The sequence below is a fragment of the Candidatus Thiothrix putei genome, from assembly GCA_029972225.1.
Classification (GTDB): Bacteria; Pseudomonadota; Gammaproteobacteria; order Thiotrichales; family Thiotrichaceae; genus Thiothrix; species Thiothrix putei.
On sequence record CP124756.1, the window covers coordinates 3,602,804 to 3,659,593 of the forward strand.

General features: G+C 50.3%; 68 protein-coding genes and 4 tRNA genes (2 of these 72 only partly in view). 9 read left to right on the forward strand and 63 right to left on the reverse strand.

Annotated elements, in window-relative coordinates; all coding sequences use genetic code 11:
• The 50 genes from QJT81_18480 to QJT81_18725 all read right to left on the reverse strand — a co-directional run.
• Positions 1-716 carry the 5' portion of an AAA family ATPase gene (locus QJT81_18480; GenBank protein ID WGZ93752.1) on the reverse strand. 82 nt of this gene lie to the left of the window's left edge, so the window shows 716 of its 798 coding nt (coding positions 1-716); it begins with the start codon at positions 714-716; the stop codon falls past the left edge of the window.
• A 15-nt stretch (positions 717-731) separates the two neighbouring features.
• Positions 732-1,310 carry a 16S rRNA (guanine(527)-N(7))-methyltransferase RsmG gene (gene rsmG / locus QJT81_18485; GenBank protein WGZ93753.1) on the reverse strand — a complete coding sequence of 193 codons (579 nt, stop codon included), beginning with the start codon at positions 1,308-1,310 and terminating at the stop codon, positions 732-734.
• A 3-nt stretch (positions 1,311-1,313) separates the two neighbouring features.
• Entirely contained in the window at positions 1,314-3,185 is a 1,872-nt protein-coding gene (gene mnmG, locus QJT81_18490; GenBank protein WGZ96516.1) for a tRNA uridine-5-carboxymethylaminomethyl(34) synthesis enzyme MnmG, read from the reverse strand.
• Positions 3,186-3,195: 10 nt separating this feature from the next.
• The gene (gene bioB / locus QJT81_18495; GenBank protein WGZ93754.1) at positions 3,196-4,167 is read right to left on the reverse strand and encodes a biotin synthase BioB; all 972 of its coding nucleotides are present in this window, start codon (positions 4,165-4,167) and stop codon (positions 3,196-3,198) included.
• 10 nt (positions 4,168-4,177) lie between these two features.
• Positions 4,178-4,561, reverse strand: coding sequence for a hypothetical protein (locus QJT81_18500; protein ID WGZ93755.1), 384 nt, complete (start codon positions 4,559-4,561; stop codon positions 4,178-4,180).
• 72 nt (positions 4,562-4,633) lie between these two features.
• Positions 4,634-5,017 (reverse strand): 50S ribosomal protein L17, encoded by a 384-nt coding sequence (gene rplQ, locus QJT81_18505; protein ID WGZ93756.1) that lies wholly within the window; start codon positions 5,015-5,017, stop codon positions 4,634-4,636.
• Positions 5,018-5,042: 25 nt separating this feature from the next.
• Positions 5,043-6,047, reverse strand: coding sequence for a DNA-directed RNA polymerase subunit alpha (gene rpoA / locus QJT81_18510; protein WGZ93757.1), 1,005 nt, complete (start codon positions 6,045-6,047; stop codon positions 5,043-5,045).
• A gap of 26 nt (positions 6,048-6,073) precedes the next feature.
• Positions 6,074-6,694 carry a 30S ribosomal protein S4 gene (gene rpsD / locus QJT81_18515; GenBank protein WGZ93758.1) on the reverse strand — a complete coding sequence of 207 codons (621 nt, stop codon included), beginning with the start codon at positions 6,692-6,694 and terminating at the stop codon, positions 6,074-6,076.
• A gap of 11 nt (positions 6,695-6,705) precedes the next feature.
• Complete coding sequence (gene rpsK, locus QJT81_18520) at positions 6,706-7,110, reverse strand: 30S ribosomal protein S11 (protein WGZ93759.1); 405 nt, start codon at positions 7,108-7,110, stop codon at positions 6,706-6,708.
• A 26-nt stretch (positions 7,111-7,136) separates the two neighbouring features.
• Complete coding sequence (gene rpsM / locus QJT81_18525; protein WGZ93760.1) at positions 7,137-7,493, reverse strand: 30S ribosomal protein S13; 357 nt, start codon at positions 7,491-7,493, stop codon at positions 7,137-7,139.
• Between the two features lie 75 nt (positions 7,494-7,568).
• A complete protein-coding gene (rpmJ, locus tag QJT81_18530; protein WGZ93761.1) occupies positions 7,569-7,682 on the reverse strand; it encodes a 50S ribosomal protein L36 in 114 nt (37 codons plus the stop codon).
• 27 nt (positions 7,683-7,709) lie between these two features.
• Positions 7,710-9,059: a preprotein translocase subunit SecY gene (gene secY / locus QJT81_18535; protein ID WGZ93762.1), complete on the reverse strand. Its 1,350-nt coding sequence runs from the start codon at positions 9,057-9,059 to the stop codon at positions 7,710-7,712.
• Positions 9,060-9,071: 12 nt separating this feature from the next.
• The gene (gene rplO, locus QJT81_18540; protein ID WGZ93763.1) at positions 9,072-9,509 is read right to left on the reverse strand and encodes a 50S ribosomal protein L15; all 438 of its coding nucleotides are present in this window, start codon (positions 9,507-9,509) and stop codon (positions 9,072-9,074) included.
• Position 9,510: 1 nt separating this feature from the next.
• On the reverse strand, positions 9,511-9,699 hold the full coding sequence (rpmD, locus tag QJT81_18545; GenBank protein WGZ93764.1) for a 50S ribosomal protein L30: 189 nt from the start codon (positions 9,697-9,699) through the stop codon (positions 9,511-9,513).
• Between the two features lie 3 nt (positions 9,700-9,702).
• Positions 9,703-10,212: a 30S ribosomal protein S5 gene (gene rpsE, locus QJT81_18550; protein ID WGZ93765.1), complete on the reverse strand. Its 510-nt coding sequence runs from the start codon at positions 10,210-10,212 to the stop codon at positions 9,703-9,705.
• Positions 10,213-10,221: 9 nt separating this feature from the next.
• Positions 10,222-10,575, reverse strand: coding sequence for a 50S ribosomal protein L18 (gene rplR / locus QJT81_18555; GenBank protein WGZ93766.1), 354 nt, complete (start codon positions 10,573-10,575; stop codon positions 10,222-10,224).
• A 12-nt stretch (positions 10,576-10,587) separates the two neighbouring features.
• The gene (gene rplF / locus QJT81_18560; GenBank protein ID WGZ93767.1) at positions 10,588-11,127 is read right to left on the reverse strand and encodes a 50S ribosomal protein L6; all 540 of its coding nucleotides are present in this window, start codon (positions 11,125-11,127) and stop codon (positions 10,588-10,590) included.
• 14 nt (positions 11,128-11,141) lie between these two features.
• Positions 11,142-11,537: a 30S ribosomal protein S8 gene (gene rpsH / locus QJT81_18565; protein ID WGZ93768.1), complete on the reverse strand. Its 396-nt coding sequence runs from the start codon at positions 11,535-11,537 to the stop codon at positions 11,142-11,144.
• Between the two features lie 12 nt (positions 11,538-11,549).
• Positions 11,550-11,855, reverse strand: a complete 306-nt coding sequence (rpsN, locus tag QJT81_18570) for a 30S ribosomal protein S14 (GenBank protein ID WGZ93769.1) — start codon at positions 11,853-11,855, stop codon at positions 11,550-11,552.
• Positions 11,856-11,869: 14 nt separating this feature from the next.
• Positions 11,870-12,412, reverse strand: coding sequence for a 50S ribosomal protein L5 (gene rplE, locus QJT81_18575; GenBank protein WGZ93770.1), 543 nt, complete (start codon positions 12,410-12,412; stop codon positions 11,870-11,872).
• 8 nt (positions 12,413-12,420) lie between these two features.
• Complete coding sequence (gene rplX / locus QJT81_18580; protein ID WGZ93771.1) at positions 12,421-12,741, reverse strand: 50S ribosomal protein L24; 321 nt, start codon at positions 12,739-12,741, stop codon at positions 12,421-12,423.
• Positions 12,742-12,769: 28 nt separating this feature from the next.
• Positions 12,770-13,138, reverse strand: a complete 369-nt coding sequence (gene rplN, locus QJT81_18585) for a 50S ribosomal protein L14 (protein ID WGZ93772.1) — start codon at positions 13,136-13,138, stop codon at positions 12,770-12,772.
• Positions 13,139-13,154: 16 nt separating this feature from the next.
• Entirely contained in the window at positions 13,155-13,430 is a 276-nt protein-coding gene (gene rpsQ, locus QJT81_18590; protein WGZ93773.1) for a 30S ribosomal protein S17, read from the reverse strand.
• Positions 13,431-13,432: 2 nt separating this feature from the next.
• The gene (rpmC, locus tag QJT81_18595) at positions 13,433-13,630 is read right to left on the reverse strand and encodes a 50S ribosomal protein L29 (GenBank protein WGZ93774.1); all 198 of its coding nucleotides are present in this window, start codon (positions 13,628-13,630) and stop codon (positions 13,433-13,435) included.
• Positions 13,630-14,043, reverse strand: a complete 414-nt coding sequence (rplP, locus tag QJT81_18600; GenBank protein WGZ93775.1) for a 50S ribosomal protein L16 — start codon at positions 14,041-14,043, stop codon at positions 13,630-13,632. The genes rpmC and rplP overlap by 1 nt, the downstream gene beginning before the upstream one ends.
• A 12-nt stretch (positions 14,044-14,055) precedes the next feature.
• Positions 14,056-14,760 carry a 30S ribosomal protein S3 gene (rpsC, locus tag QJT81_18605; protein WGZ93776.1) on the reverse strand — a complete coding sequence of 235 codons (705 nt, stop codon included), beginning with the start codon at positions 14,758-14,760 and terminating at the stop codon, positions 14,056-14,058.
• A gap of 8 nt (positions 14,761-14,768) precedes the next feature.
• On the reverse strand, positions 14,769-15,101 hold the full coding sequence (gene rplV, locus QJT81_18610) for a 50S ribosomal protein L22 (GenBank protein ID WGZ93777.1): 333 nt from the start codon (positions 15,099-15,101) through the stop codon (positions 14,769-14,771).
• Positions 15,102-15,110: 9 nt separating this feature from the next.
• Positions 15,111-15,383 (reverse strand): 30S ribosomal protein S19, encoded by a 273-nt coding sequence (gene rpsS / locus QJT81_18615; protein WGZ93778.1) that lies wholly within the window; start codon positions 15,381-15,383, stop codon positions 15,111-15,113.
• A gap of 12 nt (positions 15,384-15,395) precedes the next feature.
• The gene (gene rplB / locus QJT81_18620) at positions 15,396-16,223 is read right to left on the reverse strand and encodes a 50S ribosomal protein L2 (GenBank protein WGZ93779.1); all 828 of its coding nucleotides are present in this window, start codon (positions 16,221-16,223) and stop codon (positions 15,396-15,398) included.
• Between the two features lie 14 nt (positions 16,224-16,237).
• Positions 16,238-16,531: a 50S ribosomal protein L23 gene (rplW, locus tag QJT81_18625; protein WGZ93780.1), complete on the reverse strand. Its 294-nt coding sequence runs from the start codon at positions 16,529-16,531 to the stop codon at positions 16,238-16,240.
• Positions 16,528-17,130 carry a 50S ribosomal protein L4 gene (gene rplD / locus QJT81_18630; protein WGZ93781.1) on the reverse strand — a complete coding sequence of 201 codons (603 nt, stop codon included), beginning with the start codon at positions 17,128-17,130 and terminating at the stop codon, positions 16,528-16,530. Before rplD ends, rplW begins: the two co-directional genes overlap by 4 nt.
• Positions 17,131-17,141: 11 nt before the next feature.
• Positions 17,142-17,774, reverse strand: a complete 633-nt coding sequence (gene rplC / locus QJT81_18635) for a 50S ribosomal protein L3 (GenBank protein ID WGZ93782.1) — start codon at positions 17,772-17,774, stop codon at positions 17,142-17,144.
• Positions 17,775-17,914: 140 nt separating this feature from the next.
• On the reverse strand, positions 17,915-18,226 hold the full coding sequence (gene rpsJ / locus QJT81_18640) for a 30S ribosomal protein S10 (GenBank protein WGZ93783.1): 312 nt from the start codon (positions 18,224-18,226) through the stop codon (positions 17,915-17,917).
• Positions 18,227-18,232: 6 nt separating this feature from the next.
• Entirely contained in the window at positions 18,233-19,423 is a 1,191-nt protein-coding gene (gene tuf, locus QJT81_18645) for an elongation factor Tu (GenBank protein WGZ93784.1), read from the reverse strand.
• A 2-nt stretch (positions 19,424-19,425) separates the two neighbouring features.
• Positions 19,426-21,531, reverse strand: coding sequence for an elongation factor G (gene fusA / locus QJT81_18650; GenBank protein WGZ93785.1), 2,106 nt, complete (start codon positions 21,529-21,531; stop codon positions 19,426-19,428).
• An 18-nt stretch (positions 21,532-21,549) separates the two neighbouring features.
• Entirely contained in the window at positions 21,550-22,020 is a 471-nt protein-coding gene (gene rpsG, locus QJT81_18655) for a 30S ribosomal protein S7 (protein ID WGZ93786.1), read from the reverse strand.
• A 19-nt stretch (positions 22,021-22,039) separates the two neighbouring features.
• Complete coding sequence (gene rpsL, locus QJT81_18660) at positions 22,040-22,414, reverse strand: 30S ribosomal protein S12 (protein ID WGZ93787.1); 375 nt, start codon at positions 22,412-22,414, stop codon at positions 22,040-22,042.
• A 174-nt stretch (positions 22,415-22,588) separates the two neighbouring features.
• Positions 22,589-26,776, reverse strand: a complete 4,188-nt coding sequence (rpoC, locus tag QJT81_18665; GenBank protein WGZ93788.1) for a DNA-directed RNA polymerase subunit beta' — start codon at positions 26,774-26,776, stop codon at positions 22,589-22,591.
• A 15-nt stretch (positions 26,777-26,791) separates the two neighbouring features.
• Complete coding sequence (gene rpoB / locus QJT81_18670; protein ID WGZ93789.1) at positions 26,792-30,877, reverse strand: DNA-directed RNA polymerase subunit beta; 4,086 nt, start codon at positions 30,875-30,877, stop codon at positions 26,792-26,794.
• A gap of 157 nt (positions 30,878-31,034) precedes the next feature.
• Positions 31,035-31,412: a 50S ribosomal protein L7/L12 gene (gene rplL / locus QJT81_18675; GenBank protein WGZ93790.1), complete on the reverse strand. Its 378-nt coding sequence runs from the start codon at positions 31,410-31,412 to the stop codon at positions 31,035-31,037.
• A 28-nt stretch (positions 31,413-31,440) separates the two neighbouring features.
• Positions 31,441-31,959 carry a 50S ribosomal protein L10 gene (rplJ, locus tag QJT81_18680; protein ID WGZ93791.1) on the reverse strand — a complete coding sequence of 173 codons (519 nt, stop codon included), beginning with the start codon at positions 31,957-31,959 and terminating at the stop codon, positions 31,441-31,443.
• 262 nt (positions 31,960-32,221) lie between these two features.
• Entirely contained in the window at positions 32,222-32,917 is a 696-nt protein-coding gene (rplA, locus tag QJT81_18685) for a 50S ribosomal protein L1 (GenBank protein ID WGZ93792.1), read from the reverse strand.
• A 1-nt stretch (position 32,918) separates the two neighbouring features.
• A complete protein-coding gene (rplK, locus tag QJT81_18690) occupies positions 32,919-33,350 on the reverse strand; it encodes a 50S ribosomal protein L11 (protein ID WGZ93793.1) in 432 nt (143 codons plus the stop codon).
• Positions 33,351-33,404: 54 nt separating this feature from the next.
• Complete coding sequence (gene nusG, locus QJT81_18695; protein WGZ93794.1) at positions 33,405-33,938, reverse strand: transcription termination/antitermination protein NusG; 534 nt, start codon at positions 33,936-33,938, stop codon at positions 33,405-33,407.
• Positions 33,938-34,333 (reverse strand): preprotein translocase subunit SecE, encoded by a 396-nt coding sequence (secE, locus tag QJT81_18700; GenBank protein ID WGZ93795.1) that lies wholly within the window; start codon positions 34,331-34,333, stop codon positions 33,938-33,940. The genes nusG and secE overlap by 1 nt, the downstream gene beginning before the upstream one ends.
• A 101-nt stretch (positions 34,334-34,434) precedes the next feature.
• Positions 34,435-34,510, reverse strand: a tRNA-Trp gene (locus tag QJT81_18705).
• Between the two features lie 59 nt (positions 34,511-34,569).
• Entirely contained in the window at positions 34,570-35,760 is a 1,191-nt protein-coding gene (gene tuf, locus QJT81_18710; protein ID WGZ93796.1) for an elongation factor Tu, read from the reverse strand.
• A gap of 33 nt (positions 35,761-35,793) precedes the next feature.
• A tRNA-Thr gene (locus QJT81_18715) sits at positions 35,794-35,869 on the reverse strand.
• Positions 35,870-35,898: 29 nt separating this feature from the next.
• Positions 35,899-35,972: transfer RNA gene (locus QJT81_18720), tRNA-Gly, on the reverse strand.
• Between the two features lie 70 nt (positions 35,973-36,042).
• Positions 36,043-36,127 (reverse strand) — tRNA-Tyr (locus QJT81_18725).
• Positions 36,128-36,312: 185 nt separating this feature from the next.
• Here QJT81_18725 and QJT81_18730 point away from each other — a divergent pair.
• Complete coding sequence (locus tag QJT81_18730; protein ID WGZ93797.1) at positions 36,313-36,621, forward strand: hypothetical protein; 309 nt, start codon at positions 36,313-36,315, stop codon at positions 36,619-36,621.
• Positions 36,618-37,646 (forward strand): UDP-glucose/GDP-mannose dehydrogenase family protein, encoded by a 1,029-nt coding sequence (locus QJT81_18735; GenBank protein ID WGZ93798.1) that lies wholly within the window; start codon positions 36,618-36,620, stop codon positions 37,644-37,646. Before QJT81_18730 ends, QJT81_18735 begins: the two co-directional genes overlap by 4 nt.
• A 9-nt stretch (positions 37,647-37,655) precedes the next feature.
• Here the strand turns inward: QJT81_18735 and QJT81_18740 are convergent, their stop codons facing one another.
• From QJT81_18740 to QJT81_18765, 6 genes are read right to left on the reverse strand one after another with little or no spacing between them, the layout of a single operon-like run.
• Entirely contained in the window at positions 37,656-41,264 is a 3,609-nt protein-coding gene (locus QJT81_18740) for a translocation/assembly module TamB domain-containing protein (GenBank protein ID WGZ93799.1), read from the reverse strand.
• The gene (locus QJT81_18745; GenBank protein WGZ93800.1) at positions 41,261-43,033 is read right to left on the reverse strand and encodes an autotransporter assembly complex family protein; all 1,773 of its coding nucleotides are present in this window, start codon (positions 43,031-43,033) and stop codon (positions 41,261-41,263) included. The genes QJT81_18740 and QJT81_18745 overlap by 4 nt, the downstream gene beginning before the upstream one ends.
• A gap of 41 nt (positions 43,034-43,074) precedes the next feature.
• On the reverse strand, positions 43,075-44,550 hold the full coding sequence (gene dacB, locus QJT81_18750) for a D-alanyl-D-alanine carboxypeptidase/D-alanyl-D-alanine-endopeptidase (protein ID WGZ93801.1): 1,476 nt from the start codon (positions 44,548-44,550) through the stop codon (positions 43,075-43,077).
• An 18-nt stretch (positions 44,551-44,568) separates the two neighbouring features.
• Positions 44,569-45,357, reverse strand: coding sequence for a tRNA (N6-threonylcarbamoyladenosine(37)-N6)-methyltransferase TrmO (tsaA, locus tag QJT81_18755; GenBank protein ID WGZ93802.1), 789 nt, complete (start codon positions 45,355-45,357; stop codon positions 44,569-44,571).
• Entirely contained in the window at positions 45,344-45,949 is a 606-nt protein-coding gene (locus QJT81_18760) for a hypothetical protein (GenBank protein WGZ93803.1), read from the reverse strand. Before QJT81_18760 ends, tsaA begins: the two co-directional genes overlap by 14 nt.
• Complete coding sequence (locus tag QJT81_18765; protein WGZ93804.1) at positions 45,946-46,209, reverse strand: hypothetical protein; 264 nt, start codon at positions 46,207-46,209, stop codon at positions 45,946-45,948. Before QJT81_18765 ends, QJT81_18760 begins: the two co-directional genes overlap by 4 nt.
• 139 nt (positions 46,210-46,348) lie before the next feature.
• On the opposite strand from QJT81_18765, the gene QJT81_18770 reads away from it, so the two are divergent.
• Positions 46,349-46,876 carry a hypothetical protein gene (locus QJT81_18770; protein WGZ93805.1) on the forward strand — a complete coding sequence of 176 codons (528 nt, stop codon included), beginning with the start codon at positions 46,349-46,351 and terminating at the stop codon, positions 46,874-46,876.
• 36 nt (positions 46,877-46,912) lie between these two features.
• Here the strand turns inward: QJT81_18770 and QJT81_18775 are convergent, their stop codons facing one another.
• The 4 genes from QJT81_18775 to QJT81_18790 all read right to left on the reverse strand — a co-directional run bounded on the left by QJT81_18775 (position 46,913) and on the right by QJT81_18790 (position 49,129).
• Positions 46,913-47,401: a GNAT family N-acetyltransferase gene (locus QJT81_18775; GenBank protein ID WGZ93806.1), complete on the reverse strand. Its 489-nt coding sequence runs from the start codon at positions 47,399-47,401 to the stop codon at positions 46,913-46,915.
• 21 nt (positions 47,402-47,422) lie between these two features.
• A complete protein-coding gene (locus tag QJT81_18780; GenBank protein ID WGZ93807.1) occupies positions 47,423-47,713 on the reverse strand; it encodes a DUF1778 domain-containing protein in 291 nt (96 codons plus the stop codon).
• A 72-nt stretch (positions 47,714-47,785) separates the two neighbouring features.
• Complete coding sequence (locus tag QJT81_18785; GenBank protein ID WGZ93808.1) at positions 47,786-48,541, reverse strand: ElyC/SanA/YdcF family protein; 756 nt, start codon at positions 48,539-48,541, stop codon at positions 47,786-47,788.
• Between the two features lie 96 nt (positions 48,542-48,637).
• Positions 48,638-49,129, reverse strand: a complete 492-nt coding sequence (locus tag QJT81_18790; protein ID WGZ93809.1) for a pyridoxamine 5'-phosphate oxidase family protein — start codon at positions 49,127-49,129, stop codon at positions 48,638-48,640.
• Positions 49,130-49,273: 144 nt separating this feature from the next.
• Between QJT81_18790 and QJT81_18795 the strand changes: the two genes are divergently transcribed.
• From QJT81_18795 to QJT81_18820, 6 genes are all read left to right on the forward strand, one after another.
• A complete protein-coding gene (locus QJT81_18795) occupies positions 49,274-49,738 on the forward strand; it encodes an META domain-containing protein (GenBank protein WGZ93810.1) in 465 nt (154 codons plus the stop codon).
• Positions 49,739-49,850: 112 nt separating this feature from the next.
• A complete protein-coding gene (locus QJT81_18800; protein WGZ93811.1) occupies positions 49,851-50,516 on the forward strand; it encodes a hypothetical protein in 666 nt (221 codons plus the stop codon).
• A 12-nt stretch (positions 50,517-50,528) separates the two neighbouring features.
• Positions 50,529-51,689, forward strand: a complete 1,161-nt coding sequence (locus QJT81_18805) for a hypothetical protein (GenBank protein ID WGZ93812.1) — start codon at positions 50,529-50,531, stop codon at positions 51,687-51,689.
• A 17-nt stretch (positions 51,690-51,706) separates the two neighbouring features.
• Positions 51,707-54,034 (forward strand): hypothetical protein, encoded by a 2,328-nt coding sequence (locus tag QJT81_18810; protein ID WGZ93813.1) that lies wholly within the window; start codon positions 51,707-51,709, stop codon positions 54,032-54,034.
• 34 nt (positions 54,035-54,068) lie between these two features.
• Entirely contained in the window at positions 54,069-54,476 is a 408-nt protein-coding gene (locus tag QJT81_18815; protein WGZ93814.1) for a hypothetical protein, read from the forward strand.
• Positions 54,473-55,657 carry a cytochrome c peroxidase gene (locus QJT81_18820; GenBank protein WGZ93815.1) on the forward strand — a complete coding sequence of 395 codons (1,185 nt, stop codon included), beginning with the start codon at positions 54,473-54,475 and terminating at the stop codon, positions 55,655-55,657. Before QJT81_18815 ends, QJT81_18820 begins: the two co-directional genes overlap by 4 nt.
• A gap of 58 nt (positions 55,658-55,715) precedes the next feature.
• Here the strand turns inward: QJT81_18820 and QJT81_18825 are convergent, their stop codons facing one another.
• The 3 genes from QJT81_18825 to QJT81_18835 all read right to left on the reverse strand — a co-directional run.
• Positions 55,716-55,970, reverse strand: a complete 255-nt coding sequence (locus tag QJT81_18825; GenBank protein ID WGZ93816.1) for a YfhL family 4Fe-4S dicluster ferredoxin — start codon at positions 55,968-55,970, stop codon at positions 55,716-55,718.
• Between the two features lie 98 nt (positions 55,971-56,068).
• Positions 56,069-56,584 carry a pantetheine-phosphate adenylyltransferase gene (gene coaD, locus QJT81_18830; protein ID WGZ93817.1) on the reverse strand — a complete coding sequence of 172 codons (516 nt, stop codon included), beginning with the start codon at positions 56,582-56,584 and terminating at the stop codon, positions 56,069-56,071.
• Between the two features lie 110 nt (positions 56,585-56,694).
• Positions 56,695-56,790, reverse strand: partial view of an iron chelate uptake ABC transporter family permease subunit gene (locus QJT81_18835; protein WGZ93818.1) — the 3' end only. 693 nt of this gene lie beyond the right edge of the window; 96 of the gene's 789 nt are visible here — the last part of the coding sequence; its start codon lies off the right edge, out of view; it ends in the stop codon at positions 56,695-56,697.

Sequence of the window (56,790 nt, forward strand, 5' to 3'; positions counted from 1 at the left end):
GCACCTCGTGAACCTTTGTCGTATTCCAGCACAGATAAACCATGGCTGGGCGCTTCTGCCAAGCGGATATTGCGTGGAATAGCGGTATTGTAGACCTTGTTGCGAAAGAAGGCGTGAATCTGCTCGGATACATCACGCGCCAAATTACTGCGGGGGTCATACATAGTGCGCACTAAGCCCATCACTTGTAATTCAGGGTTGGCGGTTTGGGTAATACGTTCAATCGTGCCGACCAAAGCGCTTAACCCTTCGAGTGCGTAGTATTCACACTGCATCGGGATAATGACCCCATCAGCAGCCACGAGAGCGTTCACGGTAAGCATATTGAGAGAAGGCGGGCAGTCAATCAGAATGTAATCGTAAGCCCCGCGCAGTGGCGATAAGGCTTCACGTAAGCGGTATTCACGGCGCTCGCTGTTCATCAGCTTGACTTCAGCGACCGTCACTTCCGGCGACCCCGGCAACACATGCAGGGAACTGTCAGGCAATTTTTGCAAAATCTCCGTGACATGGGCTTCGCCTAACAAGACATCTGTCAAGGTGGTTTTCTGACCGTGCTTTTCCAAACCTAAGCCAGTCGTGGCATTGCCTTGCGGGTCTATATCCACCAACAAAATACGGCGCTTCATCGCTGCTAAAGAGGCGGCTAAATTGACAGTGGTCGTGGTTTTGCCGACGCCGCCCTTTTGATTGGCGATGGCGATAACTCGCGTCATGAAATGATTCTCGCTTTATACGTGCTGTAATTCCAACAGATGCCGTTCCGCATCCAGACCGGGTACATGCAGGGTGTGCTGCGCCATGACCTGCCAGCCGCTGGGCAATTCTGCCAGTTCACTGTCAGGGTAACGCCCCTTCATCGCGTAGAGGATACCATTTTCACAGACATGTTTACCGGTAAAGGTCACAAAATCCTGTAGGGAGGCGAAAGCCCGACTGATAATCGCGTCAAAACACCCGACAGGCTGCCAGCTTTCAACACGAGTTTGGATCACCGTCACGTTGGATAAGCCCAATTCCAACACCGCTTGTTGCATGAAACGGGTTTTCTTGCCATTGGTATCCAGCAAAGTGAATTGGCGCTGCGGCTGAATAATAGCCAGCGGAATCCCCGGCAACCCTGCCCCGCTGCCCACATCAAGGCACGTCGCACCCCGCAAATAGGGTGCAACACTCAGGCTATCCGCGATATGTAAAGACTGCATTTCCGCCGGATCACGTACCGCTGTCAGGTTGTAAACTTTGTTCCAGCGTTGCAATAATTGCAGGTAACGGTTGAGCAATTGTTTTTCACACGCATCCACCTCCATGCTTCAACCTGCCTTTTTCAAATGCACCAGCAATAAAGAAATCGCAGCGGGGGTAATACCGGGTGTTCGTGCGGCTTGCCCAACGGTTGCAGGGCGTTGCATTTGCAATTTCTGGCGGACTTCGTTGGAGAGGCCGCGTACTTGGGTGTAATCCAACCAATCCGGTAAACGGGTTTCTTCGTGGCGACGTTGCTTGTCGATTTCCTCGTGCTGGCGCTCAATGTATCCGGCGTATTTGCACTGAATTTCGACTTGTTCCGCCACTTTTTCATCGGTAACGGGGCTACCAACCGCTGGCAGACTGGTTAAAGCGGCATAAGTGACGTTAGGACGGCGTAATAAGTCGTGTAACTTGTAATCACGAGACAAAACATCACCGAATACCCGCTGGCTATCTTCCACGCTGACCGCTGTGGGTTGCAATACCGTGGCACGGAGGCGTTGTTGTTCTTGCTCAATCGCTTCACGCTTAGTGCAAAATGCTTCCCAGCGTGAGTCATCCACCAAGCCCAGCTCATGCCCTATTTCGGTCAGGCGCAAATCGGCATTGTCTTCACGCAGCAATAAACGGTGTTCGGCGCGGCTGGTAAACATGCGGTATGGCTCTTTCGTACCCAGCGTGATTAAATCATCGACCAATACACCAAGGTAAGCTTGGTCACGGCGTGGATACCAGCCATCTTTTTCTTGGGCGTATAAACCGGCGTTCAAACCTGCCAGCAAACCTTGCGCAGCGGCTTCTTCGTAACCCGTCGTGCCGTTAATTTGCCCTGCGAAAAACAAACCCTGCACCGCTTTGGTTTCCAAGGTGGGCTTGAGATCACGCGGGTCAAAGAAATCGTATTCGATGGCGTAACCGGGGCGGGTGATATGTGCGTTTTCCAAGCCTGCCATTGAGCGCACCAGAGCGTATTGCACATCAAACGGCAAACTGGTGGAAATGCCGTTGGGGTACACTTCATGCGTGTCTAGCCCTTCGGGTTCAATGAAAATCTGGTGGCGGTCTTTGTCGGCAAAGCGTACCACTTTGTCTTCAATCGACGGGCAATAGCGCGGACCAATGCCTTCGATCACGCCGGTATACATTGGTGAACGGTCTAAACCGCCACGGATAATCTCGTGGGTTTCGGTGTTGGTGTAGGTGATGTAGCACGAAATCTGCGGCGGGTGTTCATCGACACTACCCAAAAACGAAAATACCGGCGTAGGCGTGTCGCCGGGCTGCTCTTCCAGCTTGCTGAAGTCGATACTGCGGGCATCAATGCGCGGCGGCGTACCCGTTTTTAAGCGATCAACACGGAACGGCAGTTCGCGTAAACGTTGCGACAACGCAATAGAAGGCGGATCACCGGCACGTCCACCGGCATGATTGCTTAAACCAATGTGGATTTTGCCCGCAAGAAACGTTCCTGAGGTTAATACCACCGCACGGGCGGAAAAACTCAAGCCCATTTGGGTACGCACCCCCACGACCTGATCGCCTTCCACGAGCAAATCATCCACCGCTTGTTGAAATAGCTGCAAATTGGGCTGATTTTCAACAATGGTGCGAATCGCGGATTTGTAGCGGATGCGGTCTGCTTGGGCGCGAGTCGCTCGCACTGCCGCACCTTTGCTGGAATTGAGGGTGCGGAATTGGATCCCACCACGGTCAGCGGCGTGCGCCATTGCGCCGCCCATCGCATCGACTTCCTTAACCAAATGACCTTTGCCGATACCGCCGATGGCGGGGTTGCAGCTCATTGCACCGATGGTTTCGATGTTGTGGGTCAACAGGAGGGTGCGCTGCCCCATGCGGGCGGCGGCAAGTGCGGCTTCTGTTCCCGCGTGTCCGCCACCGATCACAATAACATCGTAGGCTTGTGGGTAATGCATCATGCGCTCCTTACATGTGAACGCTGCCAGCCTGTCCTGCTTCCGCCTGAATCCCCAAGCGTGCAAACAGTTGCTGGTCGTGGCTTTCGCCGGGATTTTCCGTGGTCAACAGTTTGTCACCGTAAAATATCGAATTTGCACCCGCAAAGAAGCACCATGCCTGCATTTCATCGGTCATCTCGGCGCGACCAGCCGATAAACGAACGTAAGATTTCGGCATCATAATACGAGCTGCCGCGACAGTACGGATGAACTCAAATGGATCAAGTTTTTCCACTCCAGCCAATGGCGTGCCTTCGATTTTAACCAAATCGTTAATAGGCACAGATTCGGGGTGGAATTTCATATTAGCCAGTTGCTGTAACAGACGCGCCCGATCCTGACGGGTTTCACCCATGCCTAAAATACCACCCGAACACACATTGATACCCGCATTACGCACGTGCTCTAGCGTATTCAAACGGTCTTGGAAGGTGCGGGTAGAAATCACATTACCGTAAAATTCCGGCGAGGTATCGAGGTTATGATTGTAATAATCCAACCCAGCATTTTTGAGACGATCTGCCTGACGGTCAGTCAACATGCCCAACGTAACGCAGGTTTCCATCCCTAAGCCTTTGACCGCCTGCACCATTTCGATGACACGCTCAAGGTTCTTGTCGGTAGGATTGCGCCACGCAGCCCCCATGCAAAAACGGGTTGCCCCCTGTGTTTGCGCGGTTTTGGCGGAGTCGATGACCTCTTGCAACGGCAACAACGTTTCACGTTCCAGCGAAGTGTCGTGTTTCGCACTTTGCGAACAATAGCCACAATCTTCCGGGCAAGCACCCGTCTTAATGCTCAGCAAAGTACTCACTTGCACCTGATTCACGGGGAAATTTTCCCGGTGTACTTGATGTGCGGTAAACATCAAATCACTGAAGGGCATAGCTAACAAGGCGTTGATTTCTTCGATGCGCCAATCATGACGTAATTCAGGCATGTTCCACTCCTCAGTGGGATAAGGGCTTAACAGTATCTTGCCAAGATTCGCGGTTAATCCGCAGGATTTGGCGAATAGACAACGGCACTAACACCACAACACAGGTAAGCCACAACGCCCACCACCAATTCACAAAAAAATCACCGGGGGCAAACGTTAAAATCGGTACTAAACCACCCGCCAGACCGTAATAATGGTAGGTAGCAATCTGCGTATAATAGCCTACCCGTGGGTTAGGATGATGGCGTAGCATTGCATAAACCAAAATCCCAGCCCCGAACCATAAGATAAACACCGGGAATGGAATGAGTACCGCCAACAAATTGCCATAATAAAACAACTTAGCAGTTTTACGAGCGCTTTCTGCAGTTACTACTTGTGGATCATTTTGCATACTATCCCCTGAAGATGAGAAACGCAAAAAGGCCGAACAGTGTCGGCCTTTGCAGGAAGCTTAAAGCGCTGCTTACTCGGCTGCGGCTTGCGCAGCGTCTGCTTCATCAACCAGTGCAACGTAAGCCATTGGCGCATTGTCACCCGCACGGAAACCGCACTTGATGATACGCAGATAGCCACCTTGGCGCTCCTTAAAGCGAGGACCAAGATCGTTGAACAACTTGCCAACGACTTCTTTATCACGCAAACGTGAAAAAGCGATACGGCGGTTGTGAACAGAGTCTTCTTTGGCACGGGTGATCAGTGGCTCTGCTACACGGCGCAATTCTTTCGCCTTTGGCAGAGTTGTTTTGATCGTCTCGTGACGAAGCAGTGAGTTAGTCAGCGCTTGCAGCAGGGCTTTACGGGCGCTGCTGTCGCGGCTTAATTGACGACCAGTATTACGGTGACGCATCTTCTATATCCTTCAAAACCCGTGGTTAAGCCACTTTGCTGTCACGGTGATCGAGACCTGCCGGAGGCCTGCTATCCAGCTTAGCGCCCAGTGTCAGACCATGCTGTGCCAGCACATCTTTAATTTCAGTCAAAGACTTTTTGCCCAGATTCGGAGTCTTCAGCAATTCAGTCTCAGTACGTTGTACGAGATCACCGATGTAGAACAGGTTCTCTGCTTTCAGGCAGTTAGCTGAACGTACAGTCAGTTCCAGATCGTCAACCGGACGCAACAGAATCGGGTCAATTTCTGGTTGAGATTCTTCACGGCGAACCGGCTCTTCAATACGTAAATCGAAGAATACTGCCAATTGCTGTTGCAGAATCTGTGCTGCCATCCCAATGGATTCTTCCGCGTTAACGGAACCATTGGTCTGGATTTCCAGCACCAGCTTGTCCATGTCAGTACGCTGCTCAACACGAGCGCTATCCACATTGTAGGCAACACGTGTAATTGGGCTGTAGCTGGCATCCAACACCAAAGTACCTAAAGGCAGTTCGGGTGAATCTGGGCCACGGCGTACCGATGCTGGCTGATAACCACGACCACGGGTAATGGTCAGGCTCATTTCCAGATCAGCGTCATCCTTGGTAATGTGTGCAATGACATGATCAGGGTTAATGATGTCCACATCATGATCGCGCTCAATATCCGCAGCCGTTACAACACCTTTGCCTTTTTTCTTTAAGGTCAAGGTTGCTTCATCACGGGCATTAAGGCGAATCGCCAAGTTTTTGAGATTCAACAGAATCTCAACCACATCTTCTTGCACACCTTCAATACTGGTGTATTCGTGTACCACGCCAGTGATCTGCACTTCCGTCACTGCACTGCCCGGAATAGAGGACAATAAAATGCGGCGCAAGGCGTTACCCAACGTGTGACCGAAACCACGCTCTAATGGCTCAAGTGTGATGCGATAGGTATTTAAACCCGTCTCCTGCACATGAACATTGCGTGGTTTCAGCAGTTCTGTTGTTTTCGAGGTCATACTTTTCCTCTCGAACGAGTCAATGATTACTTGGAGTACAATTCCACGATCAGTGATTCATTAATTTCGGCTGGCAGATCGCTACGGTCTGGTACAGATTTAAACGTACCAGACAATCCCTTTGCATCAACTTCAACCCAAGATGGGAAGCCAAGTTGTTCCGCTACAGCGACAGAATCCTGTATACGAGTTTGCTTTTTGGACTTTTCACGAACCGCTACGACATCACCGGCTTTAACCTGGTAGGATGGGATGTTCACTGACTGACCGTTAACAGTAATAGCTTTGTGGCTAACCAATTGACGGGATTCAGCGCGGGTAGAACCGTAACCCATGCGGTAAACGACGTTATCAAGACGGCATTCCAGCAGTTTCAACAGGTTTTCACCTGTGGAACCCTTGCGGCGTGCAGACTCTTTAAAGTAGTTGCTGAACTGACGCTCTAGAACACCGTACATGCGGCGAACTTTTTGCTTTTCACGTAACTGAACACCGTAATCAGACAAGCGTGCTTTGTTCTCGCCGTGCTGACCCGGAACTTTGTCCAGTTTACATTTCTTTTCGAGGGAAACACTGCGGCTTTTCAGAAAAAGGTCAGTGCCTTCGCGTCTGCTCAGTTTGCAGGTAGGGCCAATATAACGTGCCATATGACTATCTCCTACACACGACGTTTCTTTGGTGGACGGCAACCGTTATGCGGAATCGGCGTTACATCCACAATGCTGTTAATTCTGTAGCCAACGCTGTTCAAAGCGCGTACCGCAGATTCACGACCAGGCCCTGGACCTTTGACTTCTACGTCAAGGTTTTTCAAACCGTAATCCTTGGCTGCGTTACCCGCACGTTCAGCAGCAACTTGCGCCGCAAACGGGGTGCTTTTACGTGAACCACGGAAACCAGAGCCACCAGAAGTAGCCCATGCCAGTGCGTTGCCTTGGCGATCGGTGATAGTCACAATAGTGTTATTAAAGGATGCATGGACGTGTGCAACACCGTCAGTGACAGTTTTCTTGACCTTCTTACGAAGGTTAACAGTTGCACCTTTTCTAGGCTGTCTTGCCATTACTTACTCTACCTGCAATCTATGTATTATTTGCGAATAGGACGACGCGGGCCTTTACGGGTACGCGCGTTAGTCTTGGTACGCTGACCGCGCATCGGCAGGCCACGTCTGTGGCGGATGCCACGATAGCAACCCATATCCATCAAACGTTTGATCGACATGGAAACTTCACGACGCAAGTCACCTTCAACTAGGAGTTTACCTACTTCAAGACGCAAACGTTCAACTTGATCTTCACTGAGGTCACGGATTTTAGTGCTTGGCACCACATCCGCCGCCTTACAAATATCAGCAGCACGAGGACGACCCACACCATAAATAGCGGTCAAACCGATCACTACGTGCTTACCAACAGGAAGATTGATACCCGCAATACGAGCCATTAAAATCTCTCCAGACTACCGGGAAAACGGGCGATTGTGCCAGAACCCCTTTTAATTATCAACCCAAATCGGCTCTTAACCTTGGCGCTGTTTGTGGCGCGGGTCAGAACAGATAATGCGAACCACACCGTTTCTGCGGATAACCCGACAGTTACGGCACAATTTTTTAACTGAAGCTCGAACCTTCATGATAAAAACCTCTCGAAAGTGATCAGATCAGCGCACTGTGCTGGGGCGTGCCTGCGCTTTGAAATTGGCCTTTTTCATCAGACCTTCGTATTGGTGTGACATCATGTGTGCTTGCAACTGAGACAAGAAATCCATGACTACAACCACGATGATCAGCAGTGAAGTTCCCCCAAAGTAGAAAGGAACATTCCAGCCCAAAATCAGAAATTCAGGCAACAGACAGACCAATGTAATGTAGATAGCGCCGACTGCTGTCAAGCGAGTCATAACACCATCAATGTATTTAGATGTTTGTTCACCCGGCCTAATACCCGGAATGAAAGCACCTGCTTTTTTCAAATTATCAGCAGTTTCACGCGAGTTGAATACTAGAGCTGTATAAAAGAAGCAGAAGAATACAATAGCAGTGGCATAAAGCAAGACATAAACGGGTTCACCAGGCTTTAACATATCAAAAAAGCCTTTTAACCACCCCATACCCTCGGCATTACCAAACCACTGCCCAAGTGTTGCTGGAAACAAAATAATACTAGAAGCGAAAATTGGCGGGATAACCCCTGCCATATTCAGCTTCAAAGGCAAGTGACTAGACTGCCCCATCATCATTTTGCGACCTTGTTGACGATTAGCGTAGTTCACTGTAATGCGCCGCTGACCACGCTCCACAAAAATCACGAATGCTGTGACAGCCAACACTAACAACAACAAACCAATAACAAACAGGGAGTGCAATTCGCCGGTATTCACCAGCTCTAATGTGCCACCAATAGCAGCAGGTAAACCCGCAACGATGCCCGCAAAAATAATCAAGGAAATACCGTTACCAATACCACGTTCGGTAATCTGCTCACCTAACCACATTAAGAAAAGCGTGCCTGTCACCAAGGTAACAACCGTCGTAATTGTGAAACCAATGCCTGGATTCAAAGCAATGGTTTGACCATTGCCTGCGTCAGTACCACCTAAAGCAATCGCCACACCGAAGCTTTGGAACAAAGCCAAAACCACCGTGCCGTAGCGCGTATATTGCGTAATTTTACGGCGACCAGACTCACCTTCTTTCTTAATTTGCTCCAGTGCAGGAACAACCGTCGCCATCAACTGCATAATGATGGAAGCTGAGATATACGGCATAATCCCCAGTGCAAATACGCTCAGGCGCTCTAATGCGCCACCTGAAAACATATTAAAAACGCCGAGAATTGTACCATTATTCTGGTCAAAAAATTGCGCCATAGCCGCAGGATTTACACCAGGAACAGGAATATAGGTACCAATGCGGTAAACGATCAACGCCAGCAGCACAAAAACTAGCCGCTGGCGGATTTCAACCATGTTTCCAAAGCCCCCAAGGGAACCTGTAGGGTTCTTGCGCATATTTTTTATCCGTTATTCTTCGATTTTGCCGCCTGCGGCTTCGATCGCGGCACGTGCACCCTTCGTCACGCCAACACCCTTTACAGTGACTGCTTTCGCAACTTCACCAGAAAGAATGATTTTAGCTTGCAAGGTACGTGCATCAACCACATTCGCAGCAATCAGACCAGCCAGATCAATGACATCGCCTTCTACTTGAGCTAATTCGCTCAAACGAACTTCGGCGGTACGTTGACCAATACGTGACGTAAAGCCAAACTTAGGCAGACGGCGGTGCATAGGCATCTGACCACCCTCGAAGCCCTTACGGTGATGGAAACCACCTTTACGGGATTTTTGACCTTTGTGACCACGACCAGCAGTCTTACCCAGACCGGAGCCAATACCACGGCCTACACGAATCCCGTCAGGACGGCTACCCAGTTCAGGTTGTAGCGTATTCAATTTCATCTTAAGCTTCCTCAACCTTGAGCATGTAGGAAATCTTGTTGATCATGCCACGGTTTTCAGGGGTATCAGTCACAGTCACGGTATTATGAATTTTACGGATACCAAGACCACGCGCACACTGCTGATGGGCTTTCAAGCGACCATTCAGACTGCGGTATAGCGTCACTTTAAGTTGTTTCGCGGAAGTCATTGTTTACCCCTTAATGTCTGCAACGGCTTTACCACGTTTCGCCGCAATCATTTCAGGTGATTGCATTGAACCCAGTGCAGCGATAGTAGTACGTACTACATTGCCTGCATTGCGTGTGCCTTGGCATTTGGACAGTACGTTACGTACACCCGCTACTTCCAAAACCGCACGCATCGCACCACCGGCGATAACGCCTGTACCTTCAGAAGCTGGCTGCATGTAAATACGTGCTGCGCCCTGTTCGTATTTGATAGGGTATTGCAATGTACCGTCTACCAAAGAAACTGTCACCATGTTACGACGTGCTTGATCCATCGCTTTTTGAATAGCAGCAGGCACTTCACGCGCCTTGCCGTAACCAAAACCCACGCGACCATTACCATCGCCCACTACGGTCAACGCAGTGAAACTCATGATACGACCACCTTTAACAGTCTTCGCAACGCGGTTAACTTTAACCAATTTTTCTTGCAAGCCGTCTGACGGTGCTGATGTATGTTCTGCCTTAGCCATGATAAATCCTTAAAATTTCAGACCGGCTTCACGAGCGCTATCTGCCAACGCCTTGATGCGACCATGATATTTAAAACCAGAGCGATCAAAAGCAACCGCGTCAATACCTTTTGCCAATGCACGCTCAGCAACCAACTTGCCTACTGCGATAGCAGCAGCAACATTGCCGGTGTAATCCAGACCTGCTTTCAGATCTTTATCCAGCGTGGAAGCTGAAGCCAGCACTTGAGAACCATCAGAAGTCACCACTTGTGCATAGATATGCAGAGAAGTACGGTGAATACTCAGACGGTTAACACGCAACTCACGCATTTTCATGCGGCTACGCTTACCACGACGGATGCGGGATGTTTTCTTGTCCATCTTTAGTTCACCTTACTTCTTCTTCTTGGTCTCTTTACGCAGAATCACTTCGTCTGAATACTTCACACCTTTGCCTTTGTAAGGCTCTGGTGGACGGTATGCACGAACTTCTGCTGCAACTTGACCAACTTTCTGCTTATCGCTACCACGGATCAGGATTTCTGTCTGACTAGGGGTCTCGACCGTAATGCCTTCTGGCATATCGTGTACCACAGGGTGAGAGAAACCCAAGCTGAGATTCAATTTATTGCCTTGTGCTTGGGCACGATAACCGACCCCAACCAACTGCAATTTTTTCTCAAAGCCTTGGCTAACGCCAATCACCATATTGTTTGCCAATGCACGTGTCGTACCTGCCAACGCCCAACCAGCAGAATCGCTGTCACGCTTAGCTTTAAACTTCAGCACATTGTCTTCTTGTGAAACTTCTACAGCATCATGCACTGCGAAATCAAAAGAGCCTTTGCCGCCTTTGACCTTCAGGCTTTGCCCGCTGATACTGACTTCCACACCCTTGGGTACAGTCAGTGCTTTCTTTGCAATTCTAGACATTTCAAAGCCCGCCTTTATTCAACCGTGCAAATGACTTCGCCGCCTTGACCAGAAGCCTTGGCTGCGCGACCACTCATGACGCCTTTAGATGTGGAAACTATAGCAATACCGTAACCACCCATAACAGTTGGCAACTCATCTGCACCACGGAAAATACGCAACCCAGGACGGCTAATACGCTTAACCTTGGTAATGACTGGCTTACCCTGAAAATATTTCAGCTTAACTGTTGTAACTGGTTTGCCATCTGCGGCATCTGTTACAAACTCAGCAACATAACCTTCACTTTGCAACACCTCTAAAATCGCCGTTTTCTGCTTGGAAGACGGAAATTTAACGCTCGCCTTAGTTGCCATTTGACCGTTGCGGATGCGGGTCAGCATATCGGCGATAGGATCACTCATACTCATTTTGTTTCTCCCTTACCAACTTGCTTTAGTCAAACCAGGCACATCACCACGCATGGCAGCTTCGCGCAATTTATTACGGCACAGGCCAAATTTGCGGTAAACCGCATGTGGACGACCGGTCAGACGGCAACGGGTCATTTGACGAACCGGGCTGCTGTCACGTGGTAACTTTTGCAGCTTTTCAACAGCTTCCATCACAGCTTCATAGGAGCTTTCTGGATTACTGATGATAGCTTTCAGCTCATCACGCTTAGCTGCGAATTTTGCGACAGCAGCAGTACGGCGTGTTTCACGAGCGATCATGGATTTCTTAGCCATGTGATCTTATCCTCTTACTGCTGACGGAAAGGGAATTTGAATGCTTCAAGCAGCGCTTTCCCTTCTTCGTTGTTTTTTGCGGTGGTCGCAATCGTAATGTTCATACCACGCAAGGCATCAATTTTGTCGTACTCGATCTCTGGAAAGATGATCTGTTCTTTGATGCCCATATTGTAGTTGCCACGACCATCAAAGGCACGGGCGTTGAGACCACGAAAGTCACGGATACGCGGGATGGAAATATTGACGAGACGATCAATGAACTCGTACATTTTCTCGCCACGAAGCGTTACCATACAGCCAATCGGCCAGCCGTCACGGATTTTGAAACCCGCAACAGATTTGCGGCTTAATGTCACCACAGGTTTTTGACCTGCGATTTTAGACATATCACCGGTTGCATGTTCAATAATCTTCTTATCACCGACAGCTTCGCCCAAACCCATGTTCAGGCTGACTTTCACCAGCTTCGGCACTTCCATCACATTGTTGTACCCGAACTTGTCCATCAATTCTTTGATGACAGTATCGCGGTAATACTGTTGCAGTCTCGACATTTTACACCTTAAGCGTCTACGCGCTCACCATTGGACTTAAAGACACGGATTTTCTTACCATCGTCCAGGAGCTTGAATCCAACGCGGTCACCCTTGCCAGTGGCAGGATTAACCAGCATCACATTTGAAGTATCCATCGGCATTTCTTTTTCAATAATGCCGCCTTGAACACCTGCATTTGGGTTAGGCTTAACGTGTTTTTTGACACGGTTAATACCTTGAACCAAAACCTTACCTTCGTCTACCAACACCTGCATGATCTTGCCGCGACGGCCTTTATCTTTGCCGGTGATGACAACTACTTCGTCATTGCTGCGAATTTTACGCATTTCGTCACCTACTTCTGTCGTTGCAGTCTTACAGCACTTCAGGTGCCAGAGAAATAATCTTCATGAACTTTTCACCACGCAATTCGCGTGTGACAGGCCCAAAAATACGTGTGCCGATTGGGTCGAGCTTATTATTAAGCAGGACAGCGGCATTATTGTCAAAGCGGATCTTAGAACCGTCATTACGACGCACACCGTGAGCGGTACGGACGATAACAGCGTTATAAACATCGCCTTTCTTAACCTTGCCGCGCGGAATCGCATCTTTAATGCTGACTTTGATGATATCACCAATGCCTGCATAACGACGATGAGAACCGCCCAGAACTTTGATGCACATAACTCGTTTGGCACCACTGTTATCTGCAACTTGCAGAATAGATTGCATCTGGATCATTTATGCTCTCCGTCCCTTATGCTTGGCCTGGGGCGCGTTCAACAACTTTGATCAAGGTCCAATGCTTTGTCTTCGACAAAGGACGGCACTCCTTGAACATTACGGTATCACCTTCACGACATTCATTGTTTTCGTCGTGAACATGGTATTTTTTAGAACGCTTAATGAACTTACCATACATTGGGTGCTTTACTTGACGTTCCATCAGCACCACGATTGACTTGTCCATCTTGTTACTGACTACACGACCCATCAGGCTGCGTTCAACTTTTGCTTCTTCGCTAACAGTCATCGTTATTCACCTGCCACTTGCTTTTGTGCAAGCACTGTCTTGATACGGGCAATCTGACGACGCACACGCTTCACTTCGGAAGGACGTGATAACTGGCCAGCGGCTTTTTGCATACGCAGCTTAAACTGCTCCTTCAGGTTTTCTACCAGCTCAGTTTTAAGCTCAGTAGCTGATTTTTGCTTAAGTTCTGCTGCGTTCATCACATCACCTGACGGGAAACAAATGTAGTCTTAACCGGCAGTTTTGCAGAAGCAAGGCGGAAAGCCTCGCGTGCAATTTCTTCTGCCACACCTTCAATTTCATAGAGAACCTTGCCAGGCTGAACCAGTGCCACCCAGTATTCAACGTTCCCTTTACCTTTACCTTGACGGACTTCCAACGGCTTTTTGCTGATTGGCTTGTCCGGGAACACGCGAATCCAGATTTTACCGCCACGACGTACATAACGGTTGATCGCACGACGTGCCGATTCAATTTGACGTGCCGTCAAGCGACCACGCTCTACCGTTTTCAGTCCGAAATCGCCGAAGCTGACTTTGCTGCCCGCCAATGCCAGACCGCGATTGCGGCCTTTCATCTGTTTGCGGAATTTGGTTCTCTTGGGTTGTAACATCTCAAACCTCTATCACTTCTTCTTTCTGCCTTGACCTTGGTTCTGACCTTGGCTTTGGCTAGATTGCTGTTTCTGTTCCAGGTCGAAGACTTCGCCCTTGTAGATCCAAACTTTCACACCGATGATACCATAGGTGGTGAGAGCTTCCGCAGTTGCATAGTCGATGTCAGCACGCAGTGTATGAAGCGGCACACGACCTTCGCGGAAAAATTCAGTCCGCGCGATTTCTGCACCATTCAAACGACCTGCCACACAAACTTTGATGCCTAACGCACCTAAGCGCATTGCGTTCGCAACAGCACGCTTTGCAGCGCGGCGGAACATAATACGACGCTCAAGCTGGCTAGCAATGCTTTCGGCAACCAATTGGGAATCCAATTCAGGCTTACGAATTTCTTCGATATTTAGCTTCACGTTATTGACGTGTAAGCCCAGCTTTGCAGCCGTTTCTGCACGCAGCTTCTCAATATCCTCGCCTTTCTTACCAATCACCACGCCCGGACGTGCTGTATGAATGGTAATAAACGCAGACTTTGCAGGACGCTCAATTTGAATGCGGCTAACCGAAGCCTCTTTCAGCTTCTTTTTCAAGAATGTGCGCACTTCCAAATCTTTGAACAGGAAGTCGGCATAATCCTTGCCTTCAGCGTACCACTTAGAGCGCCAGTCGGTGGCGATACCAAGACGAATACCGGTTGGATGTACTTTCTGACCCATACTAAACCTTACTTCTCGCCTACAGCGACGGTAATGTGACTGGTGCGCTTCAGGATGCGGTTAGCACGACCTTTAGCACGCGGCATGATACGTTTCATGGTTGGACCTTGATCAACGAATACGCTTTTAATGCACAATTCGTCCACATCGGCACCGTCATTGTGTTCAGCGTTAGCAATCGCAGATTCCAGAACTTTTTTCAGCATCGCCGCACCTTTCTTCGGGCTAAACGCCAGAATATTCAGTGCTTTGTCCACCGGCAGTCCACGAATCTGATCAGCGACCAGTCGGCACTTCTGAGGTGAAATGCGTGCGAAACGCAATTTTGCAGCAACTTCCATTTCGACCTCTTACTTCGACTTTTTGTCGGCAACGTGACCACGGTAAGAACGGGTCAGTGCAAACTCACCCAACTTATGGCCTACCATATTTTCATTAACCAGCACCGGAACATGCTGCTTGCCGTTGTGTACGGCCACAGTCAAGCCGATAAATTCGGGCAGGATCATGGAGCGGCGGGACCATGTTTTGATTGGACGACGATCATTAGCAGCTTTAGCAGTTTCGACCTTCTTCATCAGGTGATGGTCAACGAAAGGACCTTTTTTGAGTGAACGTGGCACTGTGTAATCCTCTTACTTTTTGTTCCGGCGACGGACAATCATATTGTCAGTGCGTTTGTTGCTACGAGTTTTGTAACCCTTGGTTGGAACACCCCAAGGAGTAACAGGGTGACGACCACCAGAGGTACGACCTTCACCACCACCGTGCGGATGGTCTACCGGGTTCATGACCACACCACGGACAGTAGGACGGACACCGCGCCAGCGTTTTGCACCAGCCTTACCCAGCTTAATCAAGCCATGTTCAGAGTTACCGACTTCGCCTACCGTTGCACGGCAGTCTACCGGAACCTTCCGCATTTCACCTGACCGCAGGCGAATGGTGGCATAAGCGCCTTCACGCGCCACCAACTGGGCAGAAGCACCTGCACTACGTGCCAACTGAGACCCCTTACCCACTTTCATTTCAATGCAGTGAATCACGCTACCAACCGGAATATTACGCATCGGCAGGCAGTTACCGGCAGCAATCGGCGCATGGATACCAGAAATGACTTCTGCACCCGCACTCAACCCTTTCGGCGCAATGATATAGCGACGTTCACCATCGGCATACAACAGCAATGCAATATTGGCACTGCGGTTAGGGTCATATTCCAAACGCTCAACACGAGCAGGAATATCATCCTTACGACGTTTGAAGTCGACGATGCGATAGTGTTGGCGATGACCACCACCCACATGACGGGTAGTAATACGGCCTGTATTATTACGTCCACCACTCTTACGCTTGTTTTCCAACAAACTCTTACAAGGCTCACCCTTGTGTAACTCTTTGTTGACAACCTTAACCTGGAAGCGACGCCCTGGGGAGGTTGGTTTTGCCTTAACGACTGCCATGATTCACCCTTGCCTTATTCCGCTGCCGCATCCAGAGAGAAACCTTCGGACAGGCTAACATAAGCCTTTTTCCAGTCATTGCGATGACCGCTACGACGCCCAAAGTTCTTCTGCTTGCCTTTTACGTTGATGGTACGAACCTGATCAACCTTGACTTCAAACAAAGTCTCGACAGCATCCTTGATTTCTTGTTTGGTTGCAGTTTTGGCAACCTTGAACACGTACTGGTTTGCTTTTTCAGAAGCACGGACAGTTTTCTCTGTCACACGCGGCGCAACCAAAACATGATAGAGACGTTCCATACTCATGCCAGCCACTCCTGAATCTTGCTTACTGCACCAGTGGTCACAACAACCTTCTGATGACCAACCAAGCTAACCGGATTCAAACCAGCCACCGTGGCAACTTCACAGTAAGGGATATTGCGTGCCGCCAGCAGCACATTCACATCATCCACATCCGATACCAACAATACGTCGTTCGAGCCGTACTCTTTCAACTTTGCCAGCATCAACTTGGTTTTAGGCTCTTCAATATTGAAAGAGTCAACCACCACAAAACGTTCTTGACGCACCAACTCAGAGAAAATCGCACGCATAGCTGCGCGGTACATTTTCTTGTTCAGCTTTTGCGTAAAGTCACGGGGACGTGCTGCAAAAGACTTACCACCTGTACGCCACAGTGGGCTACGGATGCTGCCTGCACGGGCGCGACCGGTACCCTTTTGCTTAAAAGGCTTAGCACCACCACCGCTGACATCAGAACGGGTCTTTTGCGCTTTAGTACCCGCACGACCCGCCGCCATATAAGCAACAACCGCCTGATGCACCAAACCCTCATTAAATTCACGTGCAAAAACGTCGTCACTTACCGCGACTGAACCACCATTTGCAATCTGTAATTCCATTGCTGCCACCTTTATGCCTTGACCGACAGCTTGACAACCACATCGCCGTTAGTAGCGCCTGGAACAGCACCCTTAACCAACAACAGATTGCGCTCAGCGTCTACACGTACCACTTGCAGATTCTGGGCAGTACGCTGTACAGCACCCATATGACCAGCCATTTTTTTGCCCGGGAATACCCGGCCTGGCGTTTGGTTCTGACCAATGGAACCCGGAACCCGGTGTGACAAAGAGTTACCATGTGTGCGGTCTTGACCAGCAAAATGATGGCGTTTCAGCACACCAGCAAAACCTTTACCTTTGCTCATCCCTGTCACATCAACCATCTGACCCGCCTCAAACATGCTTACCGCAAGCTCAGCACCCAATTCATAACCCGCAGCATCATCAATACGCGACTCACGAACACAAGTACCAGCAGGCACGCCTGCCTTGGCAAAATGACCAGCTTCCGACTTGGAAACGCGGGAAGACTTTTTCTCACCTGTAGATAACTGAATGGCACTATAGCCATCTGTTTCTACCGTCTTGACTTGTGATATACGGTTCGCCGCAATCTCAAGCACAGTGACGGGGGTCGAGCCTCCATCTTCACCGTATATCCGGGTCATACCTACTTTGCGACCCAGCAGACCGATAGCCATTTGCATACCTCTTCGAATTACTCACACCGAGCAACTTTCATTCTATACTTCTAGAAAAACTCGGCTCGAGCTAAGTCGAGCCGTGGAAAGCCGCGCATTATAGCAGAAAATCTTCTGCCGTTAAGTCTTTTTTTTACAAATCAGTTAAGCTTGATTTGTACATCAACGCCCGCAGCCAGATCCAGCTTCATCAGGGCATCAACAGTCTTGTCAGTCGGATCAATAATATCCATAAGACGCTTGTAAGTGCGAATCTCATACTGGTCACGCGCATCCTTATCAACATGAGGCGAAACCAGAATGGTGTAACGCTCTACACGTGTTGGCAAAGGGATTGGCCCTTTCACACGCGCACCAGTACGCTTGGCCGTTTCAACGATTTCAGTCGCAGAACGATCAATCAGACGGTGATCGAATGCTTTCAGGCGAATACGGATTCTTTGATCAGACATAATCTATTACTCAATAATTTTAGCAACAACACCGGCGCCGACAGTACGGCCACCTTCACGGATCGCGAAACGCAGTCCATCTTCCATCGCAATCGGGTTAATCAAGCTAACAACCAGCTTGACATTATCACCCGGCATGACCATTTCCACGCCTTCCGGCAGGTCGCAAGCGCCTGTCACATCGGTAGTGCGGAAGTAGAACTGTGGGCGGTAGCCTTTAAAAAATGGCGTATGACGACCACCCTCATCCTTAGACAGAACATAAACTTCCGCTTCAAATTTGGTATGCGGCTTGATAGAACCTGGCTTACATAGCACCTGACCACGCTCCACATCATCACGCTTAGTGCCACGCAACAACAAGCCAACATTATCACCCGCCATACCTTGATCTAACAGCTTACGGAACATCTCAACACCCGTGACAGTCGTGGTTTGAGTGGCACGAATACCAACAATCTCAATACTCTCACCCACTTTGACCACACCACGCTCAATACGACCAGTGACAACCGTACCACGCCCCGAAATAGAGAAGACATCTTCGACCGGCATCAAGAAAGTACCGTCAACCGCACGAACAGGATCTGGAATAAACGTATCAATTGCCTCGATCAAGCGAGTGATAGATGGCTCGCCGATGTCAGATTGATCACCTTCCAGAGCCATACGCGCAGAACCTTTAACGATCGGCGTATCATCACCAGGAAAATCATAGCTAGACAGCAGTTCGCGCAACTCCATCTCAACCAGTTCCAACAACTCTTCGTCATCGACTAGGTCGCACTTGTTCATGTAAACCACGACATAAGGAACACCCACCTGACGCGACAGCAAGATATGTTCACGTGTCTGAGGCATGGGACCGTCAGCAGCGGAGCAGACCAAAATAGCACCATCCATCTGTGCCGCCCCAGTAATCATATTTTTTACATAGTCAGCATGCCCCGGACAGTCAACGTGCGCATAGTGACGAGTATCGGATTCGTATTCCACATGAGCAGTAGAAATCGTAATACCACGTGCTTTTTCTTCTGGCGCAGCGTCGATTTGATCATAAGCTTTCGCCTCACCGCCGAACTTACGAGCCTGCACAACAGTCAATGCTGCTGTTAGCGTGGTTTTACCATGATCAACGTGACCAATTGTACCTACGTTCACGTGCGTCTTGGTGCGCTCAAATTTACTCTTAGCCATCGTTACTCACCTTTCACTTTCTTTATCACCGCTTGCGTCACAACCGCAGGCGCTTCCGAATACCGTACAAATTCCATGCTATAAGCCGCACGCCCTTGAGTAGCTGAACGCAAGTCAGTGGCGTAACCAAACATTTCACCCAAAGGCACTTCTACACGCACAACCAAACTACCGTTCTCTTCATCCATACCATGGATAACACCACGCCGTCGGTTCAAATCACCGATAACATCACCCATATACTCTTCAGGTGTAGTTACTTCAACTTTCATAACCGGCTCTAACAGAATCGGACTAGCATCCATAACCCCTTGCCGGAGTGCGATAGAACCTGCAATCTTAAATGCCATTTCACTGGAATCGACATCATGATAAGACCCATCAAACAGGGTAACTTTCATATCGACCAGCGGAAAACCCACCAATACGCCGTTACCCATTTGTTCTTGCACCCCCTTGTCGACGGCTGGCACGAATTCTTTCGGCACCACACCACCCACCAAGGCATTTTCAAATTTGTAGCCTTCTGCTTCGCCTAGCGGCTCAAGACGCAGCCAAACATGACCATACTGCCCGCGCCCACCAGACTGACGCACAAATTTACCTTCAACTTCAACCGTTTTGCGGATGGTCTCACGGTAAGCTACTTGCGGCGCACCCACATTGCAGTTGACCTTAAACTCACGCAACATCCGATCGACGATGATTTCCAAGTGCAACTCGCCCATGCCAGCGATAATCGTTTGCCCGGTTTCCTCATCAGTACGCACTCGGAATGACGGGTCTTCCTGTGCGAGCTTACTCAGTGCAATACCCATGCGCTCTTGGTCAGCCTTAGACTTTGGCTCAACCGCGACGGCAATAACCGGCTCAGGAAAATCCATTTTCTCCAAGGTAATGACACGATTCATATCGCACAGCGTATCACCCGTTGTCACATCCTTCAGACCGACAGCAGCCGCAATATCACCAGCACGTACTTCATCAATATCCTCACGCGCATTCGAGTGCATTTGCACCAAACGTCCAATACGCTCGCGCTTACCTTTGACAGGATTGTAGACAACACTTTGTGATGTCAACACGCCAGAATATACCCGGAAAAACGTCAATGTCCCCACAAAGGGGTCAGTCGCAATCTTGAAAGCCAATGCAGCAAACGGCTCGTCATCACTCGCATGACGCTCCGCCTCGGTTTCTGCCTTATCATCCAAGTGTCCCTTGATTGCAGGCACATCCAAGGGTGAAGGCATCAACTCAACAATCTTATCAAGTGCTGCTTGCACGCCCTTATTCTTGAAAGCCGAGCCACAGGTCATCGGGATAATTTCAAGATTAATGGTACGCTTACGCAAACCAGCTATAATCTCTTCAGTGGACAAATCGCCTTCTTCAAGGTACTTATCCATCAAAATATCATCGGCTTCGGCAGCAGCCTCTACCATCTTCTCACGCCATTCCTGACAAGAAGCCACCATATCTGCTGGAATATCAACAGCTTCGTAAGTAACACCCTTGTCAGCATCATTCCACATGATCGCTTTCATGCGAATCAGATCAACGACACCAGCAAAATCTTCTTCTGCTCCGATCGGCAGTTGCAACGGCACCGGATTAGCATTCAGTTTAGCCTTCAACTGCTCGTAAACGCGCAGGAAGTTTGCACCGGAACGATCCATCTTATTGACGAAAGCCATGCGCGGCACATGATACTTATTCGCCTGCCGCCACACCGTTTCCGACTGCGGCTGCACACCACCCACGGCGCACAGCACGAACATCGCACCATCCAACACCCGCAGCGAACGCTCTACTTCAATGGTGAAGTCAACGTGCCCCGGCGTGTCGATAATATTGATGCGATGCAGCGGAAACTGCTTATCCATACCCGACCAAAAACAAGTGGTAGCAGCGGAGGTAATGGTTATACCACGCTCACGCTCCTGCTCCATCCAGTCCATGGTCGCAGCGCCATCATGCACCTCCCCTATCTTATGAGACACACCCGTGTAAAACAGGATGCGCTCGGTAGTAGTAGTCTTACCCGCATCAATGTGTGCCATGATGCCGATATTACGGTACTGCTCAATAGGGGTGCTACGTGCCACTGATGGTCACTCTTATCATTACCAGCGGAAGTGTGCGAAGGCTTTGTTAGCTTCTGCCATGCGATGCACGTCTTCACGCTTCTTCACAGCCGTACCACGCTTTTCAGAAGCATCCATCAACTCACCTGCCAGCTTACGCGCCATGGATTTTTCACCACGCTCGCGAGCCGCATCAATCAACCAACGCATCGCCAGCGCATTTTGACGTGAAGGACGCACTTCAACCGGCACTTGGTAAGTTGCACCACCCACACGGCGTGACTTAACTTCTACCGCAGGACGAACGTTATCCAGTGCATATTCCAGCACTTCAATACCGTCACCGCCCTTCTTAACAGAAATTTCAGTCAGCGCACCGTAAATAATCTTTTCAGCGGCAGACTTTTTACCATCTTGCATGATGGCATTCATGAACTTAGTCAGCAATTGGCTTCCGAACTTAGGATCGGGCAGCACGATGCGTTTGGGGACTTCTCTTCTTCTAGGCATGATTCATATCACCTGTGAATTACTTCTTGGGACGCTTCGCGCCGTATTTGGAACGAGCCTGTTTACGGTTTTTAACGCCCTGTGTATCCAGACTACCGCGAACCGTATGGTAACGGACACCCGGAAGGTCTTTTACACGACCGCCGCGAATCAGTACAACCGAGTGTTCCTGGAGATTATGACCCTCACCACCGATATAGCTGGTGACTTCAAAGCCATTGGTCAGACGCACACGAGCAACCTTACGCATAGCGGAGTTCGGCTTCTTTGGCGTGGTTGTATAAACACGGGTACAAACACCGCGACGTTGTGGACAAGCCTCCAACGCTGGCACCTTACTCTTTTCTACTTTGCTTTGGCGCGGCTTACGCACCAACTGGTTTACTGTTGCCATATCCTGAAATTATCTCCTGGAATCACTAGGAACCTGCCTGGCTTGCCTTGTCCCCATAAAAACAATAGACCGAAGATCGGTCTGTTTGAGGACGCCAGATTTTAGGGATCGGGAAGACTTCTGTCAAGGAAGTTTTCCCGATCAGTCAGTTAAATCGGAAACCTGATCGAATAATCAATCAGAATCCATGTCCAGCGGCTCACCAAAACTGATGGTTTCAGTCGGTGCAGGACGCTCATAAGCAAACTCATTCCGTTGGCTGCGACGATCATCGTGGTAAGCCAGACCCGTACCTGCCGGAATCAGACGTCCAACAATAACGTTTTCTTTCAAACCACGCAGCTCATCACGCGCACCACGTACCGCAGCCTCTGTCAGAACGCGCGTAGTCTCTTGGAAGGACGCCGCAGACACGAAGGAGTCCGTTACCAAGGATGCCTTGGTAATACCCATCAGCAAACGCTCGTAAACGACCTTAAGCTTACCTTCATTGTCAAGGCGCTTATTTTCCTCCACTACACGCCAGTAATCCGTTTGCTCACCACGCAGGAACTTGCTATCACCCGGATCAATCACTTCGACCTTACGCATCATCTGACGCACAATAACTTCGATGTGTTTGTCGTTGATCTTTACGCCTTGCAGACGATAAACATCCTGAATTTCCTTTGCTTGGTATTCTGCCAATGCGGTCGCACCCAGCAAACGCAAGATGTCATGCGGATTCGGCTCACCATCGGCGATAACCTCACCACGATTGAGCTTCTCACCCTCAAACACATCCAGATTACGCCACTTGGGAATCAGCTCTTCGTAATGCTCACCGTCTTCACCGGTGATAATCACGCGCTGCTTACCCTTGGTTTCTTTACCGAAGGAAATCGTACCGGTTTTTTCTGCCAGAATCGCGCCGTCTTTCGGCTTACGTGCTTCAAACAAGTCAGCAACCCGTGGCAAACCACCCGTGATGTCACGCGTCTTGGAAGATGCCTGAGGCAAACGTGCCACAACCTCACCGACCTGTACCGTTGCACCATTCGTGGAGCTGACAATGGCACCAGCAGGCAATGGGTATTGCACCGGAATACGTGTCCCCTCAAAGAACACGCTATCGCCACGCTCATCCAGCAAACGCACTGTCGGACGCAGCTCACGACCCGCCGCAGGGCGATTCTTCGGATCCATCACTTCGATGGAAGACAAGCCTGTCATCTCATCCACTTTGGTTTGGACAGTCACATTATCAATGAAATCACTAAAACTGACCTGACCCGCCACCTCGGAAATGATTGGGTGAGTATGCGGGTCCCACGTTGCCACTTCCTGACCTGCCACGACTTCGCCATACTGCTCAACCGAGAGAATGGCACCGTAGGTCAGTTTGTAGCGTTCCTTATCACGTCCACTGGTATCAACCACGCCAAGTTCGCCAGAGCGAGAAACCACCACCAGCTTGCCATCTTTGTTACGCACAGTTTTGACATTAAGTAGGTGAACTTGACCGCCTGACTTCACCGAAATACTGTTTTCTGCTGCCGACCGGCTTGCAGCTCCCCCAATATGGAAGGTACGCATGGTCAACTGAGTACCCGGCTCACCGATGGATTGCGCCGCAATAACCCCGACGGCCTCGCCTTTGCTAACCAAGTGACCACGAGCCAAATCACGTCCATAACAATGCTTGCAAACACCGTAACGGGTTTCACAAGTAATTGCAGAACGCACCACGATTTCATCAACCGCCAGCGCATCAATTTGCTTGACCCACGCCTCATCAAGGAATGTGCCTGCGGGAATCAATACCTCGTCACCACGGGTAACATCTTGCGCAACCACACGACCCAACACGCGCTCAGCCAATGCTTCAACAACGTCACCACCCTCAATGATCGGACGCATTTTGATACCTTGCGTCGTACCACAATCATCAATGGTAACGACCATATCTTGCGCCACGTCAACCAGACGACGCGTCAAGTAACCGGAGTTCGCCGTTTTCAGAGCGGTATCCGCCAAACCTTTCCGCGCACCATGCGTCGAAATAAAGTACTGGAGGACGTTCAAACCTTCACGGAAGTTAGAAGTAATCGGTGTTTCAATGATTGAACCATCCGGTTTCGCCATCAAGCCCCGCATCCCTGCCAACTGACGAATCTGTGCCGCAGAACCCCGCGCCCCAGAATCCGCCATCATGTAGATGGAGTTAAAGGATTCTTGATAAACTAAATTGCCTTCCGCATCAATAACTTCCTGCTTACCAATTTTTTCCATCATCGCTTTCGCGACTTTTTCATTGGTACTCGCCCAGATATCAACAACCTTGTTGTAGCGCTCGCCTTGGGTCACCAAACCGCTAGAAAACTGCTTTTGGATTTCCAAAACAGCCTCTTCGGCTTCTGCCAACAAACCGGCTTTCTTTTCCGGGATCATCATGTCATCCGCGCAGAACGATACACCCGCACGAGTTGCATAACGGTAGCCGGTATACATCAATTGGTCAGCAAACACGACCGCCGCTTTCAAGCCAACACGACGGTAAGCTTCGTTGATCAATTTGGAAATCGCTTTTTTCTTCAGAACCGTATTAAACAGTTCAAACGGCAGACCTTCCGGCATGATCGTAGTCAATAAGGCACGACCAACTGTGGTATCCAACACGCGGGTGCGCTTGATGAATTCACCGTCTTCGTCTTTGATGCTATCGGTAATCCGTACTTTGACTTTAGCGTGCAATGACACATTGCCAGTATCGTAAGCACGCTGTACTTCCTGCGGGTCAGCAAAGATCATGCCTTCGCCTTTTGCGTTGATCGCATCACGGGTCATATAATACAGACCCAATACGATGTCTTGTGACGGCACGATAATCGGCTCACCGTTCGCCGGTGACAGAACGTTGTTAGTCGCCATCATCAGGGTACGCGCTTCCAACTGCGCTTCCAGTGACAAGGGTACGTGTACTGCCATCTGGTCACCGTCGAAGTCCGCGTTGAACGCAGAACATACCAATGGATGCAACTGAATCGCTTTACCTTCGATCAGGGTCGGCTCGAACGCCTGAATCCCCAGACGGTGCAGGGTAGGTGCACGGTTCAGCATGACCGGATGTTCGCGGATCACCTCAGCGAGGATGTCCCACACCTCAGCCGTTTCACGCTCTACCAACTTCTTCGCTGCCTTGATGGTGGTCGCCAAACCACGGCGCTGCAACTTACCGAAAATAAACGGCTTGAACAGTTCCAGCGCCATTTTCTTCGGCAGACCGCATTGATGCAAACGCAACGCAGGTCCGACCACGATAACCGAACGACCGGAATAGTCGACCCGCTTACCCAACAAGTTCTGACGGAAACGACCTTGTTTACCCTTGATCATGTCTGACAAAGATTTCAGCGGACGCTTGTTAGAACCTGTAATCGCACGACCACGACGACCGTTATCCAACAGTGCATCCACCGACTCTTGCAACATACGCTTTTCGTTGCGCACGATAATATCCGGCGCATTCAACTCTAGCAAACGCTTCAAGCGGTTGTTGCGGTTGATGACACGACGGTACAAATCGTTCAAGTCGGACGTGGCAAAACGACCACCATCCAACGGCACTAAAGGACGTAAATCAGGCGGCAGCACGGGCAGCACGGTCATAATCATCCACTCAGGCTTATTGCCAGAGTTGATGAAAGATTCCATCAGTTTCAGACGCTTACCCAAACGCTTTAGTTTGGTTTCAGAACCCGTCTCAGCGATTTCTTCACGCATCCGCGCGACCTCTTCTTTGAGATCGGTGGAGCGCAGCAGTTCCAAAACGGCTTCTGCACCCATGCTAGCTTCAAACTCGTCGCCGAATTCTTCAACTGCTTCCAAATACGCTTCATCACTCAGCAATTGACCACGCTCTAGCGTCGTCATACCCGGTTCAGTGACTACGAAAGTCTCGAAATAGAGGATACGCTCAATGTCACGCAGCGTCATATCCAGCAACAAACCGATGCGGGATGGCAGAGATTTCAAAAACCAGATGTGCGCAACCGGGCTTGCCAAATCAATATGACCCATGCGGTCACGGCGTACTTTAGTCTGGGTAACTTCTACGCCACACTTTTCGCACACCACACCACGGTGCTTCAAACGCTTGTATTTACCACACAAGCATTCGTAGTCTTTCACCGGGCCAAAAATTTTGGCGCAGAACAAACCGTCACGTTCCGGCTTGAAAGTGCGGTAATTGATGGTTTCGGGCTTTTTGACTTCGCCAAAAGACCATGAACGGATAATCTCAGGCGAAGCCAAACCAACCTTGATTGCATCAAAGTCCTGGGTTTCCTGCTCTTTCTTGTGGAAATTCAATAAATCTTTCATCACCAAAATCCTGTGTTAATCCCGTTCCAGTTCGATATTCAGCCCCAGTGAGCGGATTTCCTTCATCAGTACATTGAAGGACTCAGGCATACTGGCTTCCATGAAGTGGTCGCCGTCCACAATGTTTTTATACATTTTGTTACGGCCGTTCACGTCATCTGACTTGACCGTAAGCATTTCTTGCAAGGTGTAGGCTGCACCGTAAGCTTCCAGTGCCCAGACCTCCATCTCCCCGAAACGCTGACCACCGAATTGCGCTTTACCACCCAACGGTTGCTGGGTAACAAGGCTGTAGGGGCCGGTGGAGCGGGCGTGCATCTTGTCGTCAACCAAGTGGTTCAGTTTGAGCATGTGCATGTAACCAACGGTTACTTTACGCTCAAACATATCGCCGGTACGACCGTCACACAACTGGGTTTGACCGCTTTCAGGCAAGTCAGCCAAGCGCAACATAGCTTTAATTTCAGCTTCGTCAGCACCGTCAAAGACCTGTGTTGCCATCGGCACACCTTTACGCAGGTTGTTCGCCAGCGTCACAACCTCATCATCACTCAGTTCTGCAATGACTTCATCCTGATTCGGGTTGCCGCCGGTTGCGTACACTTCACTGATGAATTGACGCAGCTCATCCACTTTCGCCTTAGTGTCGATCATGCGGGCAATTTTCTCACCTAAACCTTTTGCCGCCCAACCTAAGTGCGTTTCCAAAACCTGACCAACGTTCATACGGGATGGAACGCCCAACGGGTTCAGTACGATGTCAACGGTCTGACCATTGGCGAGGTAGGGCATGTCTTCAACTGGTACAATGCGAGAAACCACACCTTTGTTACCGTGACGCCCCGCCATTTTGTCACCTGGTTGCATCCGACGCTTAACCGCGATGTACACCTTAACCATTTTCAACACGCCTGGTGCAAGGTCATCGCCAGCCATGAGCTTGTCACGTTGCTTGTGCAAACGGGTTTCGTAGTGCTTTTTCTTCTCGTCGATCTGATGAGACAGTGACTCGAGTTGAATATTCACCTCCTCGTCCTGCATACGGATGGCGAACCAATCCTTTTTCTCCAGATTATCCAGATAAGATTCAGTAACGACTGTGCCAGAAGTCAGGCGATTAGGCCCACCCAATGCTTCTTTACCAACCACCAACTTGGCAAAACGGTCGAAAATATCAGCCTCGTAAATACGCAGTTCGTCACGTAAGTCTTTGCGGACTTTCTTCAGATCTTCTTCCTGAATCGCCAGAGCACGTGCATCACGCTCTACACCATCACGGGTAAAGACACGCACATCGATAACCGTACCCGCCATACCAGTTGGTACACGCAATGAGGTATCTTTTACGTCAGATGCTTTTTCACCGAAGATCGCACGTAGCAATTTTTCTTCAGGAGTCAACTGACTTTCACCCTTCGGCGTAACCTTACCAACCAGAATATCACCCGGCTTGACTTCCGCACCGACATGAATAATGCCGCATTCATCCAGCTTCGCCAGCAAGCTTTCGCTCACGTTCGGAATATCCGCCGTGATTTCTTCTGGTCCCAGCTTGGTATCACGCGCCAAACAAGACATTTCTTCGATATGGATAGACGTATAACGGTCTTCGTCAACCACACGCTCAGACAGCAAAATCGAGTCTTCGTAGTTGTAACCATTCCAGGGCATGAAGGCGATGAACATATTTTGCCCTAACGCCAATTCACCCAAGTCAGTGGAGGAGCCATCCGCCAACACGTCACCACGCGCCACTACATCACCAACCCTGACAATCGGACGTTGGTTAATACAAGTGTTCTGGTTGGAGCGAGTGTATTTAATCAGGCTATAGATGTCGACACCGCCGCGTGCTTCGTCCGCTTCGTCATCATTAACACGTACAACCACACGCCCTGCATCCACGGAATCAATAATACCGCCACGACGAGCCGATACTGCCGAGCCGGAATCTTGCGCAACCGCACGTTCCATCCCCGTACCAGACAAAGGCTTATCCGCACGCAAGCAAGGCACAGCCTGACGTTGCATGTTGGAACCCATCAAGGCGCGGTTCGCGTCATCGTGTTCCAAGAACGGGATTAGGGAAGCAGCCACCGAAACAATCTGCTTTGGTGATACGTCCATGTACTGAACTTCGCTCGCTTGCTTCAAGGTAAATTCATTACGATGACGGCAAGAAACGAACTCGTCAGACAAACGACCTTCCTCATCCAATTCCGCACTCGCCTGTGCAATAACGTAGTTGGACTCTTCAATCGCTGACAAATAATCAATCTGCATGGTCGGTTTGCTGTCGATTACCTTGCGATACGGTGTTTCGAGGAAACCATAATCATTGGTACGTGCGTACACCGCCAACGAGTTGATCAAACCGATATTTGGTCCTTCCGGCGTTTCGATTGGACACACACGACCGTAATGGGTTGGATGAACGTCACGCACTTCAAAGCCTGCACGTTCACGGGTCAAACCACCTGGCCCCAATGCCGAAATACGGCGCTTGTGGGTAACTTCAGAGAGTGGATTGTTCTGATCCATGAATTGCGACAACTGACTAGAACCGAAGAATTCTTTGATCGCAGCAGAAACCGGCTTGGAATTCAGCAGCTCTTGTGGCATCAGACCTTCGCTTTCCGCCATCGTCAAGCGTTCTTTAACCGCACGTTCGACACGCACCAGACCTACACGGAAGGCATTTTCAGCCATCTCACCGACGCTACGCACCCTGCGATTACCGAGGTGGTCAATATCATCCACATCATCGCGCCCATCACGAATGTCGATCAGCTTTTTCAGTACATCCAGAATATCATTCTGATCCAGTACACCAGAACCAGTCGCCTCTTCACGTCCCAAACGACGGTTGAACTTCATCCGACCAACGCCGGACAAGTCATAACGGTCATCCACGAAGAAAAGATTGTTGAACAGATTTTCTGCCGCTTCTTTTGTCGGTGGCTCACCGGGGCGCATCATACGATAAATTTCGATCTGCGCTTCCAACTGACTGGTGCTTGGGTCAATTTTCAACGTATTGGAGACAAATGGGCCACGATCCAAGTCGTTGGTATAAAGGATATTGAATGCCTTGATATCATTGTCACGTAACTTTTCCAGCAACGCATCCGTAATTTCATCGTTAGCAGATGCCAGTAATTCCCCCGTAGAGGAATCAATGATGTTGTGCGCCAGAATCTTGCCATTCATATACTCGCTAGGCACAACCAACTTGTTCAGGCCAGATTTTTCCAATTGACGGATATGCTTGGCAGTAATACGACGACCCGTCTCCACCAAAACTTGTCCATCCAACATAATGTCGAACGACGCCAACTCACCACGCAAACGTTCTGGAACCAGCTCCATTTCGACGGAGCTGTCGCTCAAATGCACGGCGGTTTTATCAAAGAAAACATCCAGGATGTCTTCGTTCTGCATACCTAACGCACGCAGTAAGATAGTCGCAGGCAATTTGCGGCGACGGTCAATACGCACAAAAATGGAATCTTTAGGGTCAAACTCGAAGTCTAACCAAGAGCCACGGTAAGGAATGACACGTGCACTGTGCAACAACTTACCAGCGGAATTGGATTTGCCCTTGTCATGCTCAAAGAACACGCCGGGTGAACGGTGCAACTGAGAAACGATAACACGCTCAGTACCGTTAATAATAAATGTGCCTTTATCCGTCATCAGCGGCAATTCGCCGAGATAAACGTCCTGCTCTTTAATGGCCTTAACCACTTTGGCGTCCGCAGGCGCGTCCTTATCATAGATAACCAGACGCAATTTTACGCGCAAGGACGAAGCAAACGTCAACCCACGCAACTGGCATTCCTGCACATCAAACACAGGCTCAGCCAAACGATAATCTACATATTCCAGCGCAACATAATTGTTGTAGCTGATAATCGGGAACACCGAAGAAAAAGCCGCGTGCAAACCAACATCTCGGCGCTCTACGACTGGTTTCTCCAGTTGCAGGAAGTGTCGATAGGAGTCTAACTGAATGGTAAGCAGGTCAGGCACTTCCAGTATCTGCGGCCGTTTCCCAAAGTCTTTGCGGATCCGTTTCTTTTCGGTATAACTCAGTCCCATCGTCTTTCCTCTCTGGAATCAGAACCCCGGCTCACAACAACACTGCCGGATTTTTTCACCCGCTCTAATAAGCGAGAAAAGGCCGACAGTACTTGTGCACTGCCAGCCTACAAGGTATGTAAGAACTAATTGCTACGCAACACGCTCTCTCTCAATCTTACTTGAGTTCGACAGTCGCGCCTGCGTCTTCCAATTCTTTCTTCAACTTAGCTGCATCGTCCTTGCTTGCGCCTTCTTTCACGACGGAAGGAACGCCTTCAACCATGTCTTTCGCTTCTTTCAAGCCCAGACCGGTTGCGCCACGGACTACTTTGATAACGTTGATTTTGTTAGCACCGAAGCTAGTCATTACAACGTTGAATTCAGTTTGTTCTTCAACTACCGCAGCCGCTTCGCCGCCAGCAGCAGGACCAGCAGCAACAGCAACAGCCGCTGTTACGCCGAATTTCTCTTCGATCGCTGAAATCAGGTCAACGATTTCAGTCACAGTCATGTTGGCAAACGTTTCCAACATATCTTCTTTAGTACAAGCCATTTTGTTTCTCCAAAACCTAAATCAGTAATCAATCTAAGCTAATGCCAGCGGCTTCAGCTTTTTGGTCACGCAATGCAGCAAGAGTGCGAGCGAATTTATCCAACGGTGCACGCAGGACAGCAGCCAAGGTGGCCAGTGCCTGATCGCGAGTTGGCAATTTCGCCAGACGATCCAATTCAGCAGCAGGAAGCATTTTGCCGTCGATAGCAACAAACTTTACTTCCATCTTGTCATTGGCTTTGTCTTTCTTGAAGTCTTTAATCAAGCGTGCCGCTGAGCCTGGGTCTTCCTGAGAAAACGCCAATACCAACGGGCCAACCAAACCGTCTTGGATACACTCGAAAGCAGTACCTTTAACAGCGATTCGCGCCAGATTATTCTTCACAACACGCAGGTACACCCCATTCTTACGTGCGTTTTGACGCAACGTAGTGAGTTGAGCTACGGTCAATCCACGGTACTCAGCAGCTACCGCAGAATAAGCACTTGCAGCAACTGCGGCCACTTCAGAGACAATCTCTTTTTTCTCTTGCAGTGTTAATGCCACGTTATCTACTCCTGGTTTGGCGGATAATCCACCATTTATCGATCACTTACCGGAATCCCGGTTTGCGAAGGAAACAGCGTCCCAAACCATCTTACTGACTCGGGGAACGCCATCTGCGCAGGTTCTCTACATTAGATGCAGAACCATTAAGCTTCCGAAAAAGCACCTACGGTCTCTGACGACATACGTCCTGTATATCTTTTTGCCTTGCGGCTGCTTCCATCCTTGGAAACGGAGAATGGGGCGATAACGCCCCAATCCATTAGTAAGACAGTGATGAATTATCGACTGTCAAACCAGTACCCATGGTGGTGGATACAGAAACTTTCTTCAGGTAAACACCCTTGGAAGTGGATGGCTTCATTTTCACCAAATCCGCCACCAAGGCATTGATATTGCCGACCAGCTTGTCAGTATCAAAATCAACATTACCAACGGAGCAATGGATGATACCTGCCTTGTCAGTACGGTAACGAACTTGACCCGCTTTAGCATTGCGAACCGCACCAGCAACATCAGGGGTTACGGTGCCAACTTTAGGATTGGGCATCAAACCACGCGGACCGAGGATTTGACCCAACTGACCGACCACACGCATCGCGTCTGGGCTGGCAATAACCACGTCAAAATCCATCTTGCCCGCTTTGATTTCAGCCGCAAGATCGTCAAAACCCACGATATCTGCACCAGCAGCCATCGCTGCCTCAGCATTTGCACCTTGTGCAAATACTGCAACGCGAACTGTTTTGCCGTTGCCGTTTGGCAGTACCGTAGAGCCACGCACAACTTGGTCAGATTTACGCGGGTCAACACCCAAGTTAACACTGACATCAACACTTTCTAAAAACTTCGCACGTGGCAGCGATTTCAGGGTATCAAGCGCATCAGCTATAACATAAGACTTGGCGCGGTCGATTTTTTCTGCGATTGCTTTTTGGCGTTTGGTTAGTTTTGCCATCTTACACACCCTCCACTTCAAGACCCATACTACGGGCTGTGCCTGCGATAGTACGTACCGCAGCATCTAAACTAGCCGCAGTCAAATCAGGGGTTTTAGCTTTAGCAATGTCTTCCAACTGCGCCAGCGTAACTTTGCCTACTTTATTGCTGTTAGGTTTGGCACTACCGGACTGGATGCCAGCGGCCTTTTTCAACAACACAGAAGCAGGTGTTGTTTTCATTACAAACGTAAAGCTCTTATCGCTGTACGCAGTAATAACGACCGGAGTAGGCAGGCCGACTTCAAGATTCTGTGTTGCAGCATTGAATGCTTTGCAGAACTCCATGATATTCAGACCACGTTGACCCAGTGCAGGACCGATAGGTGGACTTGGGTTTGCTTTACCAGCCGGAACTTGCAGCTTGATAAAAGCGATGACTTTCTTTGCCATGATACTTTCCTATAAATGGGTAGTAGCGCCTGACGGCTCCCCGTGATTATCTGATCAGGCTTTTTCGACCTGATAGAATTCCAGCTCAACGGGCGTTGAGCGACCAAAAATCTGCACTGCCACCAACAAGCGGCTTTTTTCGTAATTGACTTCTTCGACTACGCCGTTGAAATCTTTAAATGGCCCATCAGTCACACGCACGACCTCACCAGCCTCAAAGAGAACTTTAGGGCGTGGCTTTTCAGCCCCCTCCTCCACACGACGCATGATGTTATCGACCTCTTTTTGCGTAATAGGGGCTGGCCTATCTGCTTTACCGCCAATGAAACCGAGCACTTTAGGTGTTTCTTTCACCATATGCCATGTTTCATCATTCATTTCCATTTCAACCAAGACATAGCCAGGGAAAAATTTACGATCGCTTTTACGCTTCTGACCATCACGCATCTCTACGACTTCTTCCGTAGGAACCAGCACACGCCCAAAAGCATCTTGCAACCCAAAACGCACAAGGCGCTCTTCAAGCGAGCGCTTTACTTGATTTTCAAAACCAGAATAAGCTTGTACAACATACCAGCGCATTGCCATCAGACACCTCCTCCGCCAAGCAGACTTTTAACGCCCCAACCAAGCAGGGAATCAACACCCCAGAGGAAAATGGAAAGGATTATGACGATGACCATCACCATTAATGTGGTTTGAAGCGTCTCGGCACGGGTAGGCCATACCATTTTACGAACTTCGAGACGCGAATCCCTCATGAAGCTCAACAACCGCCTACCGGAAAGGCTCGACAGTGCAACAGCAACCCCCGCACCAACAATAACCAACAAACCCAACACACGGAACAGAACAGAAACAGGCTGACCCTGCCAATTCTCAAAGTAGTAGAAACCAACAATGCCCGCAAGCAACAATGCAACGGCAATAATAAGCTTTACTGTATCAAGCGACGAACCCTGTTCTTCGGTATGTACTGACATTTATTTTTACCAAACCTGATAGCCGAATGACTCTGGATAACACACTGCGAACAACCTAACAGCAACAACTACAATTTATTATCCAAAGCCATCTATAAAGATGGCAGGCCAAGAGGGAATCGAACCCCCAACCTGCGGTTTTGGAGACCGCCGCTCTGCCAATTGAGCTATTGGCCTGTAAAGGCAAGAAAGAGCAGAGAGGATACTCTCTACTCTTTCAAAACACAAGGTATTATTTACGCAATGATCTTAGCAACAACACCAGCACCAACGGTACGACCACCTTCACGGATAGCGAAACGCAGGCCTTCTTCCATCGCGATTGGGTTGATCAGGGTAACAACCAATTTAACGTTATCACCTGGCATAACCATTTCAACGCCTTCTGGTAGCTCGCAAGCACCTGTTACATCCGTAGTACGGAAGTAGAATTGCGGGCGGTAGCCTTTAAAGAATGGCGTATGGCGACCACCTTCATCTTTAGACAGAACATAAACTTCTGCTTCAAATGTAGTATGTGGCTTGATAGAACCCGGCTTACACAGAACTTGACCACGCTCAACTTCTTCACGTTTAGTACCACGCAGCAACAAACCAACGTTGTCACCCGCCATACCTTGATCCAGCAACTTACGGAACATTTCAACACCCGTAACAGTAGTGGACTTAGTATCACGAATACCAACGATTTCGATGGATTCGCCAACCTTGATCACACCACGCTCGATACGACCGGTTACTACCGTACCACGACCAGAGATGGAGAACACATCTTCCACAGGCATCAAGAACGTACCATCAATCGCACGCACAGGGTCTGGAATAAAGGTATCAATCGCCTCAATCAAACGACCAATAGAAGGAACACCGATATCAGACTCATCGCCCTCCAACGCCATACGCGCAGAACCTTTAACGATTGGCGTGTCATCACCCGGGAAGTCATAGCTAGACAGCAGCTCACGCAACTCCATTTCAACCAGATCCAACAACTCTTCGTCATCAACCAAGTCACATTTGTTCATGTAAACGACAACGTATGGAACACCAACCTGACGAGACAGCAGAATGTGCTCACGTGTTTGTGGCATTGGACCGTCAGCAGCAGAACAAACCAGAATTGCACCATCCATCTGCGCCGCACCTGTGATCATGTTTTTAACATAGTCAGCATGACCTGGGCAGTCAACGTGTGCGTAGTGACGTGTTTCAGACTCATACTCTACGTGTGCAGTAGAAATGGTAATACCACGTGCTTTTTCTTCAGGAGCCGCATCGATCTGGTCGTAAGCTTTTGACTCACCGCCATATTTCTTGGCTTGAACAACTGTCAACGCCGCTGTCAGCGTGGTTTTGCCGTGGTCAACGTGACCGATTGTACCGACGTTTACGTGCGTTTTATTACGCTCAAATTTACTTTTTGCCATGATCGATAACTTCCCGTTAAATTCCTGAATAATTGGTGCTCTCAGGCAGAGTCGAACTGCCGACCTCATCCTTACCAAGGATGCGCTCTACCACCTGAGCTATGAGAGCAAAACCATTTTAACGACTCAGCCAGAAATTGGAGCGGGTGATGGGAATCGAACCCACACAATCAGCTTGGAAGGCTGAAGTTCTACCATTGAACTACACCCGCCTGAAGTCGTGTGCCCGCACGGCATAGCATGACGCTATAAATCAAGCTGAACGTGCAAACCAAAATAATATGGTGGAGGGGGAAGGATTCGAACCTTCGAAGGCAGAGCCAACAGATTTACAGTCTGTCCCCTTTGACCGCTCGGGAACCCCTCCAACTGGAAAGGACGGCATTTTGAGTGAATCACTCGTCAATGTCAACCTTGAAAAAGCAGAATTTTGTTATTAATTTTCGACGGCTAAACTAGTAAGTTTGTCGGCTTAATTGTTACAAAAATTAGCGCGATCAATCATAATGCGTATCGCATACAAAAATCCATTTTTTATTTCAGGAACCATCAATGAAAGTTACAATTTACGGTTCAGGCTATGTTGGCCTAGTGACAGGGGCGTGCTTAGCACAAGTTGGCAATGACGTACTCTGCGTCGATGTTGATGAGCGTAAAATCACCATGTTATTGAATGGAGAAATCCCTATTCACGAGCCAGGTCTCGATAAAATGGTACAGGCGAACATCGCGGCTGGTCGCCTGAAATTCACCCTCTCAGCAGCCGAAGGCGTTGCACATGGTTTATTCCAATTTATTGCAGTTGGCACACCACCCGACGAAGATGGTTCAGCCGACTTGCCGACTTGCGCTATGTATTGACTGTTGCCCGCTCGATTGCACAGCACATGGATGGCTACCGTATCGTCGAGGATAAATCCACTGTACCCGTTGGAACGGCTGATAAGGTAAGAACTGCCATGCAGGAAGTTCTGGAACAGCGTGCTTTCAATACCGAATTTGACGTGGTATCCAACCCCGAATTTCTCAAGGAAGGGGCTGCGCTGGACGATTTCATGAAACCTGACCGCATTGTGATAGGCACAGATAACCCACGCACGACCGAACTGATGCGTGAATTATATGCCCCCTTCAACCGCAGCCACGACCGTCTGGTAGTCATGGACATCCGTTCAGCAGAACTCACCAAATACGCCGCAAACGCCATGCTTGCCACTAAAATCAGCTTTATGAATGAACTGGCAAACATGGCTGAATTATTAGGGGCTGACATCGAAAAAGTACGGATTGGAATCGGCTCAGATCCCCGCATTGGCTACCACTTCATCTATCCCGGCTGCGGGTATGGCGGCTCTTGCTTCCCTAAAGATGTACAAGCATTGGAACGTACTGCGCGTGAAATCGGCTACAACGCTGAATTATTGTCTGCGGTCGAAGCGGTTAACTACCGCCAGAAGGACAAACCTTTCGAGAAACTACAAAAGCATTACGGTGCGAACCTCGAAGGCAAAACCGTAGCACTCTGGGGTCTGGCCTTCAAACCCAACACCGATGATATGCGCGAAGCCTCTAGCCGCACACTCATGGAAACCTTATGGAAACAAGGTGTGAAGGTACAAGCGTTTGACCCAGTAGCGATGGAAGAATGCACCCGCCTCTACGGTCAACGGGACGACTTAACACTGTGTAAAACCGCTGATGACGCGCTGGATGGCGCAGATTGCCTAGTAATCGTCACTGAATGGCAACAATTCCGCAGCCCCAACTTTGATACGATCAAAACCAAACTGAAAGACCCAGTGATTGTGGATGGGCGCAACCTCTACTCACCCGAACAAATGATGAAAAAAGGCATCACCTACTACGCTATCGGACGTGGCTGCTAAGCTCAACCATCAGCGTTTTAATAATCCCTTATCGGTGTCGATCCTGTAAATCAAATCGACACCTTGCTGAAGACCTGCCTGCGCCTCAATCTGTAAATGCTTGTTAATTTGATAAGTAATGGCTACCCGTTGCAGCGAATCAAACAAACCAACAATATAACGCACATACAAACGTGCACCCAAACGCTTACCTAACGCCAATTCACTCTGGTCAAAATTACCATTTTTAGCTTTCAACCCAACCTCATCCAAACCGAGACTCCCGCCCAAGCGTTGTGCGAGGTTTTCCCCACCAGCAATCCCCAGACCAGTAATGGCCTCCATTAATAAAGAGGACTGTTCACCGCTAAGGCTAGACATGGCTCGCCCTGTTAACAAATAACTCAAGGTATCGCTTTGCGTTTGCTGCGGTGAGGAAAACAACGTCGACTCCGGCTGCTGCACCGTACCGGCTAGCGCAATACCCACTTTAATATCGCCCTCATCCACTTCACGCACTGCCCTCACATCCAACCCCGGATTATTGAGCGGGCCGTTGAAAATCAAACGCCCACGCTCAATCGCCAAACGTTGTTCATACGCGTTATAAACCCCGTCCACAACGCTTAAAACACCCTCAGCAATAATATCCTGGCGAGTACGCAGCACCCGTAGCTTACCGATTAAACGTGCATCCAAGCCAAATCCATTAAACTTCACTTTATCGCCCAGCTCAATCACCACATTTGGCTTGATATTCAATGGCGCATCTTTCACCAAAACCTGGGGTTGCCCACTTCCTCCTGTTTCGGCAGCAGAACGCCCCACGATGACCACATCATCCGAACGGGCGCTGGCCGTCTGCGGAATTTCCCGCAAACTAACCGTCGCCTCAGGAATCAATACCGAACCACTGATCGACACATCCGCAGGACTAGCTTGAATGCTCAAATCCGGGGAAACCAATGCCTGTATTTCATGCGTATCCATCAAGGTCAGGTTATTACCCTGCAACGCTACATCAGCCTGCCAATGCGGTAAATTTGCCAATGACAACACCCCATTAGCCGTCATCATCCCCGCTCCTGCCCGCAACGAACCCTTAATGGTCGCACGCTCTGTACCACGGGCTTGCATATCAAGGATAATTGCCTCCAGCGTCACGCCCGCTTCAGGTAAATGTACCTGCCCCCCCGTCAGCTTTACACCCCCATTCACAACCGGCTTTTTAAGCAACCCTGTTAGCGTCACATCCCCTGTCACACTGCCCCGTAAGCGCTCAATCTGTGGGGAAAAACGTTCCAACCAAGCAATATCCGGCAGCGCCGCATTCAGCCGCGCATTGATACGATGATTACCATCCAACGGCGACAAATCAATCCGCCCATCAGCCCGTAACTGCCCATAGCGCACCAAATCCACTTGCGCTTGCACATCCATTTGACGGTCATTGAGACTCAAATCGGCACGGGTACTGGTGTACTGTAAGGTTTCCACCTTCCCCTTGTTACCCCGCAACTTTACCGAACTGTCAGGCAAACGCACTGCCACGCTCGCCTGTGGCTTCCCACCGCGCTGCTCAAAACGGTAATCAGCGTCGGCGACACCCTCTACACTTAAGGTTTCCGGCAACCACGAGCGCAACATCACCAGAGGAATCTGCCGCAAATTACCAGCGATGCTAAAACCTGTCGCGGGCATCCAAGCCGGTTTACCACAAGCACGCGCCCCCCGATTATTTAAACAAATCATAGAGCTGCTCAACGCTTTATCAGAAACTTGTAGATTAATCGGATCTGCCATATCCCAGTTGCCTGCTGGCGTATCCCGCAGCGCAAGCTTAGGAAGCGTTCCCTGCCACTGCCCATTTTGCCAACCACCACTTGCCGCAATCTCCAGTTTACCCGCCTCATGCATCACCTGAGCCGTCACCTGATGACGCTCTATCGTCCCCTGTCCATCAATCCTGGCAGACTTAATGAGCGTTTCACCGGCTTGAAAATCCTTAAGCGTACCTTGCAACTCATAACGTTCAGCAACTTGCCTTGCTTGCAAATCTACTGCGCCCAAACGGTAATCCTGATAGCGAAGTTTGCTCCCCTGCAAATCCGCCTGAATTTCTGGCTTTTCCAACTTTCCTTTGAAAACACCCTCACCCTGTAAACTGCCTTCTAGACCCTTCCACGCCTTAGCAAGATTCTTAGCATCCACTTTCCAACGCAAATCGAATGGTTCTGTTGCCTGCCCAGACACCTCCACTCGGTTAGCACCTGACTGAAGCACCACGTTCTGTGCAGCCAACTTTGCATCACCCCAATCAAGCTTACCCTTAGCCTGCAAGTCGTAACCTTCGACATTACCCGCAAGTTCCACCACCTCTAATTGCAATTGCGAGCCATCCAATAAACCACGTAACGTACCATTGCCCTTGGCTGTCCCACGAATCCGGGGATCAAGCTGTGCCAATTTGGGCGCATTTACCTGCCAGTTGATATCGAGTCGATCACTGGCATTGCCGTTTGCCTGTAAACGGTTATCGCCGATCTTGGCGTCCAAAGCACGCAGATCAACCACCTTGCCATTCCAGTCGCCCTGCCCTTGAATATCGACGGGGTATTCCCGCAATTTCCCCTGTAAGCGCGTCACGTCCAAGGTAGCCGCTTGCAGCTTACCCTGATGCAACGAACCACTGGAACGTAGCGCCACACCCAGATTAGCAGGCCATTCCTTGAGAAAATGAGCGGGGTTTAACTGATGTCCCTCCACATCGGCTTCCCATACCAAGGCATCTTGCCAGCCTAACTGCCCAGCAGCACTTAACTCGCCTGCTTCGCCATTGAGCCGCAATTTGTCAATCACCAGCTCAGCAAACGAGCCTTTGCCTTGTAACTGTGCTTGATAACGCGGGTAGTCAGCGTAAGCCCAATCAGCCTCCAGACCGAGCGTGTATTGCAATAACTCCCCACCCACTTTGGCCTTAGCCGTACCGCTTCCCCACGTATCACTAGCGGCATCCACCGCCACATTCAAAGCCAAAGCATGAGGCTGAGCCAACGCCATACTCCCATCCAGTACCACATCGACCTTACCTTGCGCATCGTAAAGTTGCGCTTGCAACTTCTCGACGTGCAACTGCCCCTCGCGTGCACGCGCTTCCATTTGCACGTCACGTAAGCGCAGCGGGTGTTCACCCTGCCAAACCTCCAGTTCGTCAATGCTAATTTGCCGCGCATCAACAGTTAGCGGCAAGCGAATCGACATTAACTCAAAGGGTTGCGATGCTTCAGCTTCCTCCTGACTAGCTGGCAAACGGATTACCAACTTATCCACATGCAAACGCCTCACCCACAATGCCGGTGGTGAAGCAACCTCGACCTGACTATCCACCGCCACACTACTGGCTTCCAAGGTGGCACTCTCACTCTCCCAACGGATGCGACCCGCGTTCAGCCCCGCTGCTAACGTGCCTTCCACCCCCTCCATCTCCAACCCTGAAACCAAATAATGCGCATTATTCACCAGAAAACGTGTACCCGTTTGGGAAAGCGCCAGAAACGCAACACTCCCCCCTACCAGCAAAAGCAGCAGGAAAATCACCAGCAACGGGTTAACCAATAAATGTTTCAGCCATTGATTCACAAGTCAGGCCCCAGACTGAAATAGAAATGCACATCCCCAAGATCGTCCTTAGGCGCTGCAATATCCGCACGTATCGGCCCCAACGGCGATTTGTAACGTACCCCGAAGCCAGCGCCAACGTTCATGGACATATTAGCAGCATCATTGAAAGCATCGCCTGCATCTACAAAAGCAGCCGCACTCCAGTTATCTACCACTGGGCGATCATACTCAACACTGGTCGTTAACAAGTGCTTCCCCCCTACGACATCGCCCGCCGCATTCGTTCCCCCCAAAGACTCAAAATCATAACCCCGCACTGAACTTTGCCCACCAGCAAAAAAACGTAGGGATTTGGGCATTTCATCCAACTCATTGGTCAGCGTCGAGCCAGCAGCACCTTGCAAAATCAGCTTGCCACCTGTTTCGAGGGTATGCAGGTATTTACCGTTGAGCTTACCTTGCAGAACACTTTGGTCACTTAAGACTCCTTCGGCGGCACCTTGTATCTCTGCCGCTACTTGCCAACCTTGTGTCGGAAACAGTAAATCGTTGGTTTTGGTCTTTTTAACCCGAACACCCCCAAGCGTCAGTTGGGAGCGCGTTTCTTCCCCACTGTTGACACGTGTCGTTTCATCGAGGTAATTGACAAATACTGTTTGCTGCCAATCATGGTCATTGCGGCGGTTATAGTCCACACCCACTTTAAATGCTTCGCTCTCAATGCCGTTGTTATCGGTATAACGCACCCCGCCGGACAAGCTGGCGTATTCGTGTTCAGGCTCCCATAACGGCACTTTGTATGTGCCTTCAACGGACTGTTCATTTTGAGCCAGCGCACCTTTCGCATTGAATTTGTGGCCTTTATTGTTAACCCAATGGGCTTCCATATCCGTTTCGACTCGAAACCCCGTATCCGTGCCATACCCCACCCGCCCGCTGTAGGTGTAGCGTTTTCGGCGTTCAGCGGAAATGCCCACGGGTACACTGCCATTTTCTGCTTGTTGGTAAGCACCACTGACCTGCACTTCACTGTAATAGCCGCTGCCTTCCAAAATCCGCTGCTGTTTCAGCAAGTTTTCAGCGTTGTAGGTATCGCCCTCACGCACGCGCAAATAGCGGTTCAGGTATTTTTCTGCCAATACATCCTGTTCCACCCTGACCTTGCCTACTTGGTAACGTTTACCCGTTTCAAAATGCAAGCGTACTTGCGCTTGGCGAGTATCAGGGTCTACTTGAATTTCCCGCAGCAAATACTCCGCATCGAAAAACCCCAAGCGATTGGCGGTACTGCTGAGGCTGGATTTGAAATCTTCGTATCGTTGATGCACCAGCACATCACCTTGCTGATAAGGCAAAACGGCAGTTATCCTGCGGAATTCTGGCAAATCTTTACCCACCCCCGTCACCTGCACATCAATGCGAGTAACCCGCACTGGCTCGCCGGGTTGCACCGCCACATGCAAGGCTAAACACTGACCTTGTTGCACAGAGGTAACGTTGAAACGAGCGCTGTAATAGCCCATCGCCTCCGCGCCTTCATATAATTTTTCTTCGGCAGATTCGATAAAACGTTGCACCCTATCCCTAGGACTGTCGCATTTAAGGTTGCGCAAGGAAGGCATAAAAGCCCGTAAATTATCCGCCAGCGCCGTGTCTGCACCCTGCACCGTCACCTTAACGGGAGATTCCGCTTCAGCCGCCGCTTCCTCTTCCGTTTGTTGGAAAAAAGCGGCAGACCCCGGTGCACTTGCGCCTAACAAGCATAAGCCCCAAATGATTTTTTTCATGCTGCCGCTTCCTGATCCTTATGTTTTGCTTGCGATATTACTTATTGCTCGAATGCCCATTTCAATAAAGCATCCTGCAAACGCCGTCCGCTACCCTGTGCTTCCCGACCATTATGCAACAACACGATGACCAGACGCTTACCGCTGCGGGTCAACATATACCCCGCGATAGCCGTGGCATCCTTCAGCGTCCCCGTTTTCAGGTGGCTGCGCCCGCGTAAATCATCGTCTTTGAAACGGCTTGCCAGTGTGCCGTCTTCACCCAATAGCGGTAACGACGCCATGAATTCCGGCATATACGGGTCACGCCATGCCATCTCCAATAACGCGCCTAACTGCCTAGCACTGACACGTTCACTGCGCGATAAGCCGGAACCGTTTTCCACTACCATACCAGTGTAGTCGATACCGGCTTTTTTGAGCATCTCGGCAGTCACCATCCGGCTTTTATCCAGCGTCGCGGGCGCTCCCAGCACTTTCGCGCCGATGGTGAGGAACACATTGCGCGTCATCACATTATTGCTCCACTTATTAATGAAGCGGATTTGTTCCCCCAAAGTACGCGATTCATGCGTATGCAATAACACGTCGCCTTCCCGCACCTGCCCGCTTTGCAACGTGCCGCTGAACTTGCCGCCTTGCGACTGCCACACATCCCGAAACGCATTGAAGACATGCTCCTCAGGGGTGGACAACACCCGCAGCACAAAGTTTTTCCCGCAATCTGCCGAATACGCACCGGAAACCTTAAGCGCCGTGGCTGTTGGCGTAAAGTCCGGCTGGTAATGCCCCTTGCGGCAACCGCCTTTTGCCAACACCATGCTATTGTCCAATTGCAAACCGGGAATCAGCGGGAACGGCGTAATCCCCACTTTGCCCGTGGCTTGGTCGGCTTCCAATAGAAAACGGTTCGCCTGAAAGTTAAACATTAGCGCCGACGGCTGGGCGTTGTAGACACGGGTCGGTTCATTATCGAAAGCTGCCGGGTCGTAATCGGGAATGTTGAAATAGCTGTTATCCACCACCAACTGCCCACGAATTTCTTTCAAACCTTTCAGTTGCAAATCGTGCAGCAATTGCCAAAACGCTTCATCGGTCAGAAACGGGTCGCCATAACCTTTTAGAATCAAATCACCGTTAAGAATACCGTCTTTTAATTCGCCGCGCGTCCAAGCTTCGGTTTTCCAGGTATAGCTGGGGCTAAGTAACTTGAGTGCCGTCCAAGTCGTCAGCAATTTCATCACCGACGCGGGGTTACGCGGCACGTTATCGTTATGCACCACCATCGGTACGTTGGCGTTTAAATCGCGGATGTACACACTCAGGTTTTCAGAGGGAATCTTGGCTTGCTGCATGAAAACCTGAATATCAGCAGGCAAATCAGCGGTTTGTTGGTGGCGAATCAGGGTGAGTTCAGCCGGTTGCGGTGCTGGGCGAACAGGCAAAAGCGATTCTGCGGCACTAACGCCTCCCAGACTCACACACAGCCCGATGGTGATGAATAATTTTTTCAACATAATGCATTCGTTATGGTTTTAAGTGTCTGGTTTAAGGTCGGCTAATTCTAGCACCTCAATACCCGCAACGGTGTAATGCCAGCGCAAATCAAAATCGTAAAGGCGCATGGCGTATACCCTATCCACCACTTGCCCGTGCTGGTAGGAAGGGCGCGGGTCTTGACGCAGAATCTGCTCAATCAATACACGCACATCGGTATGCCATTGCGCTTGTTTTTGCGCACATTGCTGGCTGGCTTGGGCAGAAAACACCACTGACTGCGGCGCAAATGGCGCATCCGGTGCAAAGCCTGCCCGCGCTTGCGGCAAGGCATCCGCATACGGCAGGTACGGTTTAATATCCAGAATCGGCGTGCCATCCAGCAAATCTGCCCCAGCGAGTTCGAGGGTGATGTTACTCCCTGACACCTGAATCCCGCATAACTCAGCCACCGTCAGACCAATCGGGTTGGGGCGGAAGGTGGAACGGGTGGCGAATACACCCAGCCGTGCATTGCCGCCGAGACGCGGTGGGCGCACCGTGGGTTTCCAGCCTTGCGCTTGCGTCCCGTGGAAGACAAAGATTAACCAGACGTGGGAAAAACCTTCGAGTCCGCGCACCGTTTCGGGCAGATTGTACGGGGGCAAAAGCGTGAGAGTGGAACGAGCGGCTGTGACCAAACCGGGCTGGCGGGGGATGCCGAATTTTTCTTTGTAGGGGGAAGTGATGGTGCCGATGGGGTGAAGAGAAATCGCTCCATCAGAAGAAACCCCTCCCAGCCTCCCCTTATCAGGGGAGGAGGAAGAGCCAAAGTCATGGGAGGTCATAGAAATACCCCGTGAAGTGATACAGCCATTGTGCGATAGGCAAGTGGGTGAAGTGCTGGAACACCTGATACATTGCCCACAACGCGGCTCCGGCCAATACAACATAGCCAAACATCCAAAAGCTGGCGACAGCATCGCGCCAGTTTTTACGCGGCTGTTCCAGAAAATCAGCCAGTGCCGCACCTTTGAAACCGTGGATGAAAAATGCCATCAACCCCAGCAGAATATGCAGCAGCGTCGGAATCAGCGTCGTCACCAGCATCAGCGTGACCATGATGCCCTTGCCCCACGGGTCATCCCGCGCCCACACCGCGTATTCCTGCCAGCCCGTTTGTGCCGGAACTCCTGATTTCACATCCACCCAGCCCGCATACAAGCTATCCAGCACGATCGCACCCGCTGGCAGCAATAGGCACAATGCCAGCATAAATAACACCGCCACCCCGAAATCCAGCACCACATCCAGCACAATCACCCGCACCCGCGACTCTTGCGCTGTCCGCTCCAGAAAGAAACGACTCACCCACCAAGACAACCAATCCAACAATGCATTCACCAGCGGCAACGCCAGATAGAAAAACATCCACATCAACGACGTGTTATAATTCCCATTCCAACCTTGCAATACAGCGAAAGCGGCAGCGACAGCGGCAGCGCCAGCGCCAGCGCCAGCGCCAGCGCCAGCGGCAGCGACAGCGGCAGCGACAGCGAAAGCGAAAGCGAAAGCGACAGCGCCAGCGCCAGCGCCAGCGCCAGCGCCAGCGCCAGCGCCAGCGCCAGCGCCAGCGGCAGCGACAGCGGCAGCGACAGCGGCAGCGACAGCGACAGCGAAAGCGACAGCGACAGCGCCAACCCAATAACCCCAAATCAAACTAAGCACAGCAAAACCAATACTGCCGTTAGCCCAATACAAAATTACGCCACACCCTAAGCCCATCAACATTCGCCACACTTGGTCCGCTACATTTGATGGCAATCCCAGCCGTTGCAATTGCGCCTTACCCCACACATCGGCACGGTCGCTATTCCCTGCAAAAAACTTGATAGCGACAAACATCACAAGGGCGAACAACACCAATCCGGGAAAGAAATAAGGGCGATAGGGAGAATCAGCAGGCAACAGTTCCTTGCCCGAAAACAGGTTCGTACCATCAAAATAGCTGTAGGTCAGGATAAAAAACAGAAAGGGATAGAGATAGGACAACAGGAAAGAAACACTAAACGCCTGCAAAGAGTCTTTGTTGCCGTAGAGCTTTTGCAAGCCACGCAGCAACCAATTCACGCCGCCCTGATACAAACGGCGGACTTTTCCATCCCGCAAGGATGCAATCAAATCTACGCGGTCATCCGCATTTTGCAGGATTTGGAAGTAAATAAAACCCAAAACGATACCCGCAACGGTCAGGATGAGCGTGATCGTGTCAATCCACTCACTGTATTCAAGCGTTGGCATCCGGCATTCCCCATGTCGATAAGTTGGGTTGATTGTAGCGGAGAGCAGGATAAAAATCGCGCTTAGGCAGATGACAAAAAGTAAACCGGAAATACCGCCCAGCTACTCCACTAAATCTGCAACCGAATCCAACGGTAAAAACAGCTTTAACGGCTGACTCGGCAAAGGAATAAACCCTAAGCGCTGATAAAACTCCGCTACCCGTGGATTCAACGCATCCACAATCAACGCATACACCGCCAATACCTGACTGGCTCGCACCACCCGTTGCAAGGCATCTGCCACCAATATTTGCCCTAATCCCTGCCCCTGATACGGTGTTGCTATCGCCAAACGCCCCAATAGTGCCACGGGAACAGGATGTTGGGGCAATTTACGCTGACGCGCAGGAGGCAAGGCTTGCGCTGCCAAACTATCCGCACTCAGGGTGTAATAACCCGCGATACCAGCAGGTTCAGTAACGGGGCTGGCAACAAATACGCGACTAATTCGCTGCTTGATATTTTGCTTGGCAAAACGTTGGATGTAACGATCCAAAGACTCCTCGCCGCAAGTAAAGGCATCGCGCTGATGCTGCTTTGACAGCGGCATAATGGTTATATCCAACGCGCTTTACCTTTGCTTTACATGCTTTTGATGCAAAGCAAATGCCTTGCGCAAAGACGCATTAGGATGTGGCGGATTTTCCAAGGCATCCAAAAATACCTCCCAATCTTGTTCGGATAATTTGATAGCCTCATGTTCCTGAATAATCTTCTCGGCAGACACTAACGCCTGCGCTAAGACAAATTCAGACAAACTTTTATGGGTATAGAATGCCGCCCGTTCTAGCTTACGCTTTACCAAGCTATCAACGCGAATATGCATTCTTTCCTGTTTAATGGCTTCAACAGCAGCGATCATAAGTAATCCCCAAGATCATACAATACAGATAACTGTACGCCATTTGTACACATTACTCAAGTGATTACGAACTTAGATAATCCCCCGCAACTTCGCCCAAACAATCCCCAGGTACTCATACGCCACCCGTTGTGCCATCAGCACATTATCACTATCAGGGAATAGATCAGCCGGTTGCCACCCTGCATTCGTTTGCGCGAGATAATGCGTTGGCGCAGGCACGACATTCACCCCCGCCAACCTGAACAAGCCCACCGCACGCGGCATATGCGACGCTGATGTTACAAGCAGCACTTTGTCATCACCCACCATTTGCCGAATAATGAGCGCTTGGGTTTCGGTATCTGGCGACTCCTCATCCACCCGAATATCGGCGGGATTGACTCCCAGTGACACCGCCAGTTCACGCATGGATTCCGCATCCGAACCAGAGCCATACACCTGCCCGCCGGAAACTAATAATTTCGCCCCCGGCAATTGCCGATACAAACGAATCCCTTCCACCAAGCGCCCCAATGATGCCTCACTCAAACGCGCATGGAGCGGAATTCCCGCGTCAGAAAATGTACCACCGCCCAACACGGCGACCCATTTGGCATCCGCCGCTGCAATCACGGGTGGATATTCGCGCTCCAACGCTTTCAAAGCAGGCGCAAACCCCCAACCATAGCTCACTGCCAGCAACAATACCGAACCCACCGTGACCAAAACCTTGCCAGTTTTCTGCCGGTGCGTAAACCACAGCAGCACCAAGCCGATCAGTAGCAACAACACACATAACGACAGCGGCATAATGGCGTTAGACAACAGTTTTTTGAACAGGAACAAATCAATCCCCTTAACCCAAGTAAACGCTTGCAAATTCAAAGTGAGACTTTAGATTTTCTAAAGTACAACTTTACATTTGCAAAACCAGATCAATGTTCAGGCTTGCCCCGGCCCGATATGCTGCAACTCACGCAAGCCCTCCCCCGTCAGCACAAACGCCTGCCCAAACCCCATCACGAAGCGCCCGGATTGCGGAACCAGCCGAAACATCACGAAATCCCCCAAGCCGCGCAGCAAGCCCACCACATTGCCAAAGCGCACTTCCATCGCATCCAATAGCGATGCATATTCCGCCGCTTCCCGCGCCACGACCTCTGCCACACAGCGGTACGTCACACGAGTACGTGCAAAAATTTGCCGCGCCTCTTGCTCATCCTCAATCAGCAAAATCGACAATGGCGGATGTTGCAAGATTTCCTGCGTATGGCTGGATAACAAACTCACGAAAATATAAAAATGCCCCGCGTCATCCTGCACGAATGGCGCATAACTGATCGAAGGCTCACCCAGTGCATCCAAGGTTGCCAGTTGCAGGGTTTTTGCACGCTTTAGTAGTTGCCCCAGTGTTTCCTCAGGGTTCTTGCTCATGACTTTTCTCCGCAAATAAGCTCATCATACAACTCATCGGTTCATTTTGCGTGATGAGTGCTTGCGGGAGCATTATTTGTTGCAACTTTTTTCTGTTTCAGATCTCTACATAACCATAACAACACAGCACTTAGGAGTTAGACCATGCTCAAGGTATTCTTTTCCTCATTAACAGGGCAAATCATCAGTGCACTGGTATTTTTGAGCATCATTTCTGCCTGTAGTTTTGACGCCAGAGAACCCGCGCCGGGCATGACGTTGGCAAATACTAGTTGGACACTGAAAACCTTGGATGGCAAACCCGTCACCACCGACAAATTACCCACGATTCAGTTTGATGACACACGCATGAATGGCTATTCCGGTTGTAACCAATTTTTCGGGAATTACACCAGCAGCAGCGATGGCATTTTCACCACTAGTGCGGTAGGTGCAACCAAAATGGCTTGCCTCGATGACAAAAATGCATTGGAGCAACAGTTTTTTGCGCAATTGGAAAAAGCCAACAAATATGCCGTCACCCGCGAACAACTCCATCTTTTGGATCACGGGCGCAATATTTTGATGGTTTTGAATGCAGCAAAACCAGCCGCTGACAAAGCAAAATAAGATTTTTTACCGTTTATCATAAAAATAAAATGGGCTGGCATCCGCACACTAGATGACCAGCCCTTCATATTCTTAGACTGATACCCACATTTACATAATAACGGTTTCAGTCATGCCTAAGATCCTGTCACTACGCACCTTGCTGCATTGCGCCACACTGCTCTGTGCGCTACCAGCCACCGCCAACAATCTTGACCCGCTGAGTGCGGCTGAAATAGCACGTGCCACCCAGCGAGCTAATGCTGCCACCCCCGTCTCCACTATCCGTAGCACCACAACCAATAACGCCAACATACCCGCGCCAGAATTGCTACTGGTCGAACGTCATCCCAACGCCAAAGGCCAAACCGCTCGCTTAGCCGATGTCTACACCTACGACTACAGCACCAATGAAACCATTATTGATGTGATTGACCTCGACACCAACCAAGTGATTTCCCGCAGACGTGAACGAAACCTGCAACTGCCGCTGACTACCAACGAATTGCAACGCGCCTCCGCCCTCATCTTTGCCGATGACGAACAACGCAGCCTATTGGATGCCGAATTCAAGCGCATTACCGGGCAAACCTTGAGCAATCCTGCACAGCAATTGCAGGTCAAAGCTTTCGTCTTCCACGCCTCCAGCTTGCCCGAACAGCTTAATGCCGCGTCTCAGCAATGCGGCTTACAGCGTTGCGCCCAAGTGCTGCTCTACACCGCCGATTCGGTGGTATTTGAAGTCAGCCCCATCGTCAACCTGTCCGCAGGTGTCATTACGCAAAACATCGGCTTCTAAGGGAATCCCACCATGCAATACCGCACTCCCCTGCTGGCACTCAGTCTGCTAATCGCTTGGCAACAACCCGCGTTTGCTGCCCCTAGCACTGCCTGCACCGGGCAAACGCTCAGCAAAACCTTCGCCTCCGGTGCAAGCTGGAATCTCTGCTGGACACCCCGCCAAGCCGAAGGCATTGTCTTATCACAAGTGACCTACAAAGCTCCCAACCACCCCGCACGGCGTGTACTGGGCGAAGCCGCGCTTTCCCAACTGGAAACCGCCCTTGACGACGGCGCGATTGCGCCTTTATTTCTGAGCACCGAAGCCGGTTTCGGCGGCAATAATCTGCAAACCCTCAACACTGCCGATTGCAGCGGCGGCACGTTGCAAGCTGCCAGCGGGCGCAATGTATTGTGTGCCACCACCCGCGACCACGGTTATTCCTATAAATACACCACCCAACGCCAAGGACAATTGTGGGAATTGAGCAGCCATTCACAAATCGGCTCGCGCAATTACACCGTGCGCTGGCGCTTTTACGAAAACGGCACGATTGAACCCAGCCTTGGTTTAAGCGGCGAATTACCCGTCGTTGATGCCAGTGCTGCCCAATACGGCTGGCCTGCCATGCAAAGCGGCAAAGTCGCCACGGGTTTTACCGATCATGCGCTCTGGCGGCTGGATTTCGACCTCGACACCACCTCTACCAATGACCTAGTGGAAGAAATCAGCAGCACCCCCAGTGCGGATCGCTTACGCAAAACCAAAACCATTGCCCCGCTCAACACCGAAACCGGGCGCAGTTTTGACCCCGAAACCAAACGTTTCTGGCGCATCCGCGATGGCATTCTCACCAATGGCAGCGTTGGGCAACTTTCATACGAGCTGATACCCAACCGTTACGACCACAGCCGCGCCAATAGCAGCAATACCCCTTGGCTGGCGCATGATGTGTTTTTCACCCGCTACAACGCTTGTGAAAAATACGCTGCCAATAACCCCACCAGCAATTGCACTGCCAACGTCAGCCAATTTGTTAACGGTGAGAGCCTCAATCAGCAAGACATTGTGGTGTGGTACAAACAAAGTTACCACCACCTTCCGCGCAGCGAAGACAGCAATCGCATTGGCACGGTGTGGAGCAGTTTCCAACTGTTGCCACGTGACTGGCATTCCACCAACCCCTTCTGATAGCGAGAACGATAACAATGAAACCATCAGTTTATGCGTATGCCGCCACCGTTTTGCTGGCACTCGGCAATGGTTTACCCAACGACGTACAAGCCGCCGAATTTTGCGCCGATCAGTATTACGTTGACACCACACTCCCCAATCAATCGCGCTGGGATATGTGCTGGGAACACCGCAACCGCGAAGGCATTGTGTTGCACCACATCCATTACACCCCCAAAAACGGCACGCGCCGCATGGTGCTGTATCAAGCAGCCGTGGCACAAATTCACGTACCCTACGACGACAATGGCGCACGCTACCATGACGTTTCTGACTATGGCTTAGGCAATAACTACATGTCTGCATTGACGGCGCAAGAATGCGTTGGCGGGCAACTGCTCAGCTATTCCGGCAAAAATGTGCTGTGCAAACAAGTCACACCCCGCGACGATGCTTACAGCGTCGACAATGACCGTTTGCAAGGCGATGCCCTCAGTTTGTTCAGCGTTTCCGCTATCGGCGCGTACAACTACATCCCCGAATGGCGCTTTCTGGATGACGGCGCGATCGAACCCGGCATCGGTGCAACCGGCGCTCTGCAACGTTTTGGCGCGAGTAACATTGCCCAACACGGCTGGCTTTTGGAAAGCAATAAAGTCGGCATTGCCCACTTACACAATTTTTTCTGGAAATTGGACTTCGACCTCGGCGGCACCGGCAATGATGATGCTGTCGAAGAAATCAACTACAGCCAAAATGCAGGCAAAATGACCCGCACCACCACACGCTTTACCACCGAAGCCGCCCGTTCCGTCGACCCCGCCCAATTACGGGCATGGCGCGTCGTCGATACCACACTGAAAAATGCCAAAGGTTTGCCACTCTCCTACGAGATTCAGCTCCCCGAATCGGTGCAACGCGATGTAGGCCCCAGCACCGAACCCTTCACCCACAACGATTTCTACGTCACCAAGCAAAAAAGCTGTGAATTATTCGCCTCCCACAACCCGACGACCAACGCCTGTGCGGAAAACCTCAGTGCGTTTGTGAATGGTGAAAGCCTTAGCGGGCAAGACATTGTGGTGTGGCCTTCCACCACGTTTTACCACATGCCCCGTGCCGAAGATGCACCGCGTATGGATACGCACTGGAGCCATATCCGTATCATTCCGCGTGACTGGCATGACAAAAACCCCCTGAGCAATAGCACCGAAACCACAGCGGATACCACTACGCCCCCACCACCACCTCCTCCGCCACCGGCAACTGGCACGGTGTCGAATAATGCCAGCGGTATCAGCGTCAACGGCAACCTAAACGACTGGGCAAGCCTGACATCATTTGGCGCTGACCCCGATGACGTGACCGGCACTAACAATAAACTCAACTGGCTAGAAGCATGGGCAGCCAACGATGCGGAACGTATTTACCTTGCCTACAAAACCAAAGGCAATATCGACACCAGCGGTTTCTGGGGATATCAGGCATATCTGGATACCGACTCCAGCACCACCACAGGTTACAAAACCGGCGCATTGGGCGCGGACTACCTAGTGGAAGGCGCAAACCTGTGGCGTTATACCGGCGACGGCACAAGCTGGAGTTGGGCATACCAAGGCAATATGACCGCGCAAACCAGTGGCAATGCCGCAGAATTCAGCTTCCCACGTAGCTGGTTAGGCAATAGCAATGAATTACGCTTGATGTTCTGGGGCAATAACGCTGCGTTTGGTGGCGATGCCAAAGATGCCTACCCCGATGGCGCTTTCAATACCACCGCAACAACCCGCTATTTTACCTACAACATGCACACCCCCACAGGCAGTGGCACAACAGGTATCAGCAACCCTGTCAGCAACTTAACCATTAACGGCAATCTGAGCGATTGGAGCACCTTAACCTCCTTCGGACTCGATCCAACTGACGTTTCTGGGGCAAACAACCTTCTGGATTGGCAGGAAGGCTGGATGGCACACAATGCCAGCAATGTTTACCTCGCTTACCGTACTCTTAACGCCGTTGATGCCGGGCGCTTCTGGGGCTACCAAGCCTATCTGGATACCGACAACAATACCGCAACTGGCTACCAAAACGATGCACTAGGCGCTGAATACATGCTCGAAGGCCAAACGGTATGGCGCTATACCGGTGATGGTGAAAGCTGGAGCTGGTCACCGCAAGGTAGCACCACCAATGCCATCAGCGGGCAAGCGGCAGAATTCAGCTTCCCGCGTAGTTGGATCGGCAACCCCAGCAAATTGCGCCTCATGTTTAGAGGCAACAATGCCGCCTTTGGCGGGAATGCTGAAGACGTTTATCCGAATGCAACAGCTAACCCGCGCTATTTCGAGTATCGTTTCTAGTCATTCATATCACTTAACTATTGAGCACATAACGATGTCAACCAAATGGCTCACCCTGATACTCAGCCTGCTGTTGGCAGGCTGTTATGGCTCTCATACGACGGTTTGGGAACGCCAGCAAACCAGCAACAAAGCCTTGTATCAAGCTGAACTCACTTGCGCAACGCTCCCGACTGTCGGGGTCTTTCAAGACTGTGTATTGCGACTGGACAACACACCAGCATTACCCAGTGATTTGCTCATTGCCGTGGATGGTGGAATGCCATCCCACGGACATGGCTTGCCCACCGCACCACAAGCCATTCCTACCGGAAAACCCGGCGAATTTCGCATCGACGGTCTGAAATACAGTATGCCGGGCGAGTGGGTGCTAGGTTTCCTGTTGCACTCTGCACTTGTACCCAGCGCACAAGACAAAATCGTGTTTTGGTTTACACTATGAAATACCTCAGCCGGGTGGGATATTTACTCCTGCTCCTCATCGTATTGGGCATGGGCGGCAAACACAGCACCAGCCCCATGTGGACACCGCAAGAATACACCACACTGCAATCCCTAACGCTTGCCAACTTACCTACTGCCCGCGATTCTAGTAACCGTTTTGCACAACACCCGCAAGCCTTAGAACTAGGCAAGCAACTGTTTTTTGACCCACGTTTTAGCCGCAACGGCAGCGTATCCTGCGCCACCTGCCACCAACCCGACAAGGCTTTCAGCGATGGCAAACCCCAAGCAATAGGTTTAACCGCAGGTAAACGCAATACCCCTTCACTGCTCGGTGTGGCGCATAACGATTGGTTTTTTTGGGATGGACGTAAAGACAGCCTCTGGTCACAAGCTTTATCCCCCTTGGAAAACCCCGCAGAACACGGCCTGACCCGACTGGAAATCGTGCGTTTACTACTGGAAGACCCGCGTTACCAGCAGCAATACCATGCTTTGTTGCCCAATGCACCTCATCTGGACTTCTTGCAACATCTCCCAATCGCTGCCTCACCTTTAGGCAATTTGGAACAATTGAAAGCATGGAAAAGTATTCCATCAACCCAACGCGTGCAAATTGATGAAATATTTGCAAATACGGGTAAGTTCATTGCCGCTTATGTCAGTAGCTTATCCTTAGCCCCTAATCGACTCGATGTACTGAACACCTCGCAACCACCACTCACCTCAAACGAAATCGCAGGGGCAAAACTCTTTATTGGCAAAGCTCAGTGCATTCTCTGCCATTCCGGTGCATTGCTCAGCAACCAAACCTTTCAAAATATCGGCACGGGCAAGCTCGGCACAGACAGTGGACGTGCGGCAGTACTCGACACCATTCGTACTGATCCATTCAACTGCCAAGGAACACACAGTGATGCGGATCCCCATTCCTGTACTGAACTGCAATTTTTGACCCGCAATCGCCACGCTGTGGTCGGTGCATTTAAAGTACCCAGCTTACGCAATACTGCTCGTACTGCACCGTATTTTCATGATGGACGCATGGCGACCTTAGAACACGTTGTCGACTACTACACGCAAGCCTCACAAGCTGTAGCAAACGCTAATGATTTACCAAGAATTCAACTAAATGATACCGAAAAACAGCAACTCATCGCCTTCCTGAAAATCTTATAAGCGCATACAAAAACGCCCGCATTAGCGGGCGCTTGATCATCATACAGGCGAATTCAGCTTAAGCGTTTTCCGCCATCAGTGCCTGATATTTCAATAGCAACTGCTCTTTGGATTCCTTGTGATCAGGGTCAAGCGGAATACAATCAACCGGACATACCGACACGCATTGCGGTTCATCATAATGCCCCACGCACTCCGTGCAACGGTTTGGGTCAATCACATAAATTTCATCCCCCGCAGAAATCGCGTTATTTGGGCACTCCGGCTCGCAAACATCGCAGTTAATGCATTCGTCAGTAATCATCAATGCCATAAAATGAGTCCTCTTGGATAGCTTTGTTGAGCGATTCTATCAACCTACCTGACAAGATAACATTAACTTCCGTCAAAATAACAATACTCAGGCTTTTTCTAGTTCAACCTACGCTCACTACGTATCTGCACAATTTTATGTTTCAACGCACCCAGCACATGCGGCGCAACAAAGCGTGAAACATCACCGTTAAGAATCGCCACTTCCTTCACCAAGGTCGAAGAAATAAAGGAAAAACTTTCACCCGGCATCAAAAAGACAGACTCAACCTCAGGTGCAAGGCTACGGTTCATGCTGGCTAATTGAAATTCAAACTCGAAATCGGATACCGCCCGCATCCCCCTTACCAATACCCGTGCATTCTGTTCACGGGCAAAATCCACCAACAAACCTTCAAAACCTTTCACCGTCACCTGCTTATCCAGATGCTGCTCGACCAACTCGTGCTGAATCATTGCAACACGCTCTTCCAGCGAGAACAACGGTTTCTTTTTAGGATTAGAGGCTACACCGACCACCACATGTGCACATAACTTGCTGGCACGCTTGATTAAATCAAGATGCCCTTTAGTAATCGGGTCAAACGTCCCAGGATAAACAGCGGTAATTTCCATGAATACAGGCCACCTTAGTTAATGACGGAGGGCTTAGGGCTAACCCTAGTTAACCACCTTGTAACACCTTATGATGCAATGCACAATAATCTTTTGCTGGCTTGCACCATTCAAGTGCTACGCGGCGAAATAAACTGCACTAAAATGAACAAAACACTCGCCGCCACCACAATGCTCGGCCCAGTGGGCGTATCCAATTGCAATGA

Bases quoted from the DNA above. Each gene is read 5' to 3' on its own strand.
- rsmG (WGZ93753.1), bottom strand. From the start codon at position 1,310: ATGGAGGTGGATGCGTGTGAAAAACAATTGCTCAACCGTTACCTGCAA.
- mnmG (WGZ96516.1), bottom strand. From the start codon at position 3,185: ATGCATTACCCACAAGCCTACGATGTTATTGTGATCGGTGGCGGACAC.
- bioB (WGZ93754.1), bottom strand. From the start codon at position 4,167: ATGCCTGAATTACGTCATGATTGGCGCATCGAAGAAATCAACGCCTTG.
- QJT81_18500 (WGZ93755.1), bottom strand. From the start codon at position 4,561: ATGCAAAATGATCCACAAGTAGTAACTGCAGAAAGCGCTCGTAAAACT.
- rplQ (WGZ93756.1), bottom strand. From the start codon at position 5,017: ATGCGTCACCGTAATACTGGTCGTCAATTAAGCCGCGACAGCAGCGCC.
- rpoA (WGZ93757.1), bottom strand. From the start codon at position 6,047: ATGACCTCGAAAACAACAGAACTGCTGAAACCACGCAATGTTCATGTG.
- rpsD (WGZ93758.1), bottom strand. From the start codon at position 6,694: ATGGCACGTTATATTGGCCCTACCTGCAAACTGAGCAGACGCGAAGGC.
- rpsK (WGZ93759.1), bottom strand. From the start codon at position 7,110: ATGGCAAGACAGCCTAGAAAAGGTGCAACTGTTAACCTTCGTAAGAAG.
- rpsM (WGZ93760.1), bottom strand. From the start codon at position 7,493: ATGGCTCGTATTGCGGGTATCAATCTTCCTGTTGGTAAGCACGTAGTG.
- rpmJ (WGZ93761.1), bottom strand. From the start codon at position 7,682: ATGAAGGTTCGAGCTTCAGTTAAAAAATTGTGCCGTAACTGTCGGGTT.
- secY (WGZ93762.1), bottom strand. From the start codon at position 9,059: ATGCGCAAGAACCCTACAGGTTCCCTTGGGGGCTTTGGAAACATGGTT.
- rplO (WGZ93763.1), bottom strand. From the start codon at position 9,509: ATGAAATTGAATACGCTACAACCTGAACTGGGTAGCCGTCCTGACGGG.
- rpmD (WGZ93764.1), bottom strand. From the start codon at position 9,699: ATGACTTCCGCGAAACAACTTAAAGTGACGCTATACCGCAGTCTGAAT.
- rpsE (WGZ93765.1), bottom strand. From the start codon at position 10,212: ATGGCTAAGGCAGAACATACATCAGCACCGTCAGACGGCTTGCAAGAA.
- rplR (WGZ93766.1), bottom strand. From the start codon at position 10,575: ATGGACAAGAAAACATCCCGCATCCGTCGTGGTAAGCGTAGCCGCATG.
- rplF (WGZ93767.1), bottom strand. From the start codon at position 11,127: ATGTCTAGAATTGCAAAGAAAGCACTGACTGTACCCAAGGGTGTGGAA.
- rpsH (WGZ93768.1), bottom strand. From the start codon at position 11,537: ATGAGTATGAGTGATCCTATCGCCGATATGCTGACCCGCATCCGCAAC.
- rpsN (WGZ93769.1), bottom strand. From the start codon at position 11,855: ATGGCTAAGAAATCCATGATCGCTCGTGAAACACGCCGTACTGCTGCT.
- rplE (WGZ93770.1), bottom strand. From the start codon at position 12,412: ATGTCGAGACTGCAACAGTATTACCGCGATACTGTCATCAAAGAATTG.
- rplX (WGZ93771.1), bottom strand. From the start codon at position 12,741: ATGCGTAAAATTCGCAGCAATGACGAAGTAGTTGTCATCACCGGCAAA.
- rplN (WGZ93772.1), bottom strand. From the start codon at position 13,138: ATGATCCAGATGCAATCTATTCTGCAAGTTGCAGATAACAGTGGTGCC.
- rpsQ (WGZ93773.1), bottom strand. From the start codon at position 13,430: ATGACTGTTAGCGAAGAAGCAAAAGTTGAACGCAGCCTGATGGGTCGT.
- rpmC (WGZ93774.1), bottom strand. From the start codon at position 13,630: ATGAACGCAGCAGAACTTAAGCAAAAATCAGCTACTGAGCTTAAAACT.
- rplP (WGZ93775.1), bottom strand. From the start codon at position 14,043: ATGTTACAACCCAAGAGAACCAAATTCCGCAAACAGATGAAAGGCCGC.
- rpsC (WGZ93776.1), bottom strand. From the start codon at position 14,760: ATGGGTCAGAAAGTACATCCAACCGGTATTCGTCTTGGTATCGCCACC.
- rplV (WGZ93777.1), bottom strand. From the start codon at position 15,101: ATGGAAGTTGCTGCAAAATTGCGTTTCGCACGCATTTCACCTCAGAAG.
- rplB (WGZ93779.1), bottom strand. From the start codon at position 16,223: ATGGCAGTCGTTAAGGCAAAACCAACCTCCCCAGGGCGTCGCTTCCAG.
- rplW (WGZ93780.1), bottom strand. From the start codon at position 16,531: ATGAGTATGGAACGTCTCTATCATGTTTTGGTTGCGCCGCGTGTGACA.
- rplD (WGZ93781.1), bottom strand. From the start codon at position 17,130: ATGGAATTACAGATTGCAAATGGTGGTTCAGTCGCGGTAAGTGACGAC.
- rplC (WGZ93782.1), bottom strand. From the start codon at position 17,774: ATGGCTATCGGTCTGCTGGGTCGCAAAGTAGGTATGACCCGGATATAC.
- rpsJ (WGZ93783.1), bottom strand. From the start codon at position 18,226: ATGTCTGATCAAAGAATCCGTATTCGCCTGAAAGCATTCGATCACCGT.
- tuf (WGZ93784.1), bottom strand. From the start codon at position 19,423: ATGGCTAAGAGTAAATTTGAGCGCACCAAGACGCACGTGAACGTAGGT.
- rpsG (WGZ93786.1), bottom strand. From the start codon at position 22,020: ATGCCTAGAAGAAGAGAAGTCCCCAAACGCATCGTGCTGCCCGATCCT.
- rpsL (WGZ93787.1), bottom strand. From the start codon at position 22,414: ATGGCAACAGTAAACCAGTTGGTGCGTAAGCCGCGCCAAAGCAAAGTA.
- rpoC (WGZ93788.1), bottom strand. From the start codon at position 26,776: ATGAAAGATTTATTGAATTTCCACAAGAAAGAGCAGGAAACCCAGGAC.
- rpoB (WGZ93789.1), bottom strand. From the start codon at position 30,877: ATGGGACTGAGTTATACCGAAAAGAAACGGATCCGCAAAGACTTTGGG.
- rplL (WGZ93790.1), bottom strand. From the start codon at position 31,412: ATGGCTTGTACTAAAGAAGATATGTTGGAAACGTTTGCCAACATGACT.
- rplA (WGZ93792.1), bottom strand. From the start codon at position 32,917: ATGGCAAAACTAACCAAACGCCAAAAAGCAATCGCAGAAAAAATCGAC.
- rplK (WGZ93793.1), bottom strand. From the start codon at position 33,350: ATGGCAAAGAAAGTCATCGCTTTTATCAAGCTGCAAGTTCCGGCTGGT.
- nusG (WGZ93794.1), bottom strand. From the start codon at position 33,938: ATGGCAATGCGCTGGTATGTTGTACAAGCTTATTCTGGTTTTGAAAAT.
- secE (WGZ93795.1), bottom strand. From the start codon at position 34,333: ATGTCAGTACATACCGAAGAACAGGGTTCGTCGCTTGATACAGTAAAG.
- tuf (WGZ93796.1), bottom strand. From the start codon at position 35,760: ATGGCAAAAAGTAAATTTGAGCGTAATAAAACGCACGTAAACGTCGGT.
- QJT81_18730 (WGZ93797.1), top strand. From the start codon at position 36,313: ATGAAAGTTACAATTTACGGTTCAGGCTATGTTGGCCTAGTGACAGGG.
- QJT81_18745 (WGZ93800.1), bottom strand. From the start codon at position 43,033: ATGAAAAAAATCATTTGGGGCTTATGCTTGTTAGGCGCAAGTGCACCG.
- dacB (WGZ93801.1), bottom strand. From the start codon at position 44,550: ATGTTGAAAAAATTATTCATCACCATCGGGCTGTGTGTGAGTCTGGGA.
- tsaA (WGZ93802.1), bottom strand. From the start codon at position 45,357: ATGACCTCCCATGACTTTGGCTCTTCCTCCTCCCCTGATAAGGGGAGG.
- QJT81_18775 (WGZ93806.1), bottom strand. From the start codon at position 47,401: ATGCCGCTGTCAAAGCAGCATCAGCGCGATGCCTTTACTTGCGGCGAG.
- QJT81_18780 (WGZ93807.1), bottom strand. From the start codon at position 47,713: ATGATCGCTGCTGTTGAAGCCATTAAACAGGAAAGAATGCATATTCGC.
- QJT81_18790 (WGZ93809.1), bottom strand. From the start codon at position 49,129: ATGAGCAAGAACCCTGAGGAAACACTGGGGCAACTACTAAAGCGTGCA.
- QJT81_18795 (WGZ93810.1), top strand. From the start codon at position 49,274: ATGCTCAAGGTATTCTTTTCCTCATTAACAGGGCAAATCATCAGTGCA.
- QJT81_18800 (WGZ93811.1), top strand. From the start codon at position 49,851: ATGCCTAAGATCCTGTCACTACGCACCTTGCTGCATTGCGCCACACTG.
- QJT81_18805 (WGZ93812.1), top strand. From the start codon at position 50,529: ATGCAATACCGCACTCCCCTGCTGGCACTCAGTCTGCTAATCGCTTGG.
- QJT81_18810 (WGZ93813.1), top strand. From the start codon at position 51,707: ATGAAACCATCAGTTTATGCGTATGCCGCCACCGTTTTGCTGGCACTC.
- QJT81_18815 (WGZ93814.1), top strand. From the start codon at position 54,069: ATGTCAACCAAATGGCTCACCCTGATACTCAGCCTGCTGTTGGCAGGC.
- QJT81_18820 (WGZ93815.1), top strand. From the start codon at position 54,473: ATGAAATACCTCAGCCGGGTGGGATATTTACTCCTGCTCCTCATCGTA.
- QJT81_18825 (WGZ93816.1), bottom strand. From the start codon at position 55,970: ATGGCATTGATGATTACTGACGAATGCATTAACTGCGATGTTTGCGAG.
- coaD (WGZ93817.1), bottom strand. From the start codon at position 56,584: ATGGAAATTACCGCTGTTTATCCTGGGACGTTTGACCCGATTACTAAA.